At 70.7% G+C, this 57093-nt stretch carries 54 protein-coding genes and 2 riboswitches (2 of these 56 only partly in view); of the genes, 16 read left to right on the top strand and 38 right to left on the bottom strand.

Annotation, left to right across the window (positions count from 1 at the left end; translation table 11 throughout):
- The 3 genes from ACXVUM_RS15170 to ACXVUM_RS15160 all read right to left on the bottom strand — a co-directional run.
- On the bottom strand, positions 1–588 hold the start of the coding sequence (locus ACXVUM_RS15170) for a DUF222 domain-containing protein (RefSeq protein WP_458522604.1). 951 nt of this gene lie to the left of the window's left edge; the window shows 588 of its 1539 coding nt (coding positions 1–588); its start codon is at positions 586–588; the stop codon falls past the left edge of the window.
- 121 nt (positions 589–709) lie between these two features.
- The gene (locus ACXVUM_RS15165; RefSeq protein WP_458522603.1) at positions 710–1699 is read right to left on the bottom strand and encodes a YihY/virulence factor BrkB family protein; all 990 of its coding nucleotides are present in this window, start codon (positions 1697–1699) and stop codon (positions 710–712) included.
- An 18-nt stretch (positions 1700–1717) separates the two neighbouring features.
- On the bottom strand, positions 1718–2647 hold the full coding sequence (locus ACXVUM_RS15160) for an HpcH/HpaI aldolase/citrate lyase family protein (protein ID WP_458522602.1): 930 nt from the start codon (positions 2645–2647) through the stop codon (positions 1718–1720).
- A 78-nt stretch (positions 2648–2725) separates the two neighbouring features.
- Between ACXVUM_RS15160 and ACXVUM_RS15155 the strand changes: the two genes are divergently transcribed.
- The gene (locus tag ACXVUM_RS15155) at positions 2726–3235 is read left to right on the top strand and encodes an acyl-CoA thioesterase (RefSeq protein ID WP_458522601.1); all 510 of its coding nucleotides are present in this window, start codon (positions 2726–2728) and stop codon (positions 3233–3235) included.
- Positions 3232–4350, top strand: a complete 1119-nt coding sequence (locus ACXVUM_RS15150; RefSeq protein ID WP_458522600.1) for an alcohol dehydrogenase catalytic domain-containing protein — start codon at positions 3232–3234, stop codon at positions 4348–4350. The genes ACXVUM_RS15155 and ACXVUM_RS15150 overlap by 4 nt, the downstream gene beginning before the upstream one ends.
- Here the strand turns inward: ACXVUM_RS15150 and ACXVUM_RS15145 are convergent.
- Positions 4303–4983, bottom strand: a complete 681-nt coding sequence (locus ACXVUM_RS15145) for a DedA family protein (protein WP_458522599.1) — start codon at positions 4981–4983, stop codon at positions 4303–4305. The two genes, ACXVUM_RS15150 and ACXVUM_RS15145, sit on opposite strands and share 48 nt — an antisense overlap.
- Positions 4984–4985: 2 nt before the next feature.
- Between ACXVUM_RS15145 and ACXVUM_RS15140 the strand changes: the two genes are divergently transcribed.
- The gene (locus ACXVUM_RS15140; RefSeq protein WP_458522598.1) at positions 4986–5870 is read left to right on the top strand and encodes an alpha/beta fold hydrolase; all 885 of its coding nucleotides are present in this window, start codon (positions 4986–4988) and stop codon (positions 5868–5870) included.
- An 11-nt stretch (positions 5871–5881) separates the two neighbouring features.
- The gene (locus tag ACXVUM_RS15135) at positions 5882–7168 is read left to right on the top strand and encodes a serine hydrolase (RefSeq protein ID WP_458522597.1); all 1287 of its coding nucleotides are present in this window, start codon (positions 5882–5884) and stop codon (positions 7166–7168) included.
- A gap of 24 nt (positions 7169–7192) precedes the next feature.
- Here ACXVUM_RS15135 and yhjD read toward each other — a convergent pair whose 3' ends face one another.
- The 5 genes from yhjD to ACXVUM_RS15110 form a co-directional block, all read right to left on the bottom strand.
- Entirely contained in the window at positions 7193–8236 is a 1044-nt protein-coding gene (gene yhjD / locus ACXVUM_RS15130; RefSeq protein ID WP_458522596.1) for an inner membrane protein YhjD, read from the bottom strand.
- Between the two features lie 22 nt (positions 8237–8258).
- Complete coding sequence (gene trpS / locus ACXVUM_RS15125; protein ID WP_458522595.1) at positions 8259–9269, bottom strand: tryptophan--tRNA ligase; 1011 nt, start codon at positions 9267–9269, stop codon at positions 8259–8261.
- Between the two features lie 23 nt (positions 9270–9292).
- Positions 9293–10120, bottom strand: a complete 828-nt coding sequence (locus ACXVUM_RS15120; RefSeq protein ID WP_458522594.1) for an exodeoxyribonuclease III — start codon at positions 10118–10120, stop codon at positions 9293–9295.
- Positions 10121–10131: 11 nt separating this feature from the next.
- Complete coding sequence (locus ACXVUM_RS15115; RefSeq protein WP_458522888.1) at positions 10132–11394, bottom strand: MFS transporter; 1263 nt, start codon at positions 11392–11394, stop codon at positions 10132–10134.
- 101 nt (positions 11395–11495) lie between these two features.
- Entirely contained in the window at positions 11496–12719 is a 1224-nt protein-coding gene (locus tag ACXVUM_RS15110; RefSeq protein WP_458522593.1) for an NADP-dependent isocitrate dehydrogenase, read from the bottom strand.
- Between the two features lie 200 nt (positions 12720–12919).
- A riboswitch (SAM riboswitch) is annotated at positions 12920–13042 on the top strand.
- A 55-nt stretch (positions 13043–13097) separates the two neighbouring features.
- Between ACXVUM_RS15110 and ACXVUM_RS15105 the strand changes: the two genes are divergently transcribed.
- Positions 13098–14435, top strand: coding sequence for a bifunctional o-acetylhomoserine/o-acetylserine sulfhydrylase (locus ACXVUM_RS15105; RefSeq protein ID WP_458522592.1), 1338 nt, complete (start codon positions 13098–13100; stop codon positions 14433–14435).
- Positions 14432–15574: a homoserine O-acetyltransferase MetX gene (gene metX, locus ACXVUM_RS15100; protein WP_458522591.1), complete on the top strand. Its 1143-nt coding sequence runs from the start codon at positions 14432–14434 to the stop codon at positions 15572–15574. Before ACXVUM_RS15105 ends, metX begins: the two co-directional genes overlap by 4 nt.
- Positions 15575–16433: 859 nt before the next feature.
- On the opposite strand, the gene ACXVUM_RS15095 is transcribed toward metX, so the two are convergent.
- The 4 genes from ACXVUM_RS15095 to ACXVUM_RS15080 all read right to left on the bottom strand — a co-directional run bounded on the left by ACXVUM_RS15095 (position 16434) and on the right by ACXVUM_RS15080 (position 20153).
- Positions 16434–17903: a hypothetical protein gene (locus ACXVUM_RS15095; RefSeq protein ID WP_458522590.1), complete on the bottom strand. Its 1470-nt coding sequence runs from the start codon at positions 17901–17903 to the stop codon at positions 16434–16436.
- Between the two features lie 97 nt (positions 17904–18000).
- The gene (locus ACXVUM_RS15090; protein WP_458522887.1) at positions 18001–18300 is read right to left on the bottom strand and encodes a DUF3017 domain-containing protein; all 300 of its coding nucleotides are present in this window, start codon (positions 18298–18300) and stop codon (positions 18001–18003) included.
- 53 nt (positions 18301–18353) lie between these two features.
- Positions 18354–19226: a bifunctional methylenetetrahydrofolate dehydrogenase/methenyltetrahydrofolate cyclohydrolase gene (locus ACXVUM_RS15085; RefSeq protein WP_458522589.1), complete on the bottom strand. Its 873-nt coding sequence runs from the start codon at positions 19224–19226 to the stop codon at positions 18354–18356.
- A gap of 57 nt (positions 19227–19283) precedes the next feature.
- Positions 19284–20153 (bottom strand): rhomboid-like protein, encoded by an 870-nt coding sequence (locus tag ACXVUM_RS15080; RefSeq protein WP_458522588.1) that lies wholly within the window; start codon positions 20151–20153, stop codon positions 19284–19286.
- Between the two features lie 80 nt (positions 20154–20233).
- On the opposite strand from ACXVUM_RS15080, the gene ACXVUM_RS15075 reads away from it, so the two are divergent.
- Positions 20234–20698, top strand: a complete 465-nt coding sequence (locus ACXVUM_RS15075) for a tRNA (cytidine(34)-2'-O)-methyltransferase (protein ID WP_458522587.1) — start codon at positions 20234–20236, stop codon at positions 20696–20698.
- Positions 20699–20708: 10 nt separating this feature from the next.
- On the opposite strand, the gene ACXVUM_RS15070 is transcribed toward ACXVUM_RS15075, so the two are convergent.
- The 4 genes from ACXVUM_RS15070 to ACXVUM_RS15055 form a co-directional block, all read right to left on the bottom strand.
- Positions 20709–22031 (bottom strand): reverse transcriptase family protein, encoded by a 1323-nt coding sequence (locus ACXVUM_RS15070; protein ID WP_458522586.1) that lies wholly within the window; start codon positions 22029–22031, stop codon positions 20709–20711.
- 194 nt (positions 22032–22225) lie between these two features.
- Positions 22226–25525 (bottom strand): error-prone DNA polymerase, encoded by a 3300-nt coding sequence (locus ACXVUM_RS15065; RefSeq protein WP_458522585.1) that lies wholly within the window; start codon positions 25523–25525, stop codon positions 22226–22228.
- A 59-nt stretch (positions 25526–25584) separates the two neighbouring features.
- Positions 25585–26013: a PPOX class F420-dependent oxidoreductase gene (locus ACXVUM_RS15060; RefSeq protein WP_458522584.1), complete on the bottom strand. Its 429-nt coding sequence runs from the start codon at positions 26011–26013 to the stop codon at positions 25585–25587.
- Positions 26014–26092: 79 nt separating this feature from the next.
- On the bottom strand, positions 26093–26449 hold the full coding sequence (locus ACXVUM_RS15055; RefSeq protein ID WP_458522583.1) for a VOC family protein: 357 nt from the start codon (positions 26447–26449) through the stop codon (positions 26093–26095).
- An 84-nt stretch (positions 26450–26533) separates the two neighbouring features.
- On the opposite strand from ACXVUM_RS15055, the gene ACXVUM_RS15050 reads away from it, so the two are divergent.
- Positions 26534–27589 (top strand): alanine racemase, encoded by a 1056-nt coding sequence (locus tag ACXVUM_RS15050; protein WP_458522582.1) that lies wholly within the window; start codon positions 26534–26536, stop codon positions 27587–27589.
- Positions 27590–27645: 56 nt separating this feature from the next.
- A complete protein-coding gene (locus tag ACXVUM_RS15045) occupies positions 27646–28869 on the top strand; it encodes a serpin family protein (RefSeq protein ID WP_458522581.1) in 1224 nt (407 codons plus the stop codon).
- Between the two features lie 7 nt (positions 28870–28876).
- Here the strand turns inward: ACXVUM_RS15045 and ACXVUM_RS15040 are convergent, their stop codons facing one another.
- Together ACXVUM_RS15040 and ACXVUM_RS15035 are read right to left on the bottom strand one after the other, a co-directional pair.
- Positions 28877–30451, bottom strand: coding sequence for a DNA polymerase Y family protein (locus ACXVUM_RS15040; protein WP_458522580.1), 1575 nt, complete (start codon positions 30449–30451; stop codon positions 28877–28879).
- Positions 30452–30462: 11 nt separating this feature from the next.
- The gene (locus tag ACXVUM_RS15035; protein ID WP_458522579.1) at positions 30463–31296 is read right to left on the bottom strand and encodes a hypothetical protein; all 834 of its coding nucleotides are present in this window, start codon (positions 31294–31296) and stop codon (positions 30463–30465) included.
- Between the two features lie 186 nt (positions 31297–31482).
- On the opposite strand from ACXVUM_RS15035, the gene ACXVUM_RS15030 reads away from it, so the two are divergent.
- Positions 31483–32781, top strand: a complete 1299-nt coding sequence (locus ACXVUM_RS15030) for a protein kinase domain-containing protein (RefSeq protein ID WP_458522578.1) — start codon at positions 31483–31485, stop codon at positions 32779–32781.
- Here the strand turns inward: ACXVUM_RS15030 and ACXVUM_RS15025 are convergent.
- From ACXVUM_RS15025 to ACXVUM_RS15005, 5 genes are all read right to left on the bottom strand, one after another.
- Positions 32778–33647, bottom strand: coding sequence for a bifunctional 5,10-methylenetetrahydrofolate dehydrogenase/5,10-methenyltetrahydrofolate cyclohydrolase (locus ACXVUM_RS15025; RefSeq protein ID WP_458522577.1), 870 nt, complete (start codon positions 33645–33647; stop codon positions 32778–32780). The genes ACXVUM_RS15030 and ACXVUM_RS15025 overlap by 4 nt on opposite strands.
- A 22-nt stretch (positions 33648–33669) precedes the next feature.
- Positions 33670–33747, bottom strand: a riboswitch (ZMP/ZTP riboswitch).
- 43 nt (positions 33748–33790) lie between these two features.
- Positions 33791–34795 carry a MerR family transcriptional regulator gene (locus ACXVUM_RS15020; RefSeq protein ID WP_458522576.1) on the bottom strand — a complete coding sequence of 335 codons (1005 nt, stop codon included), beginning with the start codon at positions 34793–34795 and terminating at the stop codon, positions 33791–33793.
- Positions 34782–35450 (bottom strand): HEAT repeat domain-containing protein, encoded by a 669-nt coding sequence (locus tag ACXVUM_RS15015; protein ID WP_458522575.1) that lies wholly within the window; start codon positions 35448–35450, stop codon positions 34782–34784. Before ACXVUM_RS15015 ends, ACXVUM_RS15020 begins: the two co-directional genes overlap by 14 nt.
- 57 nt (positions 35451–35507) lie before the next feature.
- Entirely contained in the window at positions 35508–36167 is a 660-nt protein-coding gene (locus tag ACXVUM_RS15010; RefSeq protein WP_458522574.1) for a LuxR C-terminal-related transcriptional regulator, read from the bottom strand.
- Positions 36164–37381, bottom strand: coding sequence for an ATP-binding protein (locus ACXVUM_RS15005; protein WP_458522573.1), 1218 nt, complete (start codon positions 37379–37381; stop codon positions 36164–36166). The genes ACXVUM_RS15010 and ACXVUM_RS15005 overlap by 4 nt, the downstream gene beginning before the upstream one ends.
- Before the next feature lie 130 nt (positions 37382–37511).
- On the opposite strand from ACXVUM_RS15005, the gene ACXVUM_RS15000 reads away from it, so the two are divergent.
- Together ACXVUM_RS15000 and ACXVUM_RS14995 are read left to right on the top strand one after the other, a co-directional pair.
- Positions 37512–38720, top strand: coding sequence for a PspC domain-containing protein (locus ACXVUM_RS15000; RefSeq protein ID WP_458522572.1), 1209 nt, complete (start codon positions 37512–37514; stop codon positions 38718–38720).
- Entirely contained in the window at positions 38713–38916 is a 204-nt protein-coding gene (locus tag ACXVUM_RS14995) for a hypothetical protein (RefSeq protein ID WP_458522571.1), read from the top strand. The genes ACXVUM_RS15000 and ACXVUM_RS14995 overlap by 8 nt, the downstream gene beginning before the upstream one ends.
- A gap of 109 nt (positions 38917–39025) precedes the next feature.
- On the opposite strand, the gene guaA is transcribed toward ACXVUM_RS14995, so the two are convergent.
- From guaA to ACXVUM_RS14980, 3 genes are all read right to left on the bottom strand, one after another.
- Positions 39026–40636 (bottom strand): glutamine-hydrolyzing GMP synthase, encoded by a 1611-nt coding sequence (guaA, locus tag ACXVUM_RS14990; protein ID WP_458522570.1) that lies wholly within the window; start codon positions 40634–40636, stop codon positions 39026–39028.
- 10 nt (positions 40637–40646) lie between these two features.
- Positions 40647–42467 (bottom strand): GMC family oxidoreductase N-terminal domain-containing protein, encoded by a 1821-nt coding sequence (locus ACXVUM_RS14985; RefSeq protein WP_458522569.1) that lies wholly within the window; start codon positions 42465–42467, stop codon positions 40647–40649.
- Between the two features lie 87 nt (positions 42468–42554).
- Positions 42555–43547 (bottom strand): SDR family NAD(P)-dependent oxidoreductase, encoded by a 993-nt coding sequence (locus ACXVUM_RS14980; RefSeq protein ID WP_458522568.1) that lies wholly within the window; start codon positions 43545–43547, stop codon positions 42555–42557.
- An 84-nt stretch (positions 43548–43631) separates the two neighbouring features.
- Here ACXVUM_RS14980 and ACXVUM_RS14975 point away from each other — a divergent pair, with 84 nt between their 5' ends.
- Entirely contained in the window at positions 43632–44177 is a 546-nt protein-coding gene (locus tag ACXVUM_RS14975) for a TetR/AcrR family transcriptional regulator (protein ID WP_458522567.1), read from the top strand.
- Positions 44178–44195: 18 nt separating this feature from the next.
- Here ACXVUM_RS14975 and ACXVUM_RS14970 read toward each other — a convergent pair whose 3' ends face one another.
- Together ACXVUM_RS14970 and guaB are read right to left on the bottom strand one after the other, a co-directional pair.
- On the bottom strand, positions 44196–45338 hold the full coding sequence (locus tag ACXVUM_RS14970; protein ID WP_458522566.1) for a GuaB3 family IMP dehydrogenase-related protein: 1143 nt from the start codon (positions 45336–45338) through the stop codon (positions 44196–44198).
- 62 nt (positions 45339–45400) lie between these two features.
- Entirely contained in the window at positions 45401–46957 is a 1557-nt protein-coding gene (guaB, locus tag ACXVUM_RS14965) for an IMP dehydrogenase (RefSeq protein ID WP_458522565.1), read from the bottom strand.
- Positions 46958–47155: 198 nt separating this feature from the next.
- Between guaB and ACXVUM_RS14960 the strand changes: the two genes are divergently transcribed.
- Positions 47156–47542 (top strand): DUF5319 domain-containing protein, encoded by a 387-nt coding sequence (locus ACXVUM_RS14960; RefSeq protein ID WP_458522564.1) that lies wholly within the window; start codon positions 47156–47158, stop codon positions 47540–47542.
- A 38-nt stretch (positions 47543–47580) separates the two neighbouring features.
- On the opposite strand, the gene ACXVUM_RS14955 is transcribed toward ACXVUM_RS14960, so the two are convergent.
- The 3 genes from ACXVUM_RS14955 to ACXVUM_RS14945 form a co-directional block, all read right to left on the bottom strand.
- On the bottom strand, positions 47581–48450 hold the full coding sequence (locus ACXVUM_RS14955; RefSeq protein ID WP_458522563.1) for an anti-sigma-D factor RsdA: 870 nt from the start codon (positions 48448–48450) through the stop codon (positions 47581–47583).
- Positions 48447–49022, bottom strand: a complete 576-nt coding sequence (locus ACXVUM_RS14950; RefSeq protein WP_458522562.1) for a sigma-70 family RNA polymerase sigma factor — start codon at positions 49020–49022, stop codon at positions 48447–48449. Before ACXVUM_RS14950 ends, ACXVUM_RS14955 begins: the two co-directional genes overlap by 4 nt.
- 175 nt (positions 49023–49197) lie before the next feature.
- A complete protein-coding gene (locus ACXVUM_RS14945; protein ID WP_458522561.1) occupies positions 49198–50067 on the bottom strand; it encodes a hypothetical protein in 870 nt (289 codons plus the stop codon).
- A 461-nt stretch (positions 50068–50528) separates the two neighbouring features.
- Here ACXVUM_RS14945 and ACXVUM_RS14940 point away from each other — a divergent pair, with 461 nt between their 5' ends.
- On the top strand, positions 50529–50825 hold the full coding sequence (locus ACXVUM_RS14940) for a WhiB family transcriptional regulator (protein ID WP_458522560.1): 297 nt from the start codon (positions 50529–50531) through the stop codon (positions 50823–50825).
- A 107-nt stretch (positions 50826–50932) separates the two neighbouring features.
- On the opposite strand, the gene groL is transcribed toward ACXVUM_RS14940, so the two are convergent.
- The 3 genes from groL to ACXVUM_RS14925 form a co-directional block, all read right to left on the bottom strand.
- Positions 50933–52549: a chaperonin GroEL gene (groL, locus tag ACXVUM_RS14935; protein WP_458522559.1), complete on the bottom strand. Its 1617-nt coding sequence runs from the start codon at positions 52547–52549 to the stop codon at positions 50933–50935.
- 76 nt (positions 52550–52625) lie between these two features.
- Positions 52626–52925, bottom strand: coding sequence for a co-chaperone GroES (groES, locus tag ACXVUM_RS14930; RefSeq protein WP_458522558.1), 300 nt, complete (start codon positions 52923–52925; stop codon positions 52626–52628).
- Between the two features lie 204 nt (positions 52926–53129).
- Positions 53130–54713: an MFS transporter gene (locus ACXVUM_RS14925; protein ID WP_458522557.1), complete on the bottom strand. Its 1584-nt coding sequence runs from the start codon at positions 54711–54713 to the stop codon at positions 53130–53132.
- A gap of 85 nt (positions 54714–54798) precedes the next feature.
- On the opposite strand from ACXVUM_RS14925, the gene ACXVUM_RS14920 reads away from it, so the two are divergent.
- Positions 54799–55251 (top strand): MarR family winged helix-turn-helix transcriptional regulator, encoded by a 453-nt coding sequence (locus tag ACXVUM_RS14920; protein WP_458522556.1) that lies wholly within the window; start codon positions 54799–54801, stop codon positions 55249–55251.
- Positions 55252–55282: 31 nt separating this feature from the next.
- Here the strand turns inward: ACXVUM_RS14920 and tsaD are convergent, their stop codons facing one another.
- The 3 genes in view from tsaD to tsaB are tightly spaced (each overlapping or abutting the next) and all read right to left on the bottom strand, a layout consistent with a single transcriptional unit that may run on beyond the window.
- Positions 55283–56317 (bottom strand): tRNA (adenosine(37)-N6)-threonylcarbamoyltransferase complex transferase subunit TsaD, encoded by a 1035-nt coding sequence (gene tsaD, locus ACXVUM_RS14915; RefSeq protein ID WP_458522555.1) that lies wholly within the window; start codon positions 56315–56317, stop codon positions 55283–55285.
- Positions 56314–56811: a ribosomal protein S18-alanine N-acetyltransferase gene (rimI, locus tag ACXVUM_RS14910; RefSeq protein ID WP_458522554.1), complete on the bottom strand. Its 498-nt coding sequence runs from the start codon at positions 56809–56811 to the stop codon at positions 56314–56316. Before rimI ends, tsaD begins: the two co-directional genes overlap by 4 nt.
- On the bottom strand, positions 56808–57093 hold the final stretch of the coding sequence (gene tsaB / locus ACXVUM_RS14905; protein ID WP_458522553.1) for a tRNA (adenosine(37)-N6)-threonylcarbamoyltransferase complex dimerization subunit type 1 TsaB. The gene runs 374 nt beyond the window's last position; 286 of the gene's 660 nt are visible here — the last part of the coding sequence; its start codon lies off the right edge, out of view; the stop codon is at positions 56808–56810. The genes rimI and tsaB overlap by 4 nt, the downstream gene beginning before the upstream one ends.

Here is a 57093-nt window from a genome sequence, read left to right as displayed (position 1 = left end):
GGATCGTTGCCGGGCGCGGTCGCGGTCGGATGGTTCGGCACCATCGGGATCCAGATGTGACAACAAGCGGGCGCCGGCGCGGTGGATCTCTTTCGGGCTGAAGTTCCGGGCGATGTCGGCGATCTGTTCCTCGGCCTTCTCCTGCACCTCCGGCGACGTCGCGGCCGGGACCTTGTCCATCACCGACAACACCGCATCCACATGCTCATGCGACAGATCACCCTCAGCCATCGCCGCCGCCGTCTCCGGACACCGCGGTGGGAGTGTCTCCCCGCTCATGGCGTGCATCTGCGACAGGGCCAGCACCTGCTTCAACCGGCGTTTCGGGTTCGGCACCCGCAACCGCTCACCGACGAACTGCGTCAGCGTCGCGCACTGCACAGACCGGAACGCATCCCGATCCGACACATCCATGATGCGGCGCAACCCGATCGACCCGAGTTTGCGGACGATCCGCTCATGATCGATCGCGAGCTGCGCCACCTCCGACTCGGAGCACGCATCCGACGACGTGGCCGCGATCCGATCCAAAAGCTGTTCCAGGGCAGCGTAATCGGCGACCAGCGTTGTCTCGACGGTGTCGTCCACGATGCACCTCCCCCCGGTCGAAGCGACCACCCCAGGATAGAACACCTGTACGACATTCGCAAGTGTGTTCGAACAACCAGGGCCCTCTCCACATCCGGGATCGGCGTCGGCGGCGTACCGATCAGCCCTTGTCGGAGGGATCGTCGGTGTCACCGGTCGCCCGCTCGAAGGTGACGTCGATCTGCTCGAATCCCTTGGCGCGCTGGGCCTGCGCCTGCGCGGTGTAGGCACGTCTGTCGCCGCGGGTGAGCACGACGTCGTCGGTGAAGGGGGTGAGCAAGGCGCGCGGGAACAGCTTCTGCACACGGACACTGTTGATCTCGACGGTGAAGACCACAGCGAGCGCGGTCAGATAGAGGAAGGCGAGCAAGCCGAGCACCACGGCGAATACGCCATTGGTGGCGCTCGCGTTGCGCACCACCTGGCCGACGTAGACGGCACCGAAGGTCTGCAGCAGCTGCCAGATGACCGCCATCGTGGCCGCGCCGGGGAGGACCTGACGCAGGGTGACCGAGCGGGCGGTCCCCACGCGGTAGCCGATGGAGAACACGAACGCGTTGATGACGACTGCCGCGACCGCGAGGCCCACGGTCGAGAGGGTCCCGAACCCGTCGACGAAGTTGCCCAGCAACGACAACGTGGTCGTGCCCGCGAGCGCTAGCGCGAGCACGCTGAGCAACCGCAGACTGCGCAGGCGCGCCAGGAGGGGATTCGGTCGCTCGTTGCGCGGCACCGACCACATCACGTTCATCGCGTTCTGCGTCGCCTGTCCCACACCGGATCCGCCGTAGAGTGCGCCGACGACGCCGATCACGACGCCGCCCAACCCGCCGCTCAGCCGCCCGGGTTCACCCAGCTGCTCGCCGATGATGGGGAACTCGCCGAGTGCGGAGCTGACCAGTCGCTGCTGCAACGACGGGTGGTCGACGAGGATCACCCCGAGTCCGGTGGTCAGCAACAGCAGCAGCGGGAACAGCGAGATGAACGCGTAGTAGGCGATCAGGGCGGCGAGGTAGCCGCCCTGATCGTCGACGAACTTGTAGACGACCGCGAGCACGAACCCCACACCGCGGTTGCGACGCTGTACCGCGTCGAGGCGACGGATGACCACGTGGCTCGGCGCTGCCGGTCAGTAGTGGTAGGTGTCCGACGGTGCCGGAGCGTGATCCGGCTCGTCGTAGTCGGCGGCCTGCACGTCGATGCCGTACGACCGGGCCAGGTCGACGATCTTCGTCGCGCGGGCGATGCGCGGCAGGTCCGACCCGTTGCGGATTTCGCCGCCGTCACGCTCGAACTCGTCGAAGAACTCACGCGCCCAAGCGATCTCCTCCTGAGACGGCGACAATCCCTCGTTCACCGCCGCGCACTGGTCCGGGGTGAGGCAGATCTTGCCGGTCATCCCGAACTCGCGACTGACCGCGGTCGCCTCCGACAGCCGCAGAGCCGACGACCCGACGGTGGGCCCGTCGATCGCGCTCGGAAGGTGAGCGGCCTTGGCTGCGATGGTGAACCGCGATCGTGCGTAGGCGAGTGTGGTCGGGTTCTCGCCGAACCCGGTGTCACGACGGAAGTCGCCGATGCCGAAGGCGAGGCGGAACGTCCCCTTCGCCGAGGCGATCTCTCCGATCCGCTCGAGCCCGCGGGCGGTCTCCACCAGCGCGACGATCGGCACACCCGGCAGGCGTTTGGCGGTCTCGGTGACGTGGTCGACGGATTCCACCATCGCCAGCATCACCCCGCCCAGCCCCGTCCCGAGCTGCCGGAGCGCGTCGAGGTCGCCCTCCCACCACTGCGTACCGAACCCGTTGACGCGGACCCAGTCGACGTTCCCGGCCGACAACCACCCCATGACGTTCTCGCGGGCCGCGACCTTGTCCTTGGGCGCGACGGCGTCCTCGATGTCGAGGACGACGATGTCGGCGCGGGAGTGCGCGGCCGCCTGGAACCGGTCGGGTCCCGCGCCGTTGACCAGCAGCCAGCTCCGGGCGAGGACGGGGTCGATACGTGAGCCGATATCGTCGGGCTCGACGTCGGTGTCGGTGATCGGTGGCGGGTTCATCACCCCATATAGTCGCCCACCCACCACGTGTGAGCAAAAGCGCCCACCTGGGCGGGCGGCCGGCGAGGGAAGGCGGACATGGGCGAGGACCGGGATCTACGACTCACGGATTTCGGCGGCCGGGTGCCGATGACGACGCGCTGGGCCGACAACGACATGTACGGCCACCTGAACAACGCGGTCTACTACCAACTGTTCGACACCGCGATCAACGGCTGGTTGGCGGAGCGGCTGGCCGAGGCCGGGACGCCTCTCGATCCCGCGCGCGACACCGTGCGCAACGTCGTGGTCGAGTCGGGTTGCCGGTTCCTCGACTCCGTCGCGTTCCCCGAGCCGGTCACCGTGGCGCTCGCCGTCGACCGGCTCGGCACGTCCAGCGTCACCTACGACCTCGCCGTCTTCACGATCGACGACGGTCCACCGGCGGCGCGGGGACGATGGGTGCACGTGTACGTCGACGCCGCGACCCGACGCCCCGTACCCGTCCCCGACGCGGTGCGCGCAGTGCTCGCCGACCTCACCCGGCCGGCCGAACCCGACCCCGGCGTCCGCGACACACCCACCACCGACCGAACGGGAGAACGATGAGGATCCGCGCAGCGGTGCTCCAGGAATCCGGGCGGGCCCGCCCCTACGCCGATTCCCGGCCCATCGAGATCGAGGAACTCGAGCTCGACGAGCCCGGGCCGCACGAGGTCACCGTCCGCATCGAGGCCGCAGGGGTGTGTCACTCCGACCTCTCCGTCGTCGACGGCAACCGCCCGCGCCCCCTGCCGATGGCACTCGGACACGAGGCGGCCGGCCGGATCGTCGCGGTGGGGTCACAGGTGGACGACCTCACCATCGGTACGCGGGTGGTGATGGCGTTCCTCCCCCGCTGCGGTGACTGTCCGCAGTGCGCGACCGACGGTCGCCTGCCCTGTGGACCCGGATCGGTCGCGAACAACGAGGGGACCCTGCTCGACGGTGACCGCCGACTGCATCCCGCGGACCCCGACGACCACCACACCGTGCACCACCATCTCGGTGTCTCGGGATTCGCCGACCACGCCGTCGTCGACCACCGTTCGGTCACGCCCGTCGGGGACGACGTCCCACCCGAGGTGGCCGCGGTCCTGGGCTGCGCGGTGCTGACAGGCGGGGGTGCGGTGCTCAACGCCGGCAAGCCGACCGAGGGCCAGTCCGTGATGGTCGTCGGCCTCGGCGGCGTCGGCATGGCCGCGATCCTCACGGCCCTGTCGCTGCGCACCGGAGACGTCATCGGTGTCGACGCCGTCGAGGACAAGCTCGCGACCGCGCGTGAGCTCGGCGCGACCGCCACGTACACACCGGCCGAGGTGGCCGAGCAGGGCGTCACCGCCGACGTGGTGATCGAGGCCGCCGGAAATGCCCGGGCGTTCGAGACCGCGGTGTCGGCGACGGCGCCCGGCGGCATCACCGTGACCGTCGGACTCCCCGCGCCGGACGCGCGATCGTCGATCTCGCCCTTGGCCCTCGTCGCCGGCGCCCGCACCATCGTCGGCAGCTACCTGGGATCGGCGGTGCCGTCGCGGGACATCCCGGTCTACGCCGACCTGTGGCGGGCCGGGCGTCTCCCCGTCGATAAGCTCGTGTCGGCGCGAATCGGGCTCGACGACATCAACGCGGCGATGGACTCACTCGCCGACGGGGCGGCGATCCGCCAGGTCATCCTCTTCGACTGAGATCCCGGTCGCCGCGCTCCCGGCGCGTCGTCTGCGCAGCCGGTGTCGGACGACGAGCGCGACGACGACGAGCACGACGATCCCGATGAGGATCTCCGACGCGTAGCCGAGGCTGCTCTCCACGGTCTTGTACGACGACCCCGCGACGTATCCGAGGCTCGCCACCGCACTCGCCCAGATCGCGCCGCCGATCGCGTTGGCGATGACGAAGGTGCGCAACCGCATCCCGGACATCCCGGCCAGACCCGGCATCAACGCCCGCAACGCCGCGATCCACCGGCCGACGAGGACCGCGATCGCGCCGCGCTTGCGCAGTTCCTCACGACCGCGTTCGACGTGCTCGGGCTTGACCAGGCGCTCGGGCAGTTTCGCGAGCAGCACCGCACCCCACCGCCGACCGACCTCGAACCCGACGAAGTCGCCGAGAATCGCGCCCGCGATCGCGACGACCAGCACCTCCCACAACTGCAGGCGACCGCCGCTGGCGATCACGCCGGCGATGAGCACCGCGATCTCACCCGGGATGACGACCCCGACGAAGATCGACGCCTCCAGCGCGGGGAACAGGAACGCCATCACCAGCGCCACCCACGGGGGCAGGCCGAGAAGCCATTGGACCAGTGCATCGATCACGCGTGAACAGTAGTCGCGCGACGTCGGTGAACGCCCGTGCCGCACCACACCGGTCCTTCGTATGGGTGATGATCGGTGTCGTGACCGACATCGAGATCGTCCGGCCCGGCGCAGCGCTCGCCTGTGACCAGCCTGTCCCCGGCGCGGCGGTGACCGTCGTCGCGCACGGGATGTCGTCGAGCCGCGCAGCGATGGCCGGGGACGGCGTCTTCGACTGGCGTCCGGTCGCCACCGACGCGCGCTGCCTCGTCGCCTACGACGCGCGGGGGCACGGCCGGTCGACGGGCGGCCACGACCCCGACGAGTACACCTGGCCGCGGCTCGCCGACGACCTGGTGGCCGTCATCGACACCGTCTCGCCCGACCGGCCCGTCGACGTGATCGGGATGTCGATGGGCACCGCCGGCGCCCTGTACGCGGCACTGCGCGCCCCCGAACGCATCCGGCGGCTCGTCCTGGCCATCCCGCCGACGGCGTGGGAGACGCGCGCCGCGCAGGTCGCCGGGTACCGCGACGGCGCCGACCTCGTCGTCGCGGCCGGGGTCGAGGCCTTCCTGGCCGCGGCGGCGGAGCAGCCACAGCCGCCGATCCTCGAGACGGTGCAGCGACGGCCCTTCACCGGCGATGTCCGCGACGACTGCTTCGCAGCCCTGTTGCGGGGTGCGGCGGCCTCGGACCTGCCCGACCCTGCCGACCTCGCGGCGATCACGCATCCGACGCTGCTGCTGCCATGGGACACCGACCCCGGGCACCCCGTCAGCACGGCCGAACGGCTCGCCGACGTCCTGCCCGACGCGACTCTGCAGATCGCCAGGACACCCGACGAGGTACGGGGCTGGGGTGCCGCCGCGGCGCGGTTCCTCTCCGCGGACCGACCCGCGGGGTAGGTTCGGCGCCCATGCGAGGTGTGTCCCGGGCGATGCGGGCGACGGTCGCCGCGGGCCTGATCGCAGGATCGGCGATGCTGCCCGCGACCGCCACCGCCGCACCGGTCGTCGTCCCGACGAGCCCCGACACCGCGAGCTGTCCGTACCGCGTGTCCCCCGCTCCCGCCGTCGACACCTCGGAGGTGCCGCCGCCCGGTCAGCAGGCCCCGTCCCCGCTGCCCGTCCCGCAGCCGCCGGTCGGTGGCGGGAGACTCGCGGCGTGCGGGGTGGTGACGGCCGGGTCGGCGTCGGCGGTCCCCCGCGGTCTGACCTCTGCGGGGTGGTTGGTCGCCGACGCCACCGCCGGGACCGTCCTCGCGGCCAAGGACCCGCACGGACGGTATCGGCCGGCATCGACGATCAAGACGCTGCTCGCCCTGGTCTCCCTGCGCGACCTCGACCTGGACACCGTCGTCACCGGCACGCGCGCTGACTACGGGATGGAGGGCGACGCCGCGGGCATCGGGCCCGGCGGCCGCTACACCGTCCGCCAGTTGCTGCAGGGCCTGCTCATGGTGTCGGGCAACGACTGCGCCAACGCCCTCGCCCGCGAGCTCGGCGGCGACGAGGCCGCCGTCGGGAAGATGAACGAGTTGGCGCACTCCCTCGGCGCCGAGGACACCCGTGCTGCGTCACCGTCGGGTCTCGACGCCCCCGGCATGAGCACGTCGCCATACGATCTCGCGCTGATCTTCCGTGCGGCGCTGCAGAACCCGACCTTCCGGGATCTCATCTCCCACGTCGACGCCCCCTTCCCCGGTTACCCGCCTCTGCCCGAGGTCCCCGGCGACAAGCCGCATCCCGGATATCAGATGGAGTCCCAGAACAAGCTGCTGACCGAGGGCTTCCCCGGCATCGTCGGCGGCAAGACCGGATACACCGACGACGCCCGCAAGACCTTCGTCGGCGCGGTCCAGCGGGACGGACGCACACTCGTCGTGGTCCAGATGTACGGCCTCAACGAGGCGGGCGACTCGTACTGGGACCAGGCGAAGTCACTGCTGGACTACGGCTTCTCGATGCCGCGCACCGCATCGGTCGGCACCCTCGTCGACGGACCGGCCTCGTCGGGTCCCTCGGGTGGGAGCACCACGCCGACGCGCCGCTCCGGGTCCGGGCCGGCTCTCGCCCAGCCCGCGTCCGACGACGGGCCCGGCGGCAGCGGCGTCAGCGGTCGGCTGGTCGTCGGAGGGATCGGCGTGCTCGTCGTCCTCGGGCTCGTCGCCGCCGCGGTGCGGATCAACCGTCGGACGCGGTGACGCCGCCCCGCGGAGGGGCAGATGTCAGGAACGCCCGCCGCGGCGCAGTCGTGCCCATCCGGCGACCGCCGCGGCACCCGCGGCGAGGGCTGCGACGGTGCCGACGCCGCGCAGAGCGGGCGAGACCACCACACGCGGCTCGATGACCACCGGATCGGGGACGGCTGTCGTCGCGAAGCGCTGGTTCTGCTCGTCCGTGGCCGCCCAGGCCGTCGCGAACAGCACGATGCGGGTCGTGAAGAACGCGAACACCATGATCCCGATGATGGGACCGAAGGTCGCGCCGGCAGGTCCCGACACCACGCTCTTCAGGTAGAAGGTCGCGATCGCCTTGAAGATCTCGAAAACGACGGCGGTCAGCAGACCCGCCTTCAGCGCGTTGCGGTACGGCAGCGGGATCCGGGGCAACCGCGCGATCGCCCAGGTGAAGAGCAACGTCGACGCGGCCAGCGACACCACGATCGACACCACGCGCACCACGATGAAGACGCCGGGGACGTCGCCGAGACCGATGTGGTCGAGCACCCACCGCGTCAGACCGCTGCCGGCCAGCGCCGACAAGCCGAACGACACCGCGAGCGCGACGAACAGACCGAGCAGCGCCCCGAGATCGCCGATCTTGGTGCGCAGGAACGACTGCGACGGCACCTCGGGCCCCCATTGCACGGTGAGCGCGTTGCGGAGGTTGGCCATCCACCCGAGTCCCGAGTAGACCGCCAGGAGGAGACCGATGATCCCGATCGAGGTCCGGGACGCGATCGCCTGATCCATCAGGTCGTTGAGCTGGTTGCCCATGTCGCCGGAGAAGGAGTCGGTGATCTGCTGCTTGGCCTGCTCGAGCAGGTCGGGGCTGGCGACGAAGACGAACCCGGCGATCGCGAAGCCGACCATGAGCAGAGGGAACAGCGCCAGGACACTGAAGTAGGTGGCGCCGGCGGCGAAGAAGTCACCCTTCGACGCCTGGTACCGGGAACCGGCGGCGACCAGGTGATCGAGCCACGCGTGACGGGCGCGCAGCTCCTCCAGTCGGGACGGCTTGTCGCCCTGCGATGTGGTCGTGTCCGCCATCGTCACCCGTCTCTCGTCGCATTCACGGACGCGTCGCGCCCAGCAATCCCACCCTGTCATAGACGCGGGCGAGCGTCTGCGCGGCGATCTCCCGCGCTCGGACGGCGCCGTCGGCGAGGATCGCGTCGAGCCCGGCCGGATCGGCCATGAGCTCGTCGACGCGGGCGCGCAGCGGGGTGACGAAATCGGTGAGGACCTGCGCGGTCTCGACCTTCAGGTCGCCGTATCCCTTGCCCTCGAAGTGGGCCTCGAGGTCGGCGACGGGTGTGCCCGACAGAGCCGAGTGGATCGTCAGCAGGTTGCTGACGCCGGGCTTGTTCTCCCGGTCGAACACGATCTCGCGACCGGCGTCGGTGACCGCCGACCGCACCTTCTTCGCCGACCGCTTCGGGTCGTCGAGGAGGTTGATGAGGCCGGCGTCGGACTCTGCGGACTTGCTCATCTTCGCGGTCGGGTTCTGCAGGTCGTAGATCTTCGCGGTCGAGGAGACGATGTGCGCCTCGGGCACCACGAACGTCTCACCGAAACGGGAGTTGAAGCGCTGGGCCAGGTTCCGGGTCAGCTCGAGGTGCTGTCGCTGGTCCTCGCCGACGGGGACGCGTTCGACGTCGAAGGCGAGGATGTCGGCGGCCATGAGGATCGGGTAGGTGAACAGTCCGACACCCGCGGCGTCGGCGCCGCCCTTCGCCGACTTGTCCTTGAACTGCGTCATCCGGTTGGCCTCGCCGAACCCGGTGATGCAGGACAGGACCCAGGTCAGCTGCGAGATCTCCGGCACATGGGACTGCACGTACAGGGTCGTCTCCGCGGGATCGACACCGACGGCGATGACCTGGGCGACCGCACGACGGGTCCGCTCGGCCAGCAGCGCCGGGTCGAAACTGGCGGTGAGCGCGTGCAGGTCGGGGATGAAGTAGAACGCCTCGAACCCGTCCTGCAGGGCCACCCACTGCCGCACCGCGCCGAGGTAGTTCCCGAGATGGAACGAGTCGCTGGTCGGCTGGATGCCGGAGAGGACACGGGGGGCGGTCATGGTCGGAATTGTTCCAGACCGTCTCAAGCGAATTCGACGGTGACCGGGGCGTGGTCGGACCAGCGGCGGTCGTAGGCGACCGGCCGTTCCACACGTGCCGACAGAACCCGCTGCGCCATGACGGGATTCGCCAGGTGGTAGTCGATGCGCCAGCCGGAGTCGACGTCGAAGGCCTTGCCCCGCCACGACCACCACGAGTACGGCCCCGCGACGTCGCCGACGACCTCGCGCAGTACGTCGGTCCAGCGGCCGGCGAGGACGTCGTCGACCCAGGCGCGCTCCTCGGGCAGGAACCCCGGACTCTTCTGGTTGCCCTTCCAGTTCTTGATGTCCCGGGTGTCGTGGGCGATGTTCCAGTCACCGGCCACCACGACACCGCGCCGCTTGCGCCCGAGCGCCGCCAGGTGCGCACCGAACTGCTCGAGGAATCGGAACTTCTCGTCGCGCTTCTCCCCGTCGGCGGCGCCCTTGGGCAGGTAGAGGGATCCCAGCGTGAGCGCAGGGTCGTCGCCGTCGGCGGGGACGTCGACCTCGAGATACCGCCCCGTGGCGTCGAATTCGTCGCTGCCGAACCCGACACGGACGGCCTCGACGTCGACGGTGGAGAGGACGCCGACCCCGGCGTGGCCCTTCTTCACCGACTCACACATCGACAGCCGCCACCCGGCGTCGAGGGCGGGCGCGAGTGCATCCTGCGCCTGCTCGAGGGAGGCGCGGATCTCCTGGATCAGCACGAGACGGCGACCGGTGGGTTCACCGAGCCACGGCAGGATCCCGGGGTTGTCGGGATTGCGCTGCTTGGCCGCCGCGCGGATCCCGTTGACGTTGGCCGTGGTGACTGTGGTGGGCACGGGCAGCGAGTCTAGGCAGAGCCACCGACGGTCTGGCCCCGGGCCGTGACGACAGCGCGCCGGCGAGCCGTCACGACCGCCACGGCGAGCACGACGAGACCCGCGACCGCCAGCCCTGCTCCCAGCACAGACGGCGCGCGGTAGCCCAGTCCCGCGCCGATGACGATGCCGCCGAGCCATGCGCCGGCCGCGTTGGCGACGTTGAGCGCCGAGTGGTTGAGGGCCGCGGCGAGCGTCTGGGCGTCCTCGGCGGTGTCCATGAGTCGGGTCTGCAGTGCGGGCACGAGAGCCGACCCGGTGACACCGACCGCGAACACCAGCGGCACGGCGATCCAGACGGTCCCCGCGAACGCGGCGAACGCGAGGAGAACGGCGGCGATGGCCGACAGGCCCACCGCGAGGGTGATGGTCACCGACCGGTCGGCGAGCGCACCGCCGACGACGTTCCCGACCACCATGCCCAGGCCGAACAGCATCAGCGCGACCGGCACCAGCGCGCCGGGCAGTCCGGAGACGTCGGTCAGGGTGGTGTGGATGTAGGTGTAGAAGGCGAACATGCCGCCGAAGCCGACGACCCCGATCGCCACGGTGAGCAGCACCTGCGGGCGCCTGAGCGCACCGAGTTCGGTGAGCGGGTTGGTGATCGTCATCGTCCCCAGGGTCGGCAGGAAACGCATCAGCGCGACGAGCGTCAGCAGACCGATGACGACGACGAGCGCGAACGCCGATCGCCACCCGAAGTGTTCGCCCAGCCAGGTCGCGACGGGCACGCCGATCACGTTCGCCACCGACAGGCCCAGCATGACCTGACCGACCGCCTTCGCACGATTGCCCGGCCCGGCCAGATGCGAGGCGACGAGCGCCGCGACGCCGAAGTACGCGCCGTGCGGAAGGCCGGACACGAAACGGGCGATCATCAGCGTCGTCTGATCCGGCGCCACCACACTCGCAAGGTTGCCCACGGTGAACGCCACCATCAACCCGATCAGCAGTCGCCGTCGCGACACTCGCGCGGTGAGCGCCGCGATGACCGGCGCACCGACCACAACACCCAGCGCGTACGCCGAGATCACATGTCCCGCAGAGGGTTCGGAGACCCCCAGCGACCCGGCGATGTCGGGCAGAAGCCCCATCGCGACGAACTCGGTGGTGCCGATGCCGAATCCGCCGAGGGCCAGCGCGAGCACAGCCCACCGACGCACCGACGAGGTCACCGGCGCACCGAGCGGTACCGCGTCGGTGGTGGCGGTGGCGCTGCGGTCGGAGAGCTTCAGGTCGGCGAGGGTCACGAGGGAATCGAACCGCAGGAGCGGCACAGACCATCCCTCACCAGGTGGTGAGACTGTTCACACCACCGATGCGACCTCAGACGTCCTCAGCTGTCGCGGCGTGCGGCGGCGAGGTTCTCGTCGATCGCGCCGAGGAACTCCTCGGTGGTCAGGTATCCCTGGTCGCCGCCGACGAGAAGGGCGAGGTCCTTCGTCATCTTGCCGCTCTCGACGGTGTTGACGACGACGTCCTCGAGCTGGTGGGCGAACTCGACGACCTCGGGGGTGCTGTCCAGCTTGCCCCGGTGCTCGAGGCCGCGGGTCCACGCGAAGATCGACGCGATCGGGTTGGTCGACGTCGGCTTGCCCTGCTGGTGCTGACGGAAGTGGCGGGTGACCGTGCCGTGCGCGGCCTCCGCCTCACAGATGCCGCCGTCCGGGGTCATCAGCACCGAGGTCATCAGACCCAGCGAGCCATACCCCTGCGCGACGGTGTCGGACTGGACGTCGCCGTCGTAGTTCTTGCACGCCCACACGTAGCCGCCCTCCCACTTCAGGGAGGACGCGACCATGTCGTCGATGAGGCGGTGCTCGTAGTGGATCCCCGCCGCGTCGAACTCCGACTTGAACTCCTTCTCGAAGACGTCGGCGAAGATGTCCTTGAAGGCGCCGTCGTAGGCCTTGAGGATCGTGTTCTTGGTCGAGAGGTAGACCGGGTAGTTGCGCTGCAGGCCGTAGTTCAGGGAGGCGCGCGCGAAGTCCTCGATGGACTTGTTGAAGTTGTACATGCCCATCACGACGCCGCCCTCTTCCGGCATCTGCACGACCTCGTGCTCGATGGGCTCGGAGCCGTCCTCGGGCGTGTAGGTGATGGTGACGGTGCCGGCGCCGGGGACCTTGAAGTCGGTGGCCCGGTACTGGTCACCGAACGCGTGGCGACCGACGATGACCGGCTTGGTCCAGCCGGGCACGAGGCGAGGGACGTTCGAGATGATGATCGGCGCGCGGAAGATGGTGCCGCCGAGGATGTTGCGGATGGTGCCGTTGGGCGACCGCCACATCTTCTTCAGACCGAACTCCTCGACGCGGGCCTCGTCGGGGGTGATGGTGGCGCACTTGACGCCCACGCCGTGCTTCTGGATGGCGTGCGCCGCGTCGACCGTGACCTGGTCGTCGGTCTCGTCGCGGTACTCGATGCCGAGGTCGTAATAGTCGAGATTGACGTCGAGGTAGGGGTGGATCAGCTTCTCTTTGATGAACTGCCAGATGATCCGGGTCATCTCGTCGCCGTCCAGTTCGACGACCGTGCCCTCTACCTTGATCTTGCCCATGTGACTGAACGTCCTCCTCGGCGTGGTGGCCGGCTCCGGGCGGGCACCTCGTGAGTGCTCATGTGGAGCCATGACCACCGTAGTCCGCGCGCTGTGAGTCGGTCGCACCGAGTCGTCACCGACGACCCCGCACGGGTTCCGATCCGTGCGATCGAGAAGGCTGACCGACGTGGATTCGCGATGCTATATCCTGGGCGCCAGGTCATGAGTGTCAGCGTCAAGCCCCGGCTCGGCTGACCGGCAACCCTCCAACCGCGGTGGGGTGCTCCGGGTGAAAGACCAGGTTGTGGGGACCTGCGCGGTCGCCACGGCAAGCGCGGGTCCGATGGTCGGACCCCCCGGGCGGCGATGCCCGGCGACCACAAGGAAGTCATCACCATGAGCGATCTCCCCTACGACGGCACCCTCGAGTCCGAGGACCCCACCGCCTCCTGGAGCTTCGAGACCAAGCAGATCCACGCGGGACAGACTGCCGACGCAACGACCTCTGCTCGCGCTCTCCCGATCTACCAGACCACCTCGTACACCTTCCGCGACACCAAGCACGCCGCGGATCTGTTCGGTCTCGCCGAGCCGGGCAACATCTACACCCGCATCATGAACCCGACGCAGGACGCCGTCGAGCAGCGGATCGCCGCGCTCGAGGGCGGTGTCGCGGCCCTGCTCGTCGCGTCGGGTCAGGCGGCCGAGACCTACGCCATCCTGAACGTGGTCGAGACCGGCGGACACGTCGTCTCCAGCCCGCGGCTCTACGGCGGCACCTACAACCTCTTCCACTACACGCTGCCCAAGCTGGGCATCGAGGTGTCGTTCGTCGAGAACCCCGACGACATCGAGTCCTGGCGGGCGGCCGTCCGGCCCACCACCCGCGCGTTCTACGGCGAGACCATCGCCAACCCGAACAACGAGATCCTCGACCTCCCCGCGGTGTCCGCGCTGGCGCACGAGCACGGCGTCCCGCTCATCGTCGACAACACCGTCGCGACGCCCTACCTCATCCAGCCGCTGTCGCACGGCGCGGACATCGTGGTGCACTCGGCGACCAAGTACCTCGGCGGTCACGGCACCGCGGTCGGCGGCGTCATCGTCGACGGCGGCACCTTCGACTGGCGGGTGCAGCGCGACGGCCAGGACCTCTTCCCCGGGTTCACCACACCCGATCCGAGCTACCACGGTGCCGTGTTCGCCGACCTCGGCGCACCGGCGTTCGCGCTCAAGGCCCGCGTGCAGTGGCTGCGTGACACCGGTTCGGCCATCGCGCCGTTCAACGCGTTCCTCATCTCGCAGGGTCTGGAGACGCTGAGCCTGCGCGTCGAGCGGCACGTCGAGAACGCCCGCGCGGTCGCCGCTTTCCTCGAGAAGCACGACCAGGTGGAGTCGGTCGCCTACGCCGGTCTGCCGTCGTCACCCTGGTACGAGCGAGGACAACAGCTCGCGCCGCGCGGACAGGGCGCGATCGTCGCCTTCGAGATCGTCGGTGGTGTCGACGCCGGCAAACGATTCGTCGACGCACTCACCCTGCACAGCCATGTGGCCAACATCGGTGATGTGCGCTCCCTGGTGATCCACCCGGCGTCGACCACCCATTCGCAGCTGGTCCCCGAGGAGCAGTTGGCCGCCGGTGTGACCCCCGGCCTCGTGCGGCTCGCAGTCGGGCTCGAGGGTGTGGACGACATCCTCGCCGACCTCGAGCAGGGATTCCGGGCGGCTCGGTGACGGTGACGATCGACCCCCGGACATCGACCGAGACCGACTGGGAGACACTCCCCGACGGGGAGCTGACCCGTGTGTCCGTGGGGTCGATCGCGCTCGACAACGGTGACGTCATCGACGACGTCACCATGGCTTTCCAGCGCTGGGGCCGCCTGTCGCCCGCACGCGACAACGTCGTCATCGCATTGCATGCACTGACGGGCGACTCCCACGTCGTCGGTCCACCCGGACCCGGGCACCCACTGCCCGGCTGGTGGGACGGTCTGATCGGCCCCGGGTCGGCGGTCGACACCGACGAGTGGTGCGTCGTCTCCGCCAACGTGCTCGGCGGATGCGGTGGGTCGACGGGCCCGGCGTCGCCGGGTCCCGACGGGCGACCGTGGGGGTCGCGGTTCCCGAACATCACCGTGCTCGACCAGGTCCGCGCCGAGGTCGCGCTGATGGATGTCCTCGGGATCGACTCCGTCGCATCGGTTCTCGGCGGGTCGATGGGTGGCGCCCGGTCGCTGGAGTGGATGATCGGGTACCCGCACCGGGTCCGCAGCGCGCTGGTGCTCGCCGTCGGGGCCCGGGCGACGGCGGATCAGATCGGCACCCAGACAACACAGATCGCCGCCATCAAGGCCGATCCCGCCTGGCAGGGTGGGGACTATCACGGCACCGGGGTCACGCCGACGGCCGGACTCGGCGTCGCACGGCGGATCGCGCACATGTACTACCGCTCGGAGATCGAGCTGGACAACCGATTCCAGAACTCCGTGCAGGGCACCGAGGACCCGCTGCACGGCGGTCGGTACGCGGTGCAGAGCTACCTCGAGCATCAGGCCGACAAGCTCATCGCCCGCTTCGACCCCGGCAGCTACGTGGTGCTCAGCGAGGTGCTGAACAACCACGACGTCGGCCGCAACCGCGGTGGGACACGGGCGGCACTCGAGTCCTGCGAGGTCCCCTGCATCGTCGGCGGGATCTCGTCGGATCGTCTGTACCCCTTGCGCACCCAGGCCGAACTGGCCGATCAGCTCCCCGGGTGCGTCGGTGGTCTGAACGTCGTGCAGTCCGACAGCGGCCACGACGGTTTCCTCACGGAGATGGACGCCGTCGCCGACCTCCTCAAGCGCACCATGGAACTCGCGCGCAGCTGAGAGATTGGCACGCCGCGGCACATTCGCACGATCCCCGCCCATTCGCATGCCCCCGGGGACGTGCGAAACGCCCGCGACCACGCGAACCGCCTTCGACCAAGCGAATCGCCCGCGAAATGTGCGTCTCGCCACCCCAGCCCGGAATCGCCCGCCGAATCCCGCGGGCGAAACCGCCACACGCGGGCAAAAACACGTTCCGACAGCAGGATTCGCACGGCCACGGCACATTCGCACGATCCCCGCCCATTCGTATGCCCCCGGGGACGTGCGAAACGCCCGCGACGACGCGAACCGCCCGCGAAATGTGCGTCTCGCCACCCCAGCCCGGACTCGCCCGCCGAATCCCGCGGGCGAAACCGTCACACGCGGGCAAAACCACGTTCCGACAGCAGGATTCGCACCGCCGCGGCACATTCGCACGATCCCCGCCCTTTCGCATGCCCCCGGGGACGTGCGAAACGCCTTCGACCGTGCGAATCGCCCGCGAGATCCTCGTCTCGCCACCCCGTCCAGGATTCGCCCGCCGAATCCCGCGGGCGAAACCGTCACACGCGGGCGAAACCAGGCTCCGACAGCAGGATTCGCACCGCCGCAGCACATTCGCACGATCCCCGCCCTTTCGCATGCCCCACGGGACGTGCGAAACGCCTTCGACCATGCGAACCGCCCGCGAAATTTGCGTCTCGCCACCCCGTCCCGGAATCGCCCGCCGAATCCCGCGGGCGAAACCGTCACACGCGGGCGAAACCACGTTTCGACAGCAGGATTCGCACGGCCGCTGCACATTCGCACGATCCCTCACCCTTCGCATGCCCCCCGGCTCACCGCTCGTCGCAATCGAGCACGCGGAGCGCAGTCGTCAGGGTGCGGCCGGAGCCTGGGTGGTCGGCTCGGGTTGGGTCGAGAGACCTTGGCGTGCACCGTCGTCGGGGGCGACGGACTGTGGCGCGGTGGTCGGTCCGGGTATCGGCGTGAACGGGTAGGGCGTCAGCGACGGTGACGGCGACTCGGTGACCGAGGAGTCGAACGGGACGCTCGTCGACGGCGGCGTGATGGTCGACGTGGGGACGTCGGTCCCCTCCGTCGTCGGCAGCTGCGTCGTCGCCCACGGTCGAGGCGTACGAACGGGATCGAGGTAGCCGCCACCGGTGTCGACGGCCGTCGTGGTGGTCGGCGCCGTGGCGGGATCGACATCCGGTCGAGTGGTGCGGACCGGTGACGGTCCCCGGACCGCACTCGTCGTCGCGGCCGGCCGCGTGACGGTGGAGCCGGCGGCGGAGGACGTCGTCGTCTCAGGCGGGGCGGTCGCGGGCACATCGCCCCCGATCACCGACGCACCCTGCACCCGCACACCGACCACGACGGCGGTGAGCATCGCGACGACGACCGCCGCACCGAGGACCGCGAGTGGCACAGCCGACAGCAGATCCCGGTGGCGACGACCGCCGATGAACCGCAACGCTGTCGGGCCGGTCTGCCCGGGACGCGCGGCCAGCGCGGCACCGACCGCACCGAGGAGTTCCGGGGACTCGGGCACCAGTGGCTCGCTGTCGAGCACGCGGCCGAACGCCGCCTGGACCGACGGCATGGTGGCGAGCCCGCCGACCAGCACCACCGGCGGCTCGTCGCCGGCCGGAGACCCCGCACGGACACCGGCGACGAGTTCCGCGACCGCGGTCACGCCGTCGGCCACGATCTCGGCGAGCATGCCCGCGGTGATCGTGAACCGCTGGCCGGCGACGACGACGGTGCTCGACTCCGTCTCCGCCAGTTCTTCTTTGGCCGTCCGGCATGCGCTGCGGAGTTCGGCGCGGCGTCGTCGACCGAGGTCGGTCATGGTCTCCGCGGCGCGGGAGGCGAGGACCGTGTCGATCGCCGAACCCGAGAGTGCGGTCGTGCGTTCCGGTGTGGTCGCCGTGCCGTCGGCGGTGTCGATGGTGAAGACCGAGGTACCGCTGTCACCTCCGTCGACGACGATCACCCGCCGATGTGCGGCGACCGCACCCGACTGTGCGAGAGCGCGTCCGATCGCGTCGGGGTCGTCGACGACATGGACCTGGCGACGGGCCCCTGCGCCACCGGTGGGGATGTCGCCACCGCGCGCGGCGACACCGATCGCGGTGACGGACAGGTCTGCGGCGGCGGCGCGCGCGAGCATCAGGTCGACACCGGAGTTGAGACGACCGGCCCGGTCGAGACGATCGGTGGTGTCGATGTCGATGACGCGGGAGTCGACGCCCAGCCGGTCGTGGTCGTCCACGGTGACCAGGGCGCAGTGGACCATGCCGCTGCCGGCCGAGAGGCCAAGGGTCGTCGAGGGGTTCGTCATCGTCTTCCGGTGTCGTCGGACGTGGCCGAGGTGCACACGTCTCACGGGTCGTCGGACGCGTCCAGGATAGAGGGTCGCGGGGGCCCGCAGCGACCTACTATTGATCGATACCGGTGCCCAGCGCGTCGATGGACGCCGCCATCCAGATGATGACGCCCCCGGCCACGCCGGTCGCGACCACATCGGCGAATCGCCCTCTCACCTGCAACAACCCGATACGCGAGCTGGGTATCAGCGCCCGCAGCAACGAGGCGAGGAGCGACGCCGCGCCGAACACGAACGCGCCGCGTCGCCAGCGGTCGACGATGACGAAGACGAACGCGACGACCACGAACGCCGCGACGAGGGCGAACGGGAGCTGCACGAGGACCCAGCGGATCCGACGCGCACGGTGCATGGACGCCGCGGTACGCCCGCCGGGCGGGATGGCCTGGGGGGTCCGCGACCGTGTCACACCGGCGCCCCGGCGCCGGCGGCGAGGTCGGCCTCGGCACGCTCGACGACGTTGACCAGCAAGAACGCGCGGGTCAGCGGCCCCACCCCGCCGGGGTTGGGGGACACGTGCCCGGCCACGTCCCAGACGTCGGGGTGCACGTCGCCGACCAGGCCGGCGTCGGTGCGGCTGACGCCCACGTCGACGACAGCAGCGCCCGGCGCGACCATGTCCGGCGTGATCAGGTGCGGTGACCCCGCGGCAGCGACGACGACGTCCGCGCGCGAGACCTCGGCGGCCAGGTCACGCGTACCGGTGTGGCACAACGTGACCGTCGCGTTCTCGCTGCGCCGCGTGAGCAGCAACCCGATGGTGCGGCCGATCGTGACCCCACGGCCGACGACCACCACACGGGCACCGTCGAGGGGGATGTCATAGCGGCGCAGCAGGTGGATCACCCCGCGCGGGGTGCACGGCAGCGGCGCCGGCGCACCGAGCACCAATCGGCCGAGATTGACCGGGTGCAGGCCGTCGGCGTCCTTCGCGGGGTCGATGCGTTCGAGTGCCGCGGTGGCGTCGACGTGTCCGGGAAGGGGTAGCTGGACGATGTACCCCGTGCAGGACGGATCGGCGTTGAGGTCGTCGATCGCCGCGTCGATGTCGGCAGCGGTCGCGTCGGCGGGCAGGTCGCGCCGGATGGAGGCGATGCCCAGCTTCGCGCAGTCGGCGTGCTTGCCACGGACGTAGGCGTGCGAACCCGGGTCGTCACCGACCAGGATCGTGCCGAGCCCGGGGGTGCGGCCCGCAGCGGTGAGTGCCTCCACCCGACCGCGCAGGTCGGAGAAGATCTCGTCGCGCGTGGCCTTGCCGTCCAGTGCTGTCGCCGTCACGTCGCCCATTGTCGCCGATGCGGCGTCGGCGGCGGGGAGCAGGCCCGGGCGCGGCGCTCAGCCGGGGCGGGCGGTGGATCCGGCCCGGGCGGTGATCCGCGTCCGTAGCGCCGCCACGGGATGCAGGCGGGGTACGACGGGAAGCGCCGGGGCCGCGACCAGCTCCGACTCGGGGACGCGCTCCACGATGTGCGGTGACACCGGCGGCAGCTCGGCGTCGAGGCGCTCGACGATGTGGCTCGACACCGGTGGGAGCTCCGATCGCACCCGAGGGGCGTTGCGGCCCACGACGATGATCGGGTACGACGCGAGACCGATCAGGACCGAGCAGAGATGTCCGATGTCGGTGAAGGTGGGGTGTCCGCCGCTGAGGAACGGGGCCACCACCGGCGTCAGACAGATCGCGGCGAGGATCACGAGGTATGGGACACGCCAGCGCCACGCCAGCCGGTAGGTGAGGATCCCGGCGACGCCGGCCAGTCCGTAGCTCACACCGATGTCGATGACGTTGATCGCCGACTGCGGTGCGCGACCGGTGTCGATGGCCCACAGCAGGACGCTCTGGCTGATGTAGGTGGCACCGACGTGGGCGAGCACCACGACGACCAGCCACCGGGCGGTGCCCAGCCACCGCTCCACGGTCGCGTGGATCGCGACGTAGGCGAGCGCATAGAGGAACCACCCGTTGCCGTCGATCCAGAGGGCGCTGCGCACCAGGCTGGGGACCGGATCGTGCATGAGGTGGCGGAGGTTCGTCGACCGGCTCCGCAGGATGTCCGTGAGGTCCTGCGCCCCGACGCGGTGGGCGACGATCGTCGTCACGAACAGGATCGCGAGCCAGATGAACGTGCCCGGGGCCGACCGCACGTACCGCCCGACCGCACCGCCGACTCGGCGGACGGTGTCGCGGGTGAACGCTGCGGGCATGGGGTCTCTCTCGGCTCGGTGGACGGCGTGGGCGACGGGGGGTCGTCGGCGACCACGTCCATCCGGCACAGTGAGCGTTCGTGTTCCGCATTTTGTTCCACGAGCCCCGCATACCGCCCAATACCGGCAACGCCATCCGGCTCGCGGCCAACACGGGCTCGGAACTGCACCTCGTCGAGCCCCTGGGCTTCGATCTGGACGAGGCCAAGGTCCGTCGCGCCGGCCTCGACTACCACGACATGGCGTCGGTGACCGTCCACCGCGACCTGGCCGCCGCATGGGCCGCACTCGAACCGGAGCGGGTGTTCGCGTTCACCGCGCACGCGACCGATCGGTTCAGCGACGTTGACTACCGGCCCGGCGACGTCCTGCTGTTCGGACCCGAGCCGACAGGGTTGTCGGCGGAGGTGCTCGCCGACCCCCACGTCACCGCACGGCTGCGCATCCCGATGCTCGCCGGACGGCGCTCGCTGAACCTCGCCAACGCGGCGAGCATCGTCGTCTACGAGGCCTGGCGACAGAACGGCTTCGACGGCGCCGTGTGAGCTGGGCGCGTCACGACAGGTCCGGCTGCTCCCAGTCGACCCGGGCGGCCATCGCCACCAGCCGCGCCCGCCGCTGCGGACTCGTGGCCCCGATCCACGCGATCCGACCGTGGACGTGGGCGCGGAAATCCGGCAGCCCGTCGTGGTTCTGCGATTCGGCGCCGGTCCGCGCCGCGTTGTGGAGCAGAGCACGCAGGGCGTCGTAGTCCGAGCGTCGGACGCGGGGGCGGTCGTTCACCACCAGTCCCGCGAGTGCCTGTTGCTGATGGGCGTACATCACCCTCGTCTTGTCCGGGTGGACGCGGAACCCCTCGGCGTCGACGATCTGCCCGACGGTCCACAGCACCCGCCCGGTGTCGACGTGGTCGCCGGAGAACGCGAGATCGTCGCCGTAGCGCGTGTAGCGCAGACCGTTGCGCTGCGCGTACCCGTCGAGACGGCGGTCGAGTCGGCGCATGACGAGGTTGGCGAGATGAGGTGAGGTGGGCGCGCCCTGCGGGAGATGTCGAGCGCGCAGCAGGCCGGCGTGAACGGGGTCGAGACCGCGCAGGTCCGACGGCGGGGTCGCCGTGGTGCACAGGTCGGCGAGGGCCCGGGCGATGGAGGACCGGTATCCGGTGGCCGCGAAGACCTGTCGCACCCGCGCCACACCGATCGACTCGAAACAGTGGCGGAGGTCGACGCGGAGCACCACGGGCCGATCGGCATGAGGTGCAGCGAAATCGGCGGTCGACGATCCGCGCACGAAGCCACGGGCGGCCGGGTGCGGCGGGATCCGCTCGACCAGTCGGCGCAGGAGCCGTCGTTGGGTCTCCCGCATCCGCGGCTTCGGCGCCTCGATGACACGGTGACCGTCCCGCTTCTCTCGCCGATGGATCCGGTAGTGACACAACGGCTGTCGCGCGGTGCGGAGCCAGCCGCCGTCGTCGGCGAACCACTCGAGCTCCGAGACCGTGAGATTCAGCCAGTGCGCGAGCTGCTCGACGTCGTGGATGTCGGGGAGGTCGTCGGGCACGAGCCCCGTCGACGACGGGCCGGCCAGGTCGATCCCGTCGTCGAGCCGCGGCGGGGTCGAGATCACCGGTTCGCCGACGGTCCACGGGCCCAACGCCTCGCGGATGATGCGCCGCGCGTCGGACGGGTCGACACCGCGGACGGAGAGGGGACCCCCGGGCTCCACCAGCCGCATCCCCACCGCGTCGGCGAATTCCGCGTCGAGGCCCGCATCCCGCAGCGCCCGCTGCACCTCCGGCCAGGTCCACGCGGTGAATCGCACCTCGAACCGCGCCGCGATCGCTGCGGCCTCGTCGGCGGCGAACCGCTCCTCGGTCATCGGGGGTGACGGACGGTGGGCGAGGTGACCGGATACTCCTCATCGCGGCGCCGCGAGGCACGCGCAGCGTGCTGTACGGCGTCGGACGCAGGGACCAACTGTGGCGTGCACCCAGGGGTTGCCCCTGGGACGGGTTCTGTGAACCCACTCTCTCCCCGGCCACCGTCCATCGCGGCCGATCGTGCCACGATCGGTCACCGCCAGTCGCGCGATCGGGTGCCGACGCGGAGATCCATGCGTTCGAGGTGTTCGGCGACGACGGTGACCGCGCCCTCGGCGTTCTGGACGGTGCCGCGGATGACCAGCGCCGACGCGCTCGAGGCGAGGCGACGGTAACGCTTCCACAGCCCCACCGAACAGACGACGTTCACCATGCCCGTCTCGTCCTCGAGGTTGATGAACGTGACACCCGACGCGGTCGCCGGACGCTGACGGTGGGTGACCGCTCCCCCGACCGTCACGCGCGACCCGTCCGGCACCGACAGCAACCCGTCCGCCGGGACCACACCCATCGCGTCGAGGCGAGGCCGGAGGAACTGGGTGGGATAGGAGTTCGGCGTGACCCCCGTCGCCCAGGCGTCGGCGGCGGCGAGTTCGACGTCGCCGAGGCCGGGCAGGACCGGCGCCTGGGAGGCGGCCTGCAGTTCCAGCTGGTCGTCACGTTCCAGCGCGGCGGCGCCGGCGTCCCAGAGGGCCTGGCGGCGACTGCCGCCGAAGCAGTCGAACGCCCCCGCGGTGGCGAGCGCCTCGAGTTGCCGCTCGGTGAGGCGGGTGCGGCGAGCCAGGTCGGCCGGGCTGCGGTACGGGCCGTCGGCATCCCGTCGGTCGACGATGAGCTGTGCGACGTCGTCCCCGATGTGGCGGACCGATCCGAGTGCCATCCGCACCTCGAGGCCGTCGTTCTCCAGGTTCGCGTACGCCAGGGAGGTGTTGATGTCGGGACCGTGCACCCGCACCCCGTGTCGGCGGGCGTCGGCCACCAGGGACTGCGGCGAGTAGAACCCCATCGGCTGTGCCCGCAGCAGCGCCGCACAGAACGCCGCCGGGTGATGCAGCTTGAACCAGGACGAGTAGTAGACGAGTGCCGCGAAACTCTGCGAATGACTCTCCGGGAAGCCGAAGTTCGCGAACGCGGCCATCTTCTCGAAGACGCGGTCGGCGACGTCGCCGGTGATGCCGTGGGTGGTGCGCATCCCGTCGTAGAAACGCTGTTTGAGGCGTTCCATCTTCTCCGGCGACCGCTTGCTGCCCATCGCCCGACGCAACTGGTCCGCCTCGGCGGCGTCGAACCCGGCCACGTCGACCGCGAGCTGCATCAGCTGCTCCTGGAACAGGGGGACCCCCAGGGTGCGTTCGAGCGCGTTGCGCATCGACGGGTGTTCGAACAGGACCGGTTCGAGTCCGTTGCGACGCCGGACATACGGGTGCACCGACCCGCCCTGGATCGGCCCGGGCCGGATCAGTGCGACCTCCACGACGAGGTCGTAGAACTCGCGGGGTTTCAGTCGCGGCAGCGTCGCCATCTGCGCGCGGGACTCCACCTGGAACACCCCGACCGAGTCGGCGGCGCACAGCATCTCGTAGACCGCGGCCTCGCCGAGGTCGATGCGGGCGAGATCGACGTGGAGGTCCTTGTGTTCGGCGACGAGGTCGATCGCATAGTGCAGTGCGGAGAGCATGCCCAGGCCGAGCAGGTCGAACTTGACGAGACCGATGGCCGCGCAGTCGTCCTTGTCCCACTGCAGCACACTGCGTCCGGGCATCCTGGCCCACTCGGTGGGGCACACGTCGGCGATGGGGCGATCGCAGATCACCATGCCGCCGGAGTGGATCCCCATGTGCCGCGGCAGGTCCTCGATCTGCTCGGCGAGCTCCAGGACCTCGTCGGGGATGTCGTGTTCGGGGTTGCGCTTCTCGTCGACGGTCCGGCCGAACCTGCTCACCTGAGAGCTCCAGGCATCCTGCTGTCCCAGCGAATACCCCAGTGCGCGAGCCATGTCCCGCACCGACGACCGCCCGCGGTAGGTGATGACGTTGGCGACCTGCGCGCTGTGGGTGCGTCCGTATCTCTCGTAGACGTGCTGGATGGCCTCCTCACGACGGTCGGACTCGATGTCGACGTCGATGTCGGGCGGGCCGTCGCGCTCCGGTGACAGGAACCGTTCGAAGAGCAGCGCGTTGCGCACCGGGTCGACGTTGGTGATCCCCAGCGCGTAGCAGACCGCGGAGTTCGCGGCACTCCCCCGGCCCTGGCAGAGGATGGTGTTGCGCGTGCAGAAGTCGACGATGTCGTGGACGACGAGGAAGTAGCCGGGGAAGTTGAGGGTGGCGATCACCGCGAGCTCGTGCTCGATCTGGCGGTACGCCTTCGGATGTGACGCGGGGGTGCCGTAGCGGTCGAGCGCTCCGCGCATCGTCAGTTCCCTCAGCCAGGTGTTCTCGGTGTGCCCCTCCGGCACGTCGAACGGGGGCAGTTCCGGTGCGATGAGCCGTAGTTCGAACGCGCAGTCACGACCGAGCTGCGCCGCGGTGTCGATGGCCTCGGGGTGGGCGGAGAGCAGCCGCGCCATCTCGTCGCCGCTGCGCAGGTGCGCACCGCCCAGCGGGCCGAGCCAGCCGGCGATCTCGTCGAGGGTAGAACGTGCCCGCACCGCGGCCATCGCCATGGCGAGTCGTCGCCGGTCGGGGCCGGCGAAATGCGCTCCGGTGGTGGCGACGGTCGCGACGCGGTGGGCGGCGGCGACGTCGGCGAGGACCGCGTTGCGTTCGTCGTCGGTCGGCATCGACTGCGCCGTCAGCTCCACGACGACGTTGTCGCGGCCGAAGCGGTCGAGCAGCGACCGCAGTTCCCGCTCGGCCCCGGAGCGACCCTCGGCGGCGAGTGCGGCACGCACGGCACCCTTGCGGCAACCGGTGAGGACCAGCAGGTTGCCGTTCGCGGCGTCGGCGAGGGCATCGAGGTCGTGCCGGACCAGCCCCTTCTCCCCCGCCGCCATCTGCGCGACGGCGATGCGCCGGGACAGCGTGCGGTAGCCGTCCTGCCCGCGGGCGAGCACCAGCAGATGGTGCCCCTCCGGGTCGGGGACGCCGGTGCGGGCGACGTCGTGAGCGAGCGAGAGTTCCGCACCGAACACCGTCGGCAGACCCCATTCGCGGGCCGCCTCGGCGAACCGGACGACGCCGTAGAGACCGTCGTGATCGGTGACGGCGAGCGCCTCCAGACCCAGCCGGTGGGCCTCGGTGACCATGTCCTCCGGGGAGCTGGCCCCGTCGAGGAAGCTGTACGAGGTGTGGGCGTGCAGCTCCGCGTAGGGGACGGTGCTGTGCACTCGCTCGACGTCGGAGGTCCGGAACGGCTCCCGCTTACGCGACCACGCGGGGCTGTCGCCGCCGTCGCCGAGGTACCCCTCCCCGGGGCGACCGCCGGCGGGGGCGCGGCCCGACAGGACACGCTCCATCTCCGCCCAGGTCGGCGGACCCTCGTTCCAGCCCACCCGTCGACGATACCCCGATGTCGAACAGGTTTTCGAACGAACGGGGTCAGGCGTCGAGGTCAGCCCAGCGCGGCCCCGTAGACGTGCTCGACCGTCATCGTCATGAGCACCCGGCGATCGTCGACCATGACCTGTCGGTACTCCTCCCAGTCGGGATGCTCCCCGCCGGCGCCGAGCCGGTAGTACTCGACGAGCGCGTCCACCTCGGGTCCGTGGGGATCGGTGCCGGGGCCGACGAGGGTGACCGGACCCTGCGCCGTCGCCCACGAGCGGCCGTCGGAGGACGTGAACTCGATCGCGGCCCGGGGGTCCCGTCGCAGGTTCGCGGTCTTCGCCCGACCCTCGGTCATCGAGACCCGGATGGTGTCGGTCGCACGGTCGTAGACCGACGTGACCGGCGAGAGCTGCGGCAGACCGTCGGAGCGGATGGTGGCCAGGACGCCCAGGCTCGAGGAGTTGATCAGGTCGCGGGGATCGAAGTCGCTCATGCGGTGACCAACGACGGGCTCGACGTCGCTGTTCCGGTGCCGGCACGTGTCGCTGGGCGACACCACCGAGCACCGGGACTCAGTCGGCGTGACTGACGACGTTGACGATCGTCCCGTCGGGTGCACGCACGAAGAACCGGCGCACACCCCACTCCTCGGTGGTCAACGGGTGGACGATCTCCAGCCCTCTCCGCTGCGCGTCGGCGTACGCCTCCTCGACACCGTCACCGACGTGCACCGAGATGTGCGAGTCCTCCGGCGCGCTCGCGTCGCGCGTCACGAGTTGCACCTCGGCCCGACCGTCCGGGGTGGCGACCCTCGCGACCCACCCCTGGTCCATGGTGACCTCGCTCAGCCCGAGGAAGTCGGTGTAGAACTCCCGAGCCTGCGCGGTGGCGGGTACACGGATGTTGGTGACGATCCCGGTCGGTCGCATGGTCTGTCCTCTCGAGGGGCGGCGGTGTCCACATGGTCCGTCGTCCCGGGCGCTCGGGATCCGTCGGTCTAGGCTGGCGTCTCGATGGACACCCCCCACGTCGTGGTCGACCGCACGGTCCTGCGGCGCAACATCGACGCGATGGCGCAGGCCACGACCGCGGCAGGGCTCACACTGCGCCCACACGCGAAGACCCACAAGTGCGCCGAGATCGCCCGGATGCAGCTCGACGCCGGGGCAGTCGGGCTGACGGTGGCGACGATCGGCGAGGCCGAGGCGTTCGCCGCGGCCGGATTCGACGACCTGTTCATCGCCTACCCGCTGTTCCTCACCGGCACCAAGGCCCGCCGTCTCGCCGTCGTCGCGGGGTCCGCCTCGGTGCGGGTGGCCGTCGACTCGGTCGAGGGCGCCGTCGCCATGGCGTCGGCACTGGGCGACGACCGCGACCGCGTCGAGGTGCTGGTCGAGGTGGACAGCGGGCACCACCGCACCGGCGGTGACCCGACCGCGGCAGGCGAGGTCGCGGCCGCCGCACGCGATCACGGGCTGCGGGTCGCCGGGGTGTTCACCTTCCCCGGACACGGCTACGCCCCCGACGCCCGGGTAGCGGCTGCCCGTCAGGAACGTGACGCGATCGCTGCGGCCGCCGACGCACTCGCCGGGCAGGGCATCGACCCGGTGGTGCGCAGCGGCGGTTCCACGCCGACCGTCGCTGCCGCCGACGGTGACGTTCTCACCGAGGTCCGACCAGGCGTCTACCCGTTCGACGACGGCCAACAACTGCACCTCGGGCGGATCGGCGTCGACGACATCGCCCTGAGCGTGTCGGCGACCGTCGTCCGGCGCGACGCAGATCGCTTCGTCCTCGACGCCGGGAGCAAGGTGCTGGGCACCGAGAAACCCTCGTACGTCGACGGTTTCGCCACCCTCCCCGATCATCCGGGCAGCCACGTCGTCGCCGTGTCCGAGCATCACGCGACCGTCGAGACCGGCGGCGCCGTCCCGGATCTGGGGGCGGTGGTGCGGGTGGTCCCCAACCACGTCTGCATCACGGTCAACCTGGTCGACGAGCTGGTCGTCACCGACGGTCGGCGCGGCGTGGACAGGTGGGCGCTGATCGCACGAGGGGCGAACACGTGAGGCGGTGGCCGCGCACGCTGGTCTGCCTCGCGGTGGTCGCGGTGTCGGGTTGTGCTGTGTCGCAACCTCCACCGGACACCGCACAGCTCAGCCGGGCCCCCAGCGTGACGTTCACCCAGCGCGGCATCGACTCGGTGCGGGATGCGAGCGTCGCCGTGGTGGACGGGACCCGGCGACTGGGCGTCGCCATCGCGCGCTCCGACCGGTCCGCCGACGAGTCACCGAACGTCCTGGTGGCGCCGTTCAGCGCGATGACCGCACTGCAGACGGTGCGGGCGGGTGCGTCCCGTCGCGCTGCCGGGGAGATCGACGCGGCCGTCGGCCCGTACCGGCCCGCGGCGGTCGCGGCCCTGCTCGGTCAACTGGCCGTCGTCGCCGGCGACCCGGGCACCGTCGACGCGGGCAATCCCCCGCCGGTGCCGATGTACCACCAGGGCACCGGGGTCTTCCTGCGCGCACAGACCCCACCCCGCACGCCCTACCTCGACGAGCTGAGCCGGTATCTCGACAGCGGTGTGTACCCGCTGGCGTTCGGGACCCGGCAGGCCGCTCGTGCCCTCGACGAGTGGGCGACCGTCAACACCGCCGGTGAACAGACGCAGCCCCCGATCACGACGAACCGTTCCACCTCCCTCGCCGTGGCGGCGACCGCTTTCCTCGCCGCGTCGTGGACGCAGCCGTTCCTGCCGAACGACACCGAGGACGGCACGTTCACCACCGACACCGGTCGTACGGTGCAGACGCCGATGATGCGGGCGTCGACCCCCGCACGACTGGCCCGCGGTGGCGGGTGGTCGGCGCTCGAACTCCCCTTCGCCGGAGCCGATCTCGCCCTGCAGATCGTGTTGCCCGACCGCGCGGGTGACGTGTCCGCGGTGCTCGACGACGGCGTCCTCGCCGACGCCGCCACGGCTCTCCGGCAGGCACCGACCGGTGCGGACGTCGCGGTGAGTCTGCCGCGATGGACGACCTCGACGACGAGCGACATGCGTCCGGCGCTCGTCGGACTCGGTGTGCGCTCGATGTTCTCGGGCGGTCTCGACGCGATCGCCCCGGGGACCTCGCTGGGGTCCATCGGTGTCTCGGGTGCGGTGACCATCGCCGAACGCGGGACCGCCGGATTCGCGGACTCGACGACCACCGGCCCGTCGACGGCGCCGACGACCACTCCCGCCGGCGACGGGTTCACCGCAGATCGCCCGTTCGTCTACCAGGTGGTCGACACGTCGACGTCGCTGCCGCTGTTCATCGGCGTGCTGCGCGATCCGAGCGTGTCGTGACCCGACCTCACTCGTAGACACCCTCGACCGTCCACCGCTGATGTCGGTAGCGCAGCAGCAGGGCGCGGGAGTCCTCGAGGAGGACCTGGGCGCGGGCGTGTGTGCCCACCCGTTCCGACGATGCCCCCCACCACCGTTCGTCGGCAGGCCACGGGCCGGCCCACCACTGCAGGGACCACCGTCGCGATCCCCAGGTCACGCTGGCGGGCTCTGCGCTGAACCCGCCACGCGTAGTCACCTGCACCGGCTCCCCGACGACGTCGAGGACCGCCACCGGGGTGTCGAGCACGACCGTCGGCGCCGGGTCGGGGATGCGACCGGGCCAGGGTGCGGCGGGGTCGGCGGCGGGGACGAGTTCGTCACCGAGAGGTACCAGCGTGACCCGTTCGGCCACACCGCGTCCCCCGCTGGCCACCGGCACCCGGACCGCGTCACCGCCGAGCAGTCCCTGCACCCGCACCAGCGCACGACGGGCCCTTTCGGCGACCTCCCCGTCACCGCCGGGGATACCCGCGCCGCGGAACCCGAACTGCAGCGCGCCGGAGTCCACCAGTTCCACCGGCTCCAGGCGCAGCGTCGCGATGGGCGAGTCCGGGCGGTCACCGGCCCGCCCGGTGAGCCACCCGTCGAGCTGCCACCGGATCCGGTCGGCGGTGGCCTCCGGCGTCAGCGGTTCGGCGCACCTCCATGTCCGGGACGACTGCTGTCCACCGGTGGTGGTGGCGTGCACCGTGAGCCGGGTGCACGCCACCGCGGCCGCCATCAGCGCACGGTGCAGCTCGTCGGCGAGGCGGCGGCCGACGAACGCCGCCGCGTCGACCCGGTCGATCGGTGGGTCGCACCGGTGCTCGATGACGACATCGGTGGACGGCAGGCGTCCCGACGGCCGTCGGCCGGGTTCGGCGCGCGCCGCGCGGTGGGCGATCACGGCGTCGGTGCCGAACCGGTTGGCGACATCGGTCGCCGACAACTGCGCGAACGCGCCGACGGTACGGATCCCCAACCGCCACAACAGGTCGATGAGCTGCTCACGGTCGTCGGTGACCAGGCTCGGCTCCGCTCCGAGCTCACCGATCGGCAGGGCCGCGAGGAACTCGGCGTCACCGCCGGGCGGGACGATCCGACCGTGTCGCGCGGCGGCGGCACAGGTGAACAGCTCGTCGGCGATGCCGGTCTGCGACTCCACGCCGTGCGCGGCGACCACGTCGATGAGTTTCTCCGCGGCCACCTCCTCGCCACCGAAGTAGCGGGCGGCACCGTCGGCCGGGAGCACCATCAGGCCCGGGCGGAGCACCTCGACCGTCGGGATGACCTCGGCCACCGACGCCACCAGTGGTTCGAAGAAGCGCCCGTCCCGGCCGGTGTCGGCGACGACCACGTGCAGGTCGGGACATCGCGCCTGCGACTCACGCTTCTTCATGCCGCGGCGGACGCCGACGGCGCGGGCCGTCGCCGAGCAGGTGATCACCCGATTGGCCGAGATCACCGCGACCGGACGGTCCGGGGAGAGGTCGGCGTCGGCCGCGGCGGCGGCGGCCGGCCAGTCCGGGCACCAGACACCGAGGGTGCGTCGTGTCGACATGGTGTGTCCCGTCAGTTCGCGACCGACAGTGGCGTCGGCCGGGCCGGGGTCGTGCGGGCGGCAGCGGCCACCACCTGCACCCGGCCGTCGAGATGTGTCACGTCGACGCGGGTGTCGGTGCCGGGTGCACCGCGGTCGCTCACACGCACCGTCAGCGACAACCCCGCGATGCGCCCGTGCCCCAGGTGGCGGAACGGGGTGTGCCGGTAGTCCTCGACGCGTGCGGTGACCGTCGCGCGGGATCCCGGCCAACGCCCGTCGGTGACGATGAGGGCCGATCCCTTGGCCCGGGCCCGGGCCGTCACCGCCCGGGAGCGTGACGGGGGCACGCTGACCCCGCCGAGCCCCACGATCACCAGGTCGAGTCCGTCGAGGAGCACCGCGGCCACCTCGACCGGGTCGAACGCGGGCGAGCCCGGCCGGTCGGGGACGGTCGGGCCGGGCACCGTCGCGACCCGGGACAGGTCGGCACCCATCTCCGCCGCCGCGTGCAGGCTCAGATGGGGGTGCCCGACCACCCCGACGTACCCGCCCGCGGCGGTGACCGAGGCGATGATGGCCACCAGCACCGACCGCGCACCGTCGACCGTCGTCACCGCACCACGCGCCACCCCGCCGCCCGGCATCACCCCGGCGAGCGCCGCGGGCACGGGCAGCACCTCCCGCCGACGTTGCTCGGAGGCGACCACCGCCACCGACTGCTGGTCGTCGGGGACGACGGAAGCGGTCCGCTTCGCCGAGACCGTCGCCAACCGTGCCCGCAACATCGCCACGGTGTCCTGCACGTCTGCATCCCGTCCGGCCACTGCCCGTGCCGCGGGGTCGTCGGATCCCATCGACGTCATGACGCCTCCTCGCCCGACCCGCGTCCGCACACGGGTCGGCAGCTCTCGGGCCGCGGGGAAGGTGCCCACACCAGCGGTGTCAGGACACGCACGACAGGTCGAACATGCTTTCGAAACCCGATGCTAGGGCGCGGGTCCGACAACCGTCAATCGCCTCGTCGAACCACCGGACAGACATGCGAACCCATGGGGCAGGAGTCCACTAACCTTGCCATCGTGACGTCTACGCCCCGCCCCCGACAGGTCCCCGGACCGGGTTCCCTGGTCGCCGGACGCTATCGGCTGACGTCGAAACTCGGCGGCGGCGGCATGGGTGCGGTGTGGCTCGCGAACGACCAACTGCTCGACCGTGAGGTCGCCGTCAAACAGGTCGTCTCCACCGACGGCATGTCCGACGAGAGCGCCGACGACGTCCGCAGCCGGGCGCTGCGGGAGGGCCGCATGGCCGCCCGGCTGGCCCATGCCAACGCCATCGCCATGCACGACATCGCCGTCGACGGCGGCGAGCCGTGGCTGGTGATGGAGTACGTCCCGTCCCGCAGCGTCGCGCAGATCCTGCACTCCACGGGGACGCTGCCCGTCGTGCACTCGGCACAGATCGGTGCCCAGGTGGCCGCCGCGATGGCGGCTGCGCACGCCGAGGGGATCGTCCACCGCGACATCAAGCCCGGCAACATCCTGGTCGCCACCACCGGCCGCGACGCGGGGCTGGTGAAGATCTCCGACTTCGGCATCTCCCGCGCCAAGGACGAGACACAGGTCGCGGAGAACGGCGTGATCACCGGTACGCCGGCGTATTTCGCGCCCGAGGTCGCCCGCGGCGCCGAGCCGACCGAGGCGTCGGACGTCTACTCCCTCGGTGCCACCGTCTACACCGCGGTGGAGGGCACACCGCCGTTCGGCGTCGACGAGGACTCCCTCGTGCTGCTGCACCGGGTGGCCCGTGGCGAGATCACCCCGCCGACCCGCGCGGGTGACCTGACCCCCGTGTTGCTCGCGATGCTCGAACCGAGCCCCGCCCGTCGGCCGACCATGCCGCAGGCCCGCGACATGCTCGCCCGCGTCGTCGCCGGCCCGGGCGGCAACCCCACCGCCGTGCTGAGTGCCCCGCTCCCGCGAAGCGAGGGCGGCATGCCGATCTGGGGCGGTCGCCCGGCACCGCGGGGACGTCGTGACCCCACCGGCGTGTCGGCGCGGACGGAGACCGGACTGCCCGCGGCCCGGGTCCGCCCGGCCACGGCGCATGCACCGAACCCGGAGCCCGCCCCGACGACACCCACGCCCGATGCCGGCACCGCCCAGGCCGCTCCGGCATCGCCTGCCGGGACCACCGGCCGGCCCACGCCCCCGCTCACGTCGCGGCTGCTGCCGGGCGCCACGACTCCCCCGGACTCCGCCGACCGCACCGTCCCCCTGCGCGCGACGCTCATCGGACTCGGCGTCCTCGTGCTTCTCGCCGTTCTCCTGCTGCTGGTCTTCCTCTAGTCCGACGACACGGACCCCGACCCGCACAGGGACTCGGCGGCATCCATCGTCTGCGACACCAGCATCGCGACCGTCATCGGTCCGACCCCGCCGGGGACCGGCGTGATCATCGATGCCCGTCTGCGCGCACCGTCGTGATCGACGTCGCCGACGGGGCCCGGGTTGTACCCCGCGTCGACGACGACGGCTCCGGGCCGCACCCGGCCACCGTCGATGAACCGGGGGCGCCCCACCGCGGCGATCAGGAGATCGGCAGACGCCACATGCCGCTCGAGACCACGGGTGGCGGAGTGGCACACTGTGACCGTCGCATCACGCGACAACATCAGAGCGGCAACAGGCCTGCCGAGGATGTCGCTGCGCCCGACCACCACGGCGTGCATCCCCGACGGATCGACGCCGTGGTGGTCCAGCAGGCGCAGGATCCCACCCGGCGTGCACGCGAGGTGCCCGGTGCGACCGAGGGACAGCGCGGCGAACGATGTCGACGTGACCCCGTCGACATCCTTTCGTGGATCGATCGCGTCGAACACCGCACGCTCGTCGACTCGGTCACCGACCGGGTGCTGGACCAGGATCCCGTGGACCACAGCGTCGTCGGAGAGGGAGCTCACCACCTCGCAGACCTCGGCCGTCGACGACGACGCCGTCATCACGACCGATCGGGTGTTCATCCCGATCTCACGACAGCGTCGCTCCTTCATCCGCACATACGCCGCGGACGCGGGGTCGTCGCCGACGAGAACCGTTGCGAGAACAGGTCGGACACCGAACTGCTCGATCAGACGACGCACACGTCTGCCGGTGGCGTCCAGGATCTCGGCGGCGAGGATGTCGCCGCGCATCATGAGGGGGTTGTCGGGCACAGCATCTCCTGGGGTCGGAACACATCGATGCCCAGGCGTTCGGCGCGCATGAGGTCGCTCCCCGATGGTGATCCATCCGACGCCAGTCACGACCCCGACCCCGAATCTACCCGCGTGGCGACGAGTTCGTCGACGCGGACCCGTCAGCCGTCCGACCCGAGGGTCAGCAGGTATCGCGCGGTGAGCGAGACGTCGGGCTGCGGGTCGTCGACGAGTCCCGCGAGGACCGCGTGGGACGACTCGTCCGCGATCTCGCCCAGCGCCTGCACGAGCCGTCCTCGCGTGCCGGGTTCCGACGCATGTCGGAGTTCCCGGTCGATCGCGGCGACGATGCGAGGCCCCGCATCGTGTTCCCGAGCGAGACGGCCCAGCGTGTCGGCGGCGTCGACGTCGTCCGACCCCCGCATCACCATCGCGATCAGTGCCTCGACGACCTCCACGCCACCGAGTCCGCCGAGGGCCACCGCGGCCCGGTCGCGTACCGCCGGATCCGGGTGGGTGACCGCCTCGCGCAGGATCGGCAGCACCGCCGCGGCATCGGATCGCGCTGCGGCGGTGACGACCTCCATCGCCCGCCGCCGCGCACGGGCGTCACCGGACCGCACCGCGTCCGCGAGATGCGGGACGGCGTCGCGAATCGACCGGATCACCGACCACTGCAGGGCGCCGGCGACATTCACCTCGTCCTCGGTGAGGAGCGCCGCCACCGTCGCCGCGACCGGGACAGGTCGACCTGCGGACAGCGCGACACGGTTTCGGCGCAGTGGGTCGGGGGAATCGAGTTCCTGCATCAGCGCGATCACGTCCAGGACATCACGCCACGACGAGACCCCGGTCGCCCGGACGTCGCCGAGCCTCGCCACCAGTTGTCGATCGCGCTCCATCCGGTCGCGTGCGCGATCCATCAGCTCCTCCATCAACGCGGTCGGCTCGATGTCTTCGCCCTCCAACGCCTCTCGGATCACATGGAGGGGCAGGCCGAGAGACCGTAGGCCCTCCACGCGGAACAACCGATCGATGTCGGCATCGGTGTAATCCCGATAGCCGTTGCCGTTTCGGCGTCCCGGTGAGACCAGACCCATCGCGTCGTAGTGGCGCAACATCCTCGTGCTGATGCCGCTGATCCGCGACAACTCACCGATGCGCATCGGACCCCATCGCCGCCACACGACGCGCCTCGTGAACGGAGTGGTCGACACCCGACTCCGGGTCGTCGAACAACAGCACGGTTCGGGCGGCATGCCAGGCGACGCGCTCGTCGCCGGCCGACATCGCCGCTCGCACCGCATCGTCGACCACCCAGTCCAGCGCGACCAGCGCGCGGGACAGACGACGCTGCCGTTCGTCATCGCCTCGACCGAGCTGCGCGAGGAGGGCGTCGGCCAGGACTCCCTCCTGACCTGTCGGCACCACCGCGACCGCTGCTCGCCACGCGGTCGTGGCGACCTCGTCGTCGGCATCGTCGACGAGGCCGACGACCCGCGTCCACAGGTCGACTACAGCCGCCCCGGCGGCCGAGCGAACCTTCGTCAGCGTGTGCAGCGCCTGGCTGCGAGCTTGCGGGACCGCGCTGTCGAGTTCGGCCGCGATTCGCGGCACCACCAGCGTGGCGGGGTGGCGGGTCAGCGCCCAGGTGAGCATGTCGCGCACGAAGAAGTCGGGCTCGACAGCGCACCGTCGCACGAGCGCGTCGACGTACATCGGGTCGGGATGGGTTCCGGCGTGCACCGCGGCGCGCAGGCGTACCGACGGATGCTGCGCCGACAGGGCTTCCATCGCTGTGGGTGGGGTGATGGGTGTCATGGTCGTCCTCCTCGACACCCACCGAAAAGCATCACACCGTGTGAGGGTCAAGATCACTCAACCGATGTGACGCGTCGCGGCCCAGCGGGTCAACGCGTTGCGGTTGGACTGCTGGGTCTTGCGCAGGACGTTGGAGGCGTGGGTCTCCACCGTCTTCACCGAGATGAACAGCTCCTCGGCGATCTCGCGGTAGGTGTAGCCGCGGGCCAGCAACCGCAGCACCTCCAGCTCACGCGGTGTCAGGGAGTCGAGGTCGGGATCGAGGTGCGGTTCCGGCATCGGCGAGCGGCCCGTGAAGGAGTCCAGCACGAATCCCGCGAGGCGCGGGCTGAACACGGCGTCGCCGTCGGCGACGCGACGGACCGCGTCGGCGAGGTCGGGACCGGCGATGGTCTTCGTGACGTATCCCCGCGCCCCGGCGCGGATGGTCGCGATGACGTCCTCGGCGGCGTCGGACACGCTCAGAGCCAGGTAGACCGGCTCGACACCGCGTCGTGTGTCGGCGACACCGCGGATCACCCCGACCCCTCCGCCCGAGGGCATGTGCACGTCGAGCAGGACGACATCCGGTGCACTCTCGACGATCCCGGCGACCGCCTCGGCCACCGTTCCCGCCTCCCCGACGATGACGAGGCCGTCCTCGCGGGACAGCTCCGCCCGCACCCCGGATCGGAACACCGCATGGTCGTCGACGAGGTAGACCGTGCGCGTGGTCATCGTCCGTTCCCTTCTGACTGATCGGATGTCGTTGCCGTGCTGTCGAACTCGACCCGGAGGGCGACCTCGGTACCGCGGTCGGGGGTGGAGCGGATGTCGACGATGCCACCGTGTCGTTCGACCCGTGCACGGATCGAACGCGCGATGCCCTGCCGATCGGACGCGACGGCGGACGGGTCGAAACCCCGACCGCGGTCTCGCACGAAGACCTCGGCACCGGTGTCGGACAACTCCGCGTAGACATCGACCCGCCGCTGTCCGGAGTGCTTGGCCGCGTTGACCAGAGCCTCCCTCGTGGCGCCGACGAGCGCGTCGCACCGGTGCGTCGTCTCACCGACCGTCACGATGTCCACCTCGATGCCGTACTCGTCCTCCACCTCCGCGGCGACCGATGCCAGGGCCGCCGGCAGCGACGTCTCCTGTCCCCGCGGGCCGTCGAAGAGCCACCGGCGCAGCTCCCGCTCCTGACTCCGCGCCAGACGCGCGACCTCGTCGGGGCTGTCGGACCTCTTCTGGATCAGCGCCAGCGTCTGCAGGACCGAGTCGTGCAGATGCGCGGCGATCTCCTCGCGCTCGGCGGTGCGGATACGAGCCGACCGCTCCGCGTCGATGGTGCGCACCAGCCGCATCCACAGCGGGATGGTCAACACGACGACGCCGACGAGCGTGGCGAGCACGGCCAGCACCGTCGAGTTGAGCCCCCCGAAGGAGTGGTTGCCGGCCAGCACCACCCCGACCAGACCGGCCACCACGAGGACAGCCCCGCCGACCAGTCGCAGCCAGGTCAGGATGGACGTGCGTCGCCGGTCGCCGAGGTCGACCTCACGCCACACCACCGCCGCACCGATGGCGATCACCGCCAGGGGCACCAGATACCCCGCGGGCGTCCCCGACGCCGTCGACCCGACCACCAGCAGTCCCACCGCACCCAGCACGGCCAGCCCCAGCGCCTGCGACCTCTCGCCCGGTGCCGGCGCGTCGGTGTCGGTTCCGGGAGGGCAGAAGAACCACAGCAGGGCGTACGCCATCACCCCGGCGCCCGCGAGGACGGTGAGTCCCACGAACACCAGTCGGACGACGACAGGCCGCACGCCGAGGTGGTCGGCGACACCACCGGCGACCCCGCCGACGATCCGTCCGGCGTCGCGGCGCGCGATACGCGACGACCCGTCGTCGTGCGACGGCGCGTCCGCGCGCGTGTACCGGGTGGCCATGCACCGATCGTGACACGACCGTCGGGGCCGCGGCATCGGGGAGAGCCCCGACACGGGTGCCCTCATCTGGCGGAGATCTCAGGGTGGATCCCGATTCCGGTCGGCACCGTCGCCCCCGACGATGGGTCTCATGAGTCCGACAGTGGCACCCCCGACGAGCGACGAACTGCATGACATCTGGCGCACCCGGCCCGTGCGGTCGGGTGGCGACGCCATGCTGGCCGGCGTCTGCAGCGGCATCGCGCGCCGCTACGACGTCGACCCGACACTGGTCCGGGTCGCGCTCGTCGTGGCCGCCGTGTTCGGCGGCAGCGGCGTCCTCGCCTACATCGCCTGCTGGTTCGTGCTCCCGGGCGACGGCGTCGACAACCCCCGCCGCGGACGTCGCCTCGGCCGCAGCGGCATGGCGCACGAGATGCACCGGCCGGGCACCGTCGCACTGGTGGTCGTCGCGGTGGTGGTGCTCGCCGTCCTGCCCACACCGGCGTGGGGGTCGAGCGGTCTGGCAGGCGCGGTTCTGCTGCTCATCGGCGTGTGGGCTCTCCATCGCCGTACACCCGAACCACCGCCGGGGACCTCGGTCGACACGAACGACGGTGTCTCGCTGACCAAACCGGTCGTCTCCCCGTCCGGATCGGGCGGCGACACCGAGGACGTCACCGACCGCGTCGTACCGCCCGCGTGGGATCCGTTGGGCGCAGCGCCGTTCGCATGGGATCTGCCGGAGCCACCGACCGGGTCACCGGCGCCGCCGAGGCCCGCACGCGACACCGCCCTCGCGGTGGTGGTCGTCGGACTCGCACTCGTCGTCGCCGCTGTCGGCACAGCATTGTTCGCCGCCGGCGTCGCCGGCGTGACTCCGCTCCGGATCGCCGCTGCGTCGTTGGCCGTCATCGCGGTGGGGGTCGTCGCCGGAGCACTCCGCGGACGCCGGACCGGGTTGACCGGGATCGCCGCACTTCTCGCCGCCGTCGTGGTGGTCCTGGGCGTGAGCCACTCGGTCACCGGGTTGCCGGGCGGAGGTGTGGGTGACCGCACCTGGCGCCCGCTGACCGAGAACGACATCGCATCCCGCTACAGCCTGACGGTGGGATCCGCGACGCTCGACCTGCGATCGGTGACGCTGACCGCCGATCGGACGGTGCGGATCGAGGCGGGCGTCGGCGAGATCGTCGTCGATGTGCCCGCGGGCATGAACGTGCGGGAACTCTGTCGCGTCACCGTCGGCGACCAATCCTGTCCGTCAGGTGTCCAGGGTGGTGACGACGGGACGGCCGGACCGGTACTGACCGTCGACGCGTCCGCCGTCGCGGGGAAGATCGAGGTGAATCGTGGCTGAGGAGAAGACCCGCGGGCCGGTCGACATCGTGCAGGTGATCGTCGGGCTGGTCGCGCTCGCGATCGCGGTGTGGGGACTGCTCGGCGGACCGTCGACCGGCGACCTCACGGTGTTCCCGTGGATCGGCGTCGGCGTCGCCGGTGCGGTCGGTGTCGGTCTGGTGATCGCGGGCGGATTGCGTTCCCGTACACGGTGACACTCGTCGGGTCGGCCACAACCGTCCCGAGTGTGGCTTCGGCTCGGCGAACAGTTGTGGCACGCTCGGCGCGCAACTTCGGCCCACTCGGCGGATCAGGCCGACGCGCTCACTCCCACTCGATGGTGCCCGGCGGCTTGCTGGTGACGTCGAGGACGACGCGGTTGACGTCCGCGACCTCGTTCGTGATGCGGGTGGAGATCAACTCCAACGTCTCGTAGGGGATGCGGGTCCAGTCGGCGGTCATCGCGTCCTCGCTCGACACCGGCCGGAGCACGATCGGATGCCCGTAGGTGCGTCCGTCGCCCTGCACCCCGACGCTGCGCACGTCGGCGAGAAGTACCACCGGGCACTGCCAGATGGTGGAGTCGAGACCGGCGGCGGTCAGCTCCTCACGCGCGATGCGATCGGCGGCGCGCAGCGTCTCCAGACGCTCCGCGGTCACCTCGCCGACGATGCGGATCGCCAGGCCGGGGCCCGGGAACGGTTGGCGCGCAACGATCTCCTCCGGCAGACCCAGCTCCCGTCCGACGGCGCGCACCTCGTCCTTGAACAGCAGACGCAGCGGTTCGACGAGGGTGAACTCGAGATCCTCGGGGAGGCCGCCGACGTTGTGGTGGCTCTTGATGTTCGCCGTGCCGCTGCCGCCGCCGGACTCGACGACGTCCGGGTACAGCGTCCCCTGGACGAGGAAGTCGACGGGCTGTCTCGGCCCGCTCCCGGCGCCGGGGTCGCCGTCACTGCCGTCGAGCACCTCGGCGACCGCGCCCTCGAACGACCGGATGAACTCGCGGCCGATGATCTTGCGCTTGGACTCCGGGTCGGTCTGGCCCGACAACTCGCGCAGGAAGGTCTCCTCGGCGTCGACGGTGACCAGCCGCGCGCCGGTGGCGGCGACGAAGTCGGTCTGCACCTGCTCACGCTCACCGGCGCGCAGCAGACCGTGGTCGACGAACACACACGTCAACCGGTCGCCGATGGCCCGCTGCACGAGTGCCGCGGCGACCGCGGAGTCGACGCCGCCCGACAGCCCGCAGATGGCCTGACCGTCGCCGACCTGCTCCGCGACCTGGGCGATGAGCGATTCCGCAATGTTCGCCGGTGTCCAGCTCGGCTCGAGTCCGGCGATCTCGTAGAGGAACCGGGTGAGGACCTGCTGACCGTGCGGCGTGTGCATGACCTCGGGGTGGTACTGCACCCCGGCCATGTGACGCTCGAGGTTCTCGAACGCAGCGACGGGCGCCCCGGGTGTCGACGCGGTGACCGTGAACCCCTCCGGCGGCGTCTGGACGGCGTCGTTGTGGCTCATCCAGACCGGCTGCGTGTCGGGCAGCCCGGAGTGCAGCACCGACTCCCCCGTCACCGACAGCGTCGTGCGTCCGAACTCCCGACCACCGGTGTTGGCGACCACACCGCCGAGCCCGGCCGCCATGGCCTGGTAGCCGTAGCAGATGCCGAAGGCGGGCAGGCCCATCGCCAACATCTCCGGGTCCAACCCGGGGGCGTCGGCGGCGAACACCGACGCGGGGCCACCCGAGAGGATGAGCGCGACAGGGTCTTTGGCCTTGATCTCCTCGATCGTCGCGGTGTGCGGGATCACCTCGGAGTAGATCCGGGCCTCACGTACGCGCCGTGCGATGAGCTGCGCGTACTGGGCACCGAAGTCGACGACCAGGACCGGTCGGGGGGCGGCTGCGGCGATCGGGTCGTCGTGCGTCACCCGCGTGAGTCTAGGCGCTGACGTCGGCTCGACCGGCATCCGCGTCGGCGGCGGAGGCCTCGGGGAACAGCGACGGCACGCCGTGGTTCACCGCGACGATCGGCAGGCGCAGCGCACCCGGCGCGTCGGCGGGCACCACGGGCGCCACCGGTGCGATCGGGTCGAGGCGACGGTAGGGCTCACCCTGGCCGGGCCGCAGGTCGGCCTCACCCTTGTTCGGCCACAGCGCGATGGCCCGCTCGGCCTGCGCGCTGATGCTCAGCGACGGGTTCACACCCAGGTTCGCGCTGATGGCCGCGCCGTCGGTGACATGCAGCGTCGGGTAGTTCCACACACGGTGGTACGGGTCGATGACACCGGTCGAGGGATCGTCGGCGATGACGCATCCACCCAGGTAGTGAGCGGTGAGCGGCATGTTGAACACGTCGCCCCAGGTGCCGCCGGCCAGACCGTTCAGCTTCTCGGCGGCGCGCTGGGTCGCCTCGTTGCCCGCGGGGATCCACGTCGGGTTCGGCTCACCGTGGCCCTGGCGGCTGTTGACGAACCGGAACCTGCCGAACTTCTGGACGAACGTCGTCAGCGAGTTGTCCTTGTTCTGCATCACCAGCATGATCACGGTCCGCTGCGACCAGCCCTTCACCCAGAACAGCCGACGCAATGCCGACGGGTTCTTCCGCAGCTCGTCGAGCCACTTCACCACGCGCGGGCGACCCGGGGCGCCGTCGGTGAGCAGGGTCTGCAGCAGCGCCATCGCGTTGGAACCCTTGCCGTACCGCACGGGCTCGATGTGGGTGTCGGGTGCGGGGTGGAACGACGACGTGATCGCGACACCCTCGGAGAAGTCGTCGGAGGGGTCCACCTCGTGACGCATCGCGCCCAGGATGGACTCCGAGTTGGTGCGGGTGATGCGGCCGATCGCGTCGGACAGCTCGGGCAGGGACCCGTCGTCCTTGGCCAGGTGCAGCAGCTTCTGGGTGTTGTAGGTGCCCGCCGCGACGATGACGTGCGCGGCGGTGAGGGTCCGGCGCTTGCGGCCCACGCGGGTCCAGGCCCCGGTGCGCTCGGTCTCCACCCACCACGTGCCCTTGGCGCGGTCGGTGTGCAGACCGGTGACGGTGGTCCGGTCCAGGATGGTGGCGCCTGCGCGCTCGGCGAGGCCGAGGTAGTTCTTCATCAGCGTGTTCTTCGCGCCCACCCGGCAGCCGGTCATGCACGAACCGCACTCGGTGCAGGCGGTGCGCTCGGGGCCGACGCCGCCGAAGTACGGGTCGGGCACCGTCTCACCCGGGGCGCCGTGGCCGCCGGTCTTCTCGCCGAAGAACACGCCGACCGGGGTGGGGCCGAACGTGTCGCCGACACCCATGTCGTCGGCGATCTCCTTGATGATCCGGTCGGAGTTGGTGAACGACGGGTTGGTGACCACGCCGAGCATCCGGCGGGCCTGCTCGTAGTGCGGGGTGAGTTCGGACTCCCAGTCGGTGATGTGGCCCCACTGCGGATCGGTGAAGAACGGCGTCGGCGGCTTGTACAGCGTGTTGGCGTAGTTCAGCGAGCCACCGCCCACGCCGGCGCCCGCGAGCACCATCACGTCACGCAGCATGTGGATCCGCTGGATGCCGAACAGGCGCAGCTTCGGCGCCCACAGGAACTTGTTGAGCCGCCAGCTGGTCGTCGCGAAGTCCTCGTCCTCGAACCGACGTCCCGCCTCGAGGACACCGACGCGGTAGCCCTTCTCCACGAGCCGCAACGCGCTGACGCTGCCGCCGAAACCCGATCCGATGATCAGGACGTCGTAGTCGTGACTGTGACTCTCGGACAGGGGTTCGGACACCGTGCCACCTCGCGTTCCGTGCTGGTCGGCGTCACGGGGCTGCGACCGGGTCGCTGTGACGCACGCCCTATCGTACAACGCGCGTTGTCAGATTCCCGCACCCGGCGACGAACCCGCGGCCAGGCGCTCGGACACCTCCCACAACCGCTGCGCGTTGGCCGCGTCGAGCGCGAACGGTGCCACCCCGTGACGTCCGTCGGCCTCGGATCGGGCGCCGATGACGGGCGCCGGCGCGCAGTCCTCGAGGTAGACACCGCCGATGCCGTCCAGGTCGGGGTGGACCGCCGCGAGCACAGTCGTGGCGGCACCCTGCCCCACGCTCTTCATCTCCGCCGGCGCCCCGACCGACCTGCGCGCCGCCGCCAGGGCTTCGGGGGCGACATGCCGCTGCAGGCCGGTCGCGATGCCGCCCGGCATGACTGCGTTCACCCGGATGCCGTCCGTCGACCAGCGGCGGTCCGCCTCCACGGCGAACAGCGTCGTCGCGGTCTTCGACTGCCCGTAGGCGAGGAACGGGTCGTATCCGACGAACGAGAAGTCCAGATCGTCGAACAGCACCGGGCACAGTTGATGCGCCGACGAGGTCACGACGACGACGCGCGCACCGTCGGCCGCCGCGAGGGCGTCGTGCAGGCCCGTCACGAGGCGGAAGTGACCGAGATGGTTCGCCGCGAACTGCATCTCGACACCGTCCGGGGTCAGGGTTCGCTCGGGCAGCGCCATGACACCGGCATTGGCGATCAGCACGTGCAGCGGCCCGGACCACGCCTGCACGAAAGCGTCGATGCTCGCGCGGTCGGCCAGGTCGAGCCGGCGGGCCTCGACCCGAGCGCCGACGTGCGCGGTCCTGATCTCCGCGGCGACCGCCTCACCGGCCGCGACGTCCCGCACCGCCATGACGACGTGCGCACCGCGGGCGGCGAGCACGCGGGCGGTCTCGACGCCGATCCCCGACGAGGCACCGGTGACGACCACTGTGCGACCGGTCAGGTCGAGACCCTCGGCGACCTCGTCGGCCGTGGTGGTGGCGTCGAATCGGGCCGGGACCTCGAGAGCGGTGGACTGGGTGCGGTTCGTCATGGCATCTCCTCGATCAGCAAACGTAGGGTTCCTACGCTTGGCGACGACTGTACCACCGAAACGAAGGGTGACTACGGTTGTGGGATGTCCCCCGCTCGTTCCGACGCGCGCGCCAACCGGGAGTCCCTCGTGACGGCGGCCGCGGCACTGTTCGCCGAGGTCGGTGCCGCGGTGCCGCTCGACGCGATCGCCCGCGAGGCAGGCGTCAGCATCGCCACGCTGTACCGCCACTTCCCGAGCCGCGAGGCGCTGGTGGTCGAGGTGTACCGCTCCGAGATCGAGCGACTCGGCGAGACCGACGACCTCCTCGCCCACAGCACCGCGGCCGAGGCGATGGGCGCGTGGACGCGGCGATTCCTCGCCTACGCCGACACCAAACAGGTTCTGGGAGAGGTGATCCACGCACTCCCCGACGACGAGCGCCCGTCGGCACGGGCGACGGTGACCGGCGCGATCGACCGACTGCTCGACGCCGGGCGTCGCGACGGGTCACTGCGGACCGGGGTCGACGCCGACGACGTGCTGTTGCTGTTCAGTGGCGTGTGGTCGCTGCCCGAGGACGGCCGTCGCCGGGATCGGGTCGACCGCCTGGCGGCGTTCGTGCTCGACGGTCTGCGCACCGCCACCTGACCGACGCGACCCGAACCGTCACGACCGTGCGGTGAGACCCACCTTCTGGAACTCCTTGAGGTCGGAGTATCCGGCCTTGGCCATCGAGCGTCGGAGGCCTCCGACCACGTTGCGGTCGCCGAACGGCACCGACGACGGGCCGTGCAGGACGCACTCGAGACTGGGGTTCTCCCCCTCCACCGCGACCTGCATCAGCGCGCCGCGCGGCAGCGACGGGTGCGCGGCTGCGGCGGTCCAGAACCAGCCGCGGCCGGGGGCCTCGGCCGCCGCGGCCAACGGGGTACCGAGCATCGCGGCGTCCGCGCCGCACGCGATCGCCTTCGCCAGGTCACCGGAGGTGTGGAGGTCGCCGTCGGCGATGACGTGGACGTACCGTCCGCCCGTCTCGTCGAGGTACTCCCGACGGGCCGCAGCGGCGTCGGCGATGGCCGTGGCCATGGGGACCCCGATGCCGAGCACCTCTCCCGTCGTCGTCGAGCCCTCGGTGGATCCGTACCCGACGATGACACCGGCGGCACCTGTCCGCATGAGGTGCAGGGCCGTGCGGTGGTCGTGCACTCCACCCGCGACGACCGGGATGTCGAGCTCGGCGATGAAGGTCTTCAGGTTCAGCGGCTCGCGGTCGTTCTTGCTGACGTGCTCGGCCGAGATGATCGTGCCGTGGACCACCAGCAGGTCGATGCCGGCCGCGAGCAGCGTCGGCGTCAGTTCCTGGGCGTGCTGCGGGCTCACCCGCACCGCGGTGGTGACGCCCGCGTCCCGAATCCGGGCGACCGCCTCGCCGAGCAGCGCGGTGTCGAGCGGTGCGGCGTGCAGTTCCTGCAGCCGGGCTATCGCCGCGGCGGGGTCGGGGTCGGCGGCTGCGATGTCGGCCACCTCGGCCAGACGGGCGTCGGCGTCACGGTGCCGCGACCACAGCCCCTCGCCGTTGAGCACACCGAGGGCCCCCGCGCGTCCCAGCGCGATGGCGGTGTCGGGTGACACCACCGCATCGGTGGGGTGGGTCAGGATGGGGGTGTCGAAGCGGTAGGCGTCGAGCTGCCACGCCGTCGACACCTCGCTCGACGACCGCGTCCGTCGGGACGGGACGATCGTGATGTCGTCGAGTTCGAACGTCTGCCGGGCTGTCCTGCCCATGCCGATGTCCACCAGATCTCGCACCGGTGTGCCTTTCGTCGGATTCCGCCCCCGTCACCGCCCCGGCCGGACAGGCCGGCGGACGGTCACCGCGAATAGTAGTTGGGGGCCTCGACGGTCATCGTGATGTCGTGCGGGTGGCTCTCCTTGAGCCCGGCCGCGGTGATCTGGACGAACCGCGCCTGCTGCAGGTGCTCGATGGTCGCCGACCCGGTGTAGCCCATCGCCGCGCGCAGACCGCCACGCAGTTGGTGGATCACCTGGGTCAGCGGACCTCGGAACGGCACCCGTCCTTCGATGCCCTCCGGCACGAGCTTCTCCTCGGAGAGCACGTCGTCCTGGAAGTAGCGGTCCTTGGAGAACGACTTCTTCTCGCCGCGGCCCTGCATCGCGCCCAGTGACCCCATGCCGCGGTAGCTCTTGAACTGCTTGCCGTTCACGAGGATCAGCTCACCGGGCGCCTCCGCCGTACCGGCCAGCAGCGACCCGAGCATGACCGTCGAGGCCCCCGCGGCCAACGCCTTGGCGATGTCGCCGGAGAACTGCAGACCGCCGTCGGCGATCACGGGCACGCCGGCACGCTTGCACACCGAGACGGCCTCCATCACCGCGGTGATCTGCGGCGCGCCCACCCCGGCGACCACCCGTGTCGTGCAGATGGAGCCCGGGCCGACACCCACCTTCACCGCGTCGGCGCCGGCGTCGACGAGAGCCTGCGCGGCCTCCCGCGTCGCGACGTTGCCACCGACGATCTGCACACGGTCGCCGACCTCGGCCTTGAGCTTCGCCACCATGTCCAGGACCAGGCGGTTGTGGGCGTGCGCGGTGTCGACGATGATCACGTCCGCGCCCGCGTCGGTCAGTGCCATCGCGCGGGCCCACTGGGTGTCGCCGGTACCGATCGCCGCGCCCACCAGCAGGCGACCGTCGGAGTCCTTCGTCGCGTCGGGGTGCTGCTCGGTCTTGACGAAGTCCTTGACGGTGATCAGCCCGGTGAGGCGTCCGTCGCCGTCGACGATCGGCAGCTTCTCGAGCTTGTTGCGACGCAGCAGGCCCAGTGCGGCCTCGGCGGACACACCCTCCTGGGCGGTGATGAGCGGAGCCTTCGTCATCACCTCGGCCACGGGTCGGTCCTGGTCGACCTCGAAACGCATGTCGCGGTTGGTGATGATGCCGAGGAGGTTGTTGTCGTCGTCGGTGACGGGCAGCCCCGAGATGCGGAACCGTGCACACATCGCGTCGACGTCGGCGAGGGTGTTGGTCGGGCGACAGGTGACCGGATCGGTGACCATGCCCGCTTCGGACCGCTTGACGGTCTCGACCTGACCCGCCTGGTCCTCGATGGAGAGGTTGCGGTGCAGCACCCCCATCCCGCCGGCGCGGGCCATCGCGATGGCCATGCGCGACTCGGTGACGGTGTCCATCGCCGAGCTCACCAGCGGGACCTTGAGTCGGATCTGCTTGGTCACCTGCGACGACGTGTCGACCTCGCTGGGGATGACGTCGGAGGCCGCGGGCAGCAGCAGGACGTCGTCGAAGGTGAGGCCGAGCATCGCGACCTTGTCGGGATCATCGCCGCCGGTCCGGACCAGCGGGGTCACCGCATCGGTGACCGGCACCGGGGTGTCGAGGTTCGAGGTCATCGGTCTGCACCCTCTCCTTGTCGGACGTGCCGCAGGCCACGGCAGTCGCCGGGCCGCGCCGAGGCGGTCACGTGGGGGTAGACGACCATCGTATAAGCCCGCGGCGGGGAGACCACGCCACGGCCATGCGGCGTGCGGTCTGGCTCACGCATGCGGGGAAGTGGCGCGGGGACACGACCGCTGACTACGGTTGTCTGCGTGCGTGACCACCTGCCTCCGGGCCTGCCCCCGGACCCCTTCGCCGACGACCCGAGCGATCCGTCGGCGGCACTGGACTCGGTGGAACCCGCTGCTCCCCTCGACCCCGACGAGCGTCTCGCCGTCGAGGAGGACCTGGCCGATCTCGCCGTCTACGAGGCACTGCTGGCCCGCCACGGCGTCCGCGGCCTCGTCGTCGTCTGCGACGACTGCCAGCAGGACCACTATCACGACTGGGACATGCTGCGCGCCAACCTGCTGCAGCTCCTGGTGGAAGGGACCGTCCGTCCCCATGAGCCCGCGGTGGACCCATCGCCCGACGCCTACGTCACCTGGGACTACTGCCGCGGATACGCCGACGCCGTGATGCACACCGGCGACGACTGACCCACCACCCCGGCGTCACGGACGCCGCAGTGGCCCGTTCAGCCGGCCGGCGTGGTCGTCGTGGTGGTCGTCGTCTCCGAGCCCGACGGCGTCTGTTCGCCCGACGGCGGGGGCGTCGTCTGCGGTGGTGTCGTCTTCGGTGGCGAGACCGGCGCCCGCAGCAGCAGCCGCGGATCAGGGATCTGCGACGGGATGCTGGGCACGGTGGTCAGCTCACTGGGCACCGAGATCGACGGCAGGTTCGGGATCGACGGCAGCGACGAGATCGCCGACAGCGGGTTCTGCGGGATCGGCCCGACCTGGTCGGCGAGACGCTGCGCCCAGTCCTGCATCCGTTGCTTGGCATCCGTGCCGGACATCTTGCCGACGTCCTTCTGGGCCTGCGTCAGGTACTCGGCGGCCTTCCGCTTGTCACCGCCGGCAAGGGCCTGCTCGGCCTTCTCCATGTTCGACTGGACGTTGGAGGACGCGACCGTCGCGCTGGCCTCGGACCCGAACATCGTCTCCTTGACGTTCCACAGGGCGTCGCCGGGCTGGGAGTTCTGCGCCATGACGGTCACCGCGCCGAACGCGACGACGGCGACCGCGGCCGCACCGGCCACGTATCGCAGACGACGCAGCGTCGTCCGATGTGCGGCGGTCTTGCCCTGGGCGGCGATCCGGGCCTCGACCTCGTCGACGGTGGGGTGCGCGGGCATGGGCCTCGCGTCGATCTCGTGGCGCCAGCCCGACAACATGGATGCGAGCTGGTGGTCGGAGTCGGTCAGTTCCCACCCGCCGGGCAGGCGGTCGCGGGAGAGCGCGTCGAGCAGGGCGTCGTCGGCACGGACGGCGGTGACGTCGATCGGTTCGACGTCCGGTTCGTGATCGCGGCCCGGGAAGGCCGCGGTGCGATCGTCGTCGGTCATCGACCCTCACCTGCTCTCATCATCTCGTTCTTCAGCTTGTTCAGTGCGCGGTGCTGGGCCACGCGGACCGCACCGGGGGTGCTCCCGACCGCCTCGGCGGTCTCGTCCGCGGACATGCCCACCACCAGCCGCAACACCAGGATCTCGCGTTGCTTCTCGGGCAGTCGGCCGAGGAGCTCCCCCATCCGCCGACTCGCGTCGGAGTTGAGGGCCAACTGTTCGGGTCCGTCGTCGACGTCCATCGCCTCGGGGATGGTCTCCACCGGATCGGACTTGATCCGCGCGGCCCCCCGATGCGCGTCGGCCACCTTGTGCGAGGCGATGCCGTACACGAAAGCCATGAACGGCCGCCCCTGGTCGGAATACCTGGGCAGCGCGGTCATCACGGCCATGCAGACCTCCTGCGCCACATCGTCGGCGGACAGCGTGTGCCGTTCGCCTGCCCCCACCCTGGCCCTGCAATACCGCACCACCAGGGGCCGCACCGTCTCCAGTACGTCGGCGAGAGCTGACCGATCGCCCCGCCCTGCGGCGGCGACAGCACGGTCGAGCTCGTCACCTGTGAGATTCATCGTCGCGTCGGGTTCCTGCGTTACATCGCGGTCGGGGTGTGGGGCCGGGCCGCCACCGGAAACGTTGGGCGCGTCCGAGCCGTCGGCGTGTTCGTCAGCTTAGCCACCGGACCCGTGCGTCTCGGCCGTTCCTCCCGCACGCGTGAACGGAACCGACCGGGCTCCGCGACCGGGGTCATCGCGCCCCCTCGACGGGACGCCCGCCCCCGACACCCGACCAACGGTCGAGGCGATCGCGGCGCTCGGTCCACAGTCGGACGGCGTCGTCGTCGCGCAGGGACACGGACACGTCGATCAAGAGGCCGGCTGCGGCCCATCCGAGCGGGATCTGCCGCAGCCGCTCCGCGCGGTCGACAACCGCGGACGCCGCGCCTCGGGCACCCTCCGGATCACCCGCCGCGACCCGGGATGCGGCGACCAGGAGATCGGTCTTGAGCCGGTGGCGCGCCGACGGGCAGTCGCGGGCGAGTACCGAGGCCTCGTCGGCGACGGCGAGTGCCGCCGCCCCGCGACCGCCGAAGAGGTGCCATTCCGCCCGCACCCAGGTCCGCCGCAGCGCGGGGCGTCCGTCGAGCCACCACCTGCCCGGGACGCCGTCGACAGGCTTGTCCCCCTCCGCACGACACAACAGGCGATCGGCCGCGGCGAGCGCCCCGGTCCCGAGATGGTCGGCCGCCAGACCGACCAGCGCGTCGGTCACCGCCGCGGCACGACGGGGGTCGGCACCCGGGGCTGCTGTCGCGAGAGCGGCGGCGGCGCCGTCGTCGGCGAGGGCCTGTCGGTGCCCGCCGGCCTGACGCCGGTGTGACGCGAGCGCGCAGTGTGCCGCCGAGCGCAGCAGGAGTCCGTCCTGTCCGCGGCCCGCGGCGGCGAGGACGCGGCGGAGGTCGGCACGGGCACGGGCGTGCTGCCCCTGTCCGGCCACCGCGACCGCCCGCAGGAAGAGATCGTCGAGCTCGCGCGCGGGCTCGACCGATGCCGGATCGTCGACATTCGCATCGGGGAATTCACCGAATGCGACTTCGTGCAGATGAACCGGTCCCACGGGCGCCCCTCTCCGTTCGAATTAGCCAGAATTTAACCTTCGCGACACATCGTTTTCGACGCCGCGATGTCACCTGTGCGTCACGTGAAGATGTCGTCGATGTGTCCCATACGGCATGTCGGCGGAATCCGCACGGCGTCGGGGCGGTCGGTCACCCGCGCCCGCACGACGGGAGAAAATGCAGGTAGAGGCCGAAAGTGCGGCCTGGATGATCGGGCGGTGTACGCCATCCAGAGGACAACCAAGAATGTGGATTCGAGGAAACACACAGTTAACACAGTGGGGTCCATGGGGCATTTCTGATCACGACGAGGCTTTGTTGACTCGATTTCCGGCGGTGTCCTACGTTGATCCCGACGGGCGGGACAACGAGGTTCCCGAGTTCCCGACGCAGTTTCTCGGATACGGTGCGCGGCCCGTCCGCGGTGCACACCGATCTCCCGGCATCTCAAGGAGAGCCCATGCCTCAGCCGAATCACCTCCCCGGTCCGAACGCCGACATCTGGGACTGGCAGATGAAGGGATTGTGCCGAGGGGTCGACTCCTCGATGTTCTTCCACCCGGACGGTGAGCGGGGCCGGGCGCGCGCGCACCGCGAGCGTCGCGCGAAGGAACTCTGCAACGCCTGCCCGGTCATCGCCCAGTGCCGCGAACACGCACTGGCCGTCGCCGAGCCCTACGGCATCTGGGGCGGCCTGTCGGAATCCGAGCGCGGCATCCTGATGAAGCGCGGCGTCGGACGCCGGATGGCCGGCTGAACACACCCAGCACTGCAGTCCCGACGCCACCGTCGGGGTGAACGACTCAGGGGCACCCGGGAGATCTCCCGGGTGCCCCTGAGCTGTGTCACACGTGACGCCGGACCTCAGTGAGAGTGCCCGTGGTGGCCACCGGCGTCGGCGTCGTCCGATGGCTTGTCGGTCACGGCGCTCTCGGTGGTGAGCACCATCCGCGCGACCGACGCCGCGTTCACGACCGCCGACCGCGTCACCTTCACCGGATCCACGACGCCCTGCGCCAGCAGGTCGCCGTACTCCAGCGTCGCGGCGTTGAAGCCGTGGCCCCGCTCGGCGGCGGCGACGGTCGCGGTGACGACTGCGCCGTCCACGCCCGCGTTGGTCGCGATCCAGTGCAGCGGTGCGCGGAGGGCCTGTCGGACCACCGCGACACCGAGCGCCTCGTCACCCGGCAGCGAGGCGGTCAGCCCGTCGAGGGCGGCGGACGCCTGCACGATCGCCGAACCACCACCGGGGATGACGCCCTCCTCCACCGCAGCCTTGGCCGCGGCCACGGCGTCCTCGACGCGGTGCTTGCGCTCCTTGAGAGCGGTCTCGGTGGCAGCTCCCACACGGATGACCGCGACGCCGCCGGCCAGCTTGGCGAGGCGCTCGGCGAGCTTCTCGCGGTCCCAGTCGGAGTCACTGGCCTCGATCTCGCGGCGCAGCTGTTCCGACCGCGCCGCGATGGCGTCGGAGGTGCCCGCGCCGTCGACGATCGTGGTCGAGTCCTTGGTGACCACGACGCGCCGCACCGTGCCGAGCAGGTCGAGACCTGCGTCGGCGAGGGTGAGGCCGATGTCGGAGTTGATGACGGTGGCGTCGGTGACGACCGCCAGGTCCTCGAGGAACGCCTTGCGACGGTCACCGAAGAACGGCGCCTTGACCGCGACGACGCGCAACGTCTTGCGGATGGCGTTGACGACCAGGGTCGACAGCGGCTCGCCCTCGACGTCCTCGGCGATGATCAGCAGCGGCTTGCCCGCCTCGGCCACCTTCTCCAGCAGCGGGAGGAAGTCCGGCAGCGAACTGATCTTGTCGCGGAAGAGCAGGACGCGCGCGTCCTCGAGGACGGCCTCCTGGGAGTCGACGTCGGTGACGAAGTACGGCGACAGGTAGCCCTTGTCGAACTGCACGCCCTCGGTGATCTCGAGGTCCGTCGACAGTCCTGAGCTCTCCTCGACGGTGACGACACCGTCCGCCCCCACCGCCGACATCGCGCGGCCGACCATCTCGCCGACCTCCGGATCGCGCGAGGAGACGGTGGCGACCTGCGCGATGGCCTCGGCTCCCTCGACGGGCGTGGCCGCGGCGAGGAGCTCCTCGGACAGCGCGTCGGCGGCCTTGCCGATGCCGAGGCCGAGTGCCATCGGGTTGGCGCCGGCCGCGATGTTGCGCAGACCGCCGCGGATGATCGCCTGCGCCAGCACGGTCGCGGTGGTGGTGCCGTCACCCGCGACGTCGTTGGTCTTGATGGCGACCGACTTGACCAGCTGCGCGCCGAGATCCTCGAACGGATCGGACAGGTCGATCTCGCGGGCGATGGACACGCCGTCGTTGGTCACCGTCGGTCCGCCGAAGGACTTCGCGAGCACCACGTGGCGCCCGCGCGGACCGAGCGTCACCTTGACGGCGTCGGCGAGCTTGTCGACGCCGCGCTCCAGGGAGCTCCGGGCGGCGTCGGAGAATTCGAGTTGCTTGGGCATTCTTCGTCTCCTGGTGTGCGGGAACGAATCCGCCCCGGTACCTGAGATCAGGACCGGGGCGGAACGTCGTGAGGTCTTACTTGCCGACGACGGCGAGGACGTCCCGCGCCGACAGGATCAGGTACTCCTCACCGGCGTACTTGATCTCGGTGCCGCCGTACTTGGAGTAGATGACGGTGTCACCCTCCTTGACGTCGACCGGGACGCGGTTGCCCTGCTCGGTCACGCGACCTTCGCCGACGGCGACGACGGTGCCCTCCTGAGGCTTCTCCTTGGCCGTGTCAGGGATGACCAGACCGGAGGCGGTCGTCGTCTCGGCCTCGTTGGCCTGGACGAGGATCTTGTCCTCGAGCGGCTTGATGTTCACGCTCGCCACGATGTGAGCCCTCCACTTTCAGCAGTCACGGGCAGGCGTCCTGCCTGACCCGGTTTCGATGAGTTCCACGCTTGTGGCTCCGCGCTCGGTCCCGTCGTCGCGGGTGCCGGAACCGCACTCGGTGCCGATTGGCACTCTATACACGCGAGTGCCAGCACTCAAGTGGTGTCGAGTGCCAGCACACGCGTTTCCCGCGAACGGGGATCAGGCCGTCTCGACGACCTCCCGACGGCGACGCCGGACGGTGATGAGGACCAGGCTGTAGACCATCGCGACGAGCGACAACCCGGAGATCACCATGATCGCGGTGGGGACCCCACCGGGCAGGGCGCCCGACGGGACCGTCGCCCGTGAGCTGGTGACGATCGCCGTCACGACGGCGAGCATGATCGCCCCACCGACCTGCACCGATGTGTTCACCAGACCCGAGGCCAGTCCCTGCTCGTGGTCGGCGACGCCGGACGTCGCCTGCGCGTTGACCGCGGGGAAGCACAGAGCGAACCCCACGCCGAGCAACACGATGGTCGGCAGGAGGAACTGGGCGTACCCCTGACCCGGAGCGGTCCGCAGGAACAGGAGGTACCCGGCGAGGAACGCCGTGAGGCCGACCGCGATCAGCACGGGTGTCCCCACCCGTGCCAGCACCCGGTCCATGCCGATCGCACTGATCGCCACGAGCAGACCGGCCGGCAGGAAGCCGAGGGCCATCGCGATGGGCGACCAGCCCAGCGTGTCCTGCAGGTAGATCGTCACCAGGAACTGAAAGGCGACGTAACCGCCGAACATGGCCGCGGCGGCGACGTTGGCGTGCACCAGGGTCGTCGAGCGCAGGATGCCCAGCCGCAGCAGCGGTGTCCCGTGACGCCTCTCGACCACGACGAACGTGGCGAACAACGCGGCGGCGACGGCGAACAGGACGATCGTCGAGGTGCTCGCCCACCCCGCCGACGGCGCCTGCACCACCGCGTAGACCAGGGCCAGGAGCGCACCGGTGCTGGTCAGCGCGCCCGCGATGTCGAACTGCGCGAACCGCACCGGCGTGCGCCCGGACCGCGGGATGACGCGGAACCCGGCCACCAGCAGCGCCGCGGCGATCGGCCCGGGGAACAGCAGGGTGGCCTGCCAGGACACCTCGGTGAGGAGTCCGCCGAAGACCAGTCCCAGCGAGAACCCGCTGGCACCGCAGACGGTGTAGATGCTCAGCGCCTTGTTGCGCGCGGGCCCCTCGGCGAACGTCGTCGTGATGATCGACAGGCCCGCCGGGACGGTGAACGCGGCGGCGATGCCCTTGACGAAGCGCAGCGCGACGATGGCCGTGTCGACCTCGACGACCGCACTCACCACCGACGCGGTGGCGAACACGGCGAGTGCCCACAGGAACACCCGACGACGTCCGAAGAGGTCGCTGGCCCGACCGCCGAGCAGCAGGAACCCGCCGTATCCCAGGACGTAACCGGAGACGATCCACTGCAGTTGCGACGCCGACATCGACAGGTCGGCACCGATCGACGGCAGCGCGACACCCACCATCGAGACGTCGAGTCCGTCGAGGAACAACACCCCGGCCAAGACCACCAGGAGGATCCAGGTACGGGCGGCCCATCCCCCGGATGTCGTGACCACCGTGCGCGCCGGCGTCGTACCGGCCCCCGTCGACGGGCGCGTGTCCCGTCGGTTCTCGTCGCGCTTGCCCATGCGTCGCCCCCGCTCCCGTGCTGCGGTGTCACTCACCGCGTCGACGGTCGGCCAGGGCTCCCCCGGGCGGATGTCCTCGAGTCTCACAGTCATGCGGAGGACTATATGCACCTGCATTCAATGTGTCTACAAATAATCTGCACGCAACAATTGCAGCGTCATAGGGTATGATGCGGCCATGACCGCAGATGTGTCCGCGTCGACGACGATGTCGGCGCCCTGTGCCGACGACCGGCTCGCCGCCGCGTGGCACGACCTCACCGTCCGCTACCACCGGGTCTCGTGCGAGATCGACCGCACACTGCAGGCCGCACACGGCCTGACCGGCAGCGAGTTCGAGGTCATCGAGCTCCTCGCCGCCGCCGAGGACCACTCGCTGCGGATGAGCGAGCTGGCCGGACGCGTGCACCTCAGTCAGAGCGCCCTGTCACGACTGGTCGCCGGGTTGGAGAAGGACGGCCTCGCGACCCGGTCGATGTGCGCGGCCGATCGCCGGTCGGTGTTCACCGCACTCACCGACTCCGGGCTGGCGCGCTACGCGGCCGCCAAGCCCACCCATCGGGCCGTCTTGCGCGCCACCGCTGTCGACGACGATGGCCGCTCGCTGTGCGGCACAACCGACCTGGCCTGACGGCCTGCCCCACCGACAGGTTCTCGTCGGCCTACCGATAGGTGCTGATCTGCACCGACATGCCGGGATCGGTCGCCACCGAGAGCGCCGACGCCGGTGTGCCGGCCGCGATGACATGGGCACCGAGAGTCGCGATCATGACGCCGTTGTCGGTGCACAGTCGCGGGCGCGGCACGCGAAGAGTGATCCCCGCGTCGGCACAACGCTCCTGGGCGAGCGACCGGATCCGTGAATTCGCGGTCGCTCCCCCACCGAGGACCAGCGTGTCGACGTCGAGGTCGGCACACGCACGGATCGCCTTCATCGTCAGCACATCCGCGACGGACTCCTGGAACGAGGCCGCGACATCGGCGACGGGGACAGGATCCCCTGCGCGCGCACACTTCTCGACGAATCGCGCGACAGCGGTCTTCACACCGCTGAAGGAGAAGTCGTATCGGGCGTCGCGCGGCCCCGTCATCCCCCGCGGGAACGCGATCGCCGTCGGATCCCCGTCACGCGCCGCGGCGTCGAGCGCGGGACCGCCGGGATAGCCGAGGTCGAGCAGCCGGGCCACTTTGTCGAAGGCCTCGCCCGCGGCGTCGTCGACGGTGGTGCCCAGCTCGGCGATCGGTGACCCGAGGTCGTCGACACGGAGCAGATGGGTGTGACCGCCCGACACCAACAGCGCCACACACGGGGGCATCGGGCCGTGTTCGAGGGTGTCGACCGCGACGTGACCGCCGAGGTGGTTGAGGGCGTACAGCGGCACATCCCAGGCCGCCGCATAGGCTTTCGCGGCCGACACCCCGACGAGCAGCGCGCCCGCGAGCCCCGGGCCGATCGTGACGCACACGGCGTCGGGGCGGTCGATGCCTGCGGCCTCGCGGGCGCGCCGCATCGTCGGGACGATCGCCTCGAGGTGTGCCCGCGACGCGATCTCCGGCACCACGCCGCCGAAGCGGGCGTGCTCGTCGACGCTGGAGGCGACCTCGTCGGCCAGCATGGTCACCGACCCGTCGTCGGCGAGGTCGACGATGCCGACTCCCGTCTCGTCGCAGGAACTCTCGATTCCCATCACGATCATCGGGCCACCTCGTCCCCTGCCCCGGCCGGTGGCGCACCGAGCGGCGGGCGCCGCATCGTGTACGCGTCGGCCCCCAGTGGTTGGTAGTAGCCCTTGCGGAGTCCGAGCCGCACGAACCCCACCGACTCGTACAGCGCGATGGCGGGGTCGTTGTCGGTGCGGACCTCGAGGAACGTCTCCGCCTTCGTCTCGTCGGCGACGTCGAGCAGGGCGCGCAGCAGTGCCCGCCCGATCCCCGACCCGCGATGAGCGGGATCGACCGCGATGGTGTGGATCTCGCACTCGTAGCCCCCCACCCGGCCCAGGATGCTGATCCCCGCGTACGCCACGAGGGTGTCGGCGCCGTCGCGGACACCGAGATAGCGGTTGGTCGGAGCGGCGATCTCGGCGACGAACGCCTCGACGGGCCAGGGTGACTCGTCGGCGAAGATGTCGCGCTCGATCTCCGCGCACCGGGGCGCGTCGGCGACCGTGAGTGGCAGGACGGCGGTCACGGGCGGGCCCGTTCGACGGCGTCGGGGCGGCGCAGGTACAGCGGTGCGGTCGGTTCCGGCGGACCGTCGGCCAGCAGGTCCGTCCTCGCCTGGATCAGCAACCCCGCGACGGTCGGCGCTTCGGTGTCGGGTAGGGCGGTCAGACCGAGAAGCGCTGCGTGCGTGACAGATCCGACGACGGCGTCGAGATGGGTGCCGGCGAACGCCTCCTCGACGGTCGTCGGCGCGTCCACCGACGGCCCGTCGGCGCGGAGCCCGTCGCGGTAGCGCGCCCAGTAGACC

It is taken from the genome of Williamsia sp. SKLECPSW1 (assembly GCF_054332755.1).
The sequence above is the reverse complement of the archived record's forward strand: the minus strand, read 5'-3'. Positions and strand labels throughout refer to the sequence as shown.

Bases quoted from the DNA above. Each gene is read 5' to 3' on its own strand.
- yhjD (WP_458522596.1), bottom strand. From the start codon at position 8,236: ATGGCGGACACGACCACATCGCAGGGCGACAAGCCGTCCCGACTGGAG.
- ACXVUM_RS14955 (WP_458522563.1), bottom strand. From the start codon at position 48,450: ATGACCGACGACGATCGCACCGCGGCCTTCCCGGGCCGCGATCACGAA.
- ACXVUM_RS14980 (WP_458522568.1), bottom strand. From the start codon at position 43,547: ATGACGAACCGCACCCAGTCCACCGCTCTCGAGGTCCCGGCCCGATTC.
- trpS (WP_458522595.1), bottom strand. From the start codon at position 9,269: ATGACCGCCCCCCGTGTCCTCTCCGGCATCCAGCCGACCAGCGACTCG.
- ACXVUM_RS14975 (WP_458522567.1), top strand. From the start codon at position 43,632: ATGTCCCCCGCTCGTTCCGACGCGCGCGCCAACCGGGAGTCCCTCGTG.
- ACXVUM_RS15070 (WP_458522586.1), bottom strand. From the start codon at position 22,031: ATGACCGAGGAGCGGTTCGCCGCCGACGAGGCCGCAGCGATCGCGGCG.
- ACXVUM_RS15135 (WP_458522597.1), top strand. From the start codon at position 5,882: ATGCGAGGTGTGTCCCGGGCGATGCGGGCGACGGTCGCCGCGGGCCTG.
- ACXVUM_RS15040 (WP_458522580.1), bottom strand. From the start codon at position 30,451: ATGTCGACACGACGCACCCTCGGTGTCTGGTGCCCGGACTGGCCGGCC.
- ACXVUM_RS15095 (WP_458522590.1), bottom strand. From the start codon at position 17,903: ATGACGAACCCCTCGACGACCCTTGGCCTCTCGGCCGGCAGCGGCATG.
- ACXVUM_RS15010 (WP_458522574.1), bottom strand. From the start codon at position 36,167: ATGACCACGCGCACGGTCTACCTCGTCGACGACCATGCGGTGTTCCGA.
- ACXVUM_RS15055 (WP_458522583.1), bottom strand. From the start codon at position 26,449: ATGCGACCGACCGGGATCGTCACCAACATCCGTGTACCCGCCACCGCG.
- ACXVUM_RS15090 (WP_458522887.1), bottom strand. From the start codon at position 18,300: ATGCACCGTGCGCGTCGGATCCGCTGGGTCCTCGTGCAGCTCCCGTTC.
- ACXVUM_RS15020 (WP_458522576.1), bottom strand. From the start codon at position 34,795: ATGCGCATCGGTGAGTTGTCGCGGATCAGCGGCATCAGCACGAGGATG.
- ACXVUM_RS15005 (WP_458522573.1), bottom strand. From the start codon at position 37,381: ATGGCCACCCGGTACACGCGCGCGGACGCGCCGTCGCACGACGACGGG.
- ACXVUM_RS15060 (WP_458522584.1), bottom strand. From the start codon at position 26,013: ATGAGCGACTTCGATCCCCGCGACCTGATCAACTCCTCGAGCCTGGGC.
- groL (WP_458522559.1), bottom strand. From the start codon at position 52,549: ATGCCCAAGCAACTCGAATTCTCCGACGCCGCCCGGAGCTCCCTGGAG.
- guaB (WP_458522565.1), bottom strand. From the start codon at position 46,957: ATGACCTCGAACCTCGACACCCCGGTGCCGGTCACCGATGCGGTGACC.
- ACXVUM_RS15035 (WP_458522579.1), bottom strand. From the start codon at position 31,296: ATGACGTCGATGGGATCCGACGACCCCGCGGCACGGGCAGTGGCCGGA.
- ACXVUM_RS14920 (WP_458522556.1), top strand. From the start codon at position 54,799: ATGACCGCAGATGTGTCCGCGTCGACGACGATGTCGGCGCCCTGTGCC.
- ACXVUM_RS15050 (WP_458522582.1), top strand. From the start codon at position 26,534: ATGGACACCCCCCACGTCGTGGTCGACCGCACGGTCCTGCGGCGCAAC.
- ACXVUM_RS14925 (WP_458522557.1), bottom strand. From the start codon at position 54,713: ATGACTGTGAGACTCGAGGACATCCGCCCGGGGGAGCCCTGGCCGACC.
- ACXVUM_RS15110 (WP_458522593.1), bottom strand. From the start codon at position 12,719: ATGGGCAAGATCAAGGTAGAGGGCACGGTCGTCGAACTGGACGGCGAC.
- ACXVUM_RS14950 (WP_458522562.1), bottom strand. From the start codon at position 49,022: ATGAATCTCACAGGTGACGAGCTCGACCGTGCTGTCGCCGCCGCAGGG.
- ACXVUM_RS14940 (WP_458522560.1), top strand. From the start codon at position 50,529: ATGCCTCAGCCGAATCACCTCCCCGGTCCGAACGCCGACATCTGGGAC.
- ACXVUM_RS15030 (WP_458522578.1), top strand. From the start codon at position 31,483: ATGGGGCAGGAGTCCACTAACCTTGCCATCGTGACGTCTACGCCCCGC.
- tsaD (WP_458522555.1), bottom strand. From the start codon at position 56,317: ATGATCGTGATGGGAATCGAGAGTTCCTGCGACGAGACGGGAGTCGGC.
- ACXVUM_RS15080 (WP_458522588.1), bottom strand. From the start codon at position 20,153: ATGCCCGCAGCGTTCACCCGCGACACCGTCCGCCGAGTCGGCGGTGCG.
- ACXVUM_RS15160 (WP_458522602.1), bottom strand. From the start codon at position 2,647: ATGAACCCGCCACCGATCACCGACACCGACGTCGAGCCCGACGATATC.
- ACXVUM_RS15155 (WP_458522601.1), top strand. From the start codon at position 2,726: ATGGGCGAGGACCGGGATCTACGACTCACGGATTTCGGCGGCCGGGTG.
- ACXVUM_RS15000 (WP_458522572.1), top strand. From the start codon at position 37,512: ATGAGTCCGACAGTGGCACCCCCGACGAGCGACGAACTGCATGACATC.
- ACXVUM_RS15105 (WP_458522592.1), top strand. From the start codon at position 13,098: ATGAGCGATCTCCCCTACGACGGCACCCTCGAGTCCGAGGACCCCACC.
- ACXVUM_RS15015 (WP_458522575.1), bottom strand. From the start codon at position 35,450: ATGACACCCATCACCCCACCCACAGCGATGGAAGCCCTGTCGGCGCAG.
- ACXVUM_RS15150 (WP_458522600.1), top strand. From the start codon at position 3,232: ATGAGGATCCGCGCAGCGGTGCTCCAGGAATCCGGGCGGGCCCGCCCC.